General features: G+C 71.6%; 40 protein-coding genes, 1 tRNA gene and 2 pseudogenes (1 of these 43 running past the window's edge). 24 read left to right on the top strand and 19 right to left on the bottom strand.

All coding sequences use genetic code 11. The features are described from left to right. On the top strand, window positions 1–611 hold the final stretch of the coding sequence (locus WMF19_RS00215) for an alkaline phosphatase PhoX (RefSeq protein WP_437897221.1). 709 nt of this gene lie to the left of the window's left edge; the window shows 611 of its 1,320 coding nt (coding positions 710–1,320); its start codon lies off the left edge, out of view; its stop codon occupies window positions 609–611. A 100-nt stretch (window positions 612–711) separates the two neighbouring features. Here the strand turns inward: WMF19_RS00215 and WMF19_RS00210 are convergent, their stop codons facing one another. Next, window positions 712–3,162: a PBP1A family penicillin-binding protein gene (locus tag WMF19_RS00210; protein WP_437897220.1), complete on the bottom strand. Its 2,451-nt coding sequence runs from the start codon at window positions 3,160–3,162 to the stop codon at window positions 712–714. A 191-nt stretch (window positions 3,163–3,353) separates the two neighbouring features. On the opposite strand from WMF19_RS00210, the pseudogene WMF19_RS00205 reads away from it, so the two are divergent. Then, window positions 3,354–3,674, top strand: a pseudogene (locus WMF19_RS00205) (hypothetical protein); the annotation flags it as partial. A 169-nt stretch (window positions 3,675–3,843) separates the two neighbouring features. Here the strand turns inward: WMF19_RS00205 and WMF19_RS00200 are convergent. After that, a complete protein-coding gene (locus tag WMF19_RS00200) occupies window positions 3,844–5,046 on the bottom strand; it encodes a serine/threonine-protein kinase (protein WP_437326896.1) in 1,203 nt (400 codons plus the stop codon). A gap of 86 nt (window positions 5,047–5,132) precedes the next feature. On the opposite strand from WMF19_RS00200, the gene pgeF reads away from it, so the two are divergent. Then, the gene (pgeF, locus tag WMF19_RS00195) at window positions 5,133–5,945 is read left to right on the top strand and encodes a peptidoglycan editing factor PgeF (RefSeq protein ID WP_437897219.1); all 813 of its coding nucleotides are present in this window, start codon (window positions 5,133–5,135) and stop codon (window positions 5,943–5,945) included. 9 nt (window positions 5,946–5,954) lie between these two features. Further along, window positions 5,955–7,217: a bifunctional nucleoside/nucleotide kinase/histidine phosphatase family protein gene (locus WMF19_RS00190; protein WP_272097082.1), complete on the top strand. Its 1,263-nt coding sequence runs from the start codon at window positions 5,955–5,957 to the stop codon at window positions 7,215–7,217. 59 nt (window positions 7,218–7,276) lie between these two features. Here the strand turns inward: WMF19_RS00190 and WMF19_RS00185 are convergent, their stop codons facing one another. The 3 genes from WMF19_RS00185 to rpoN form a co-directional block, all read right to left on the bottom strand. Continuing rightward, complete coding sequence (locus WMF19_RS00185; protein ID WP_437897218.1) at window positions 7,277–8,275, bottom strand: hypothetical protein; 999 nt, start codon at window positions 8,273–8,275, stop codon at window positions 7,277–7,279. Between the two features lie 159 nt (window positions 8,276–8,434). After that, window positions 8,435–9,409 (bottom strand): hypothetical protein, encoded by a 975-nt coding sequence (locus WMF19_RS00180; RefSeq protein ID WP_437897217.1) that lies wholly within the window; start codon window positions 9,407–9,409, stop codon window positions 8,435–8,437. A 61-nt stretch (window positions 9,410–9,470) separates the two neighbouring features. After that, the gene (rpoN, locus tag WMF19_RS00175; RefSeq protein ID WP_437326892.1) at window positions 9,471–10,991 is read right to left on the bottom strand and encodes an RNA polymerase factor sigma-54; all 1,521 of its coding nucleotides are present in this window, start codon (window positions 10,989–10,991) and stop codon (window positions 9,471–9,473) included. A 343-nt stretch (window positions 10,992–11,334) separates the two neighbouring features. Between rpoN and WMF19_RS00170 the strand changes: the two genes are divergently transcribed. Next, window positions 11,335–12,093, top strand: coding sequence for a Crp/Fnr family transcriptional regulator (locus WMF19_RS00170; RefSeq protein ID WP_437897216.1), 759 nt, complete (start codon window positions 11,335–11,337; stop codon window positions 12,091–12,093). Here WMF19_RS00170 and WMF19_RS00165 read toward each other — a convergent pair. Then, on the bottom strand, window positions 12,047–12,667 hold the full coding sequence (locus WMF19_RS00165) for a response regulator (RefSeq protein WP_437897215.1): 621 nt from the start codon (window positions 12,665–12,667) through the stop codon (window positions 12,047–12,049). The two genes, WMF19_RS00170 and WMF19_RS00165, sit on opposite strands and share 47 nt — an antisense overlap. Window positions 12,668–13,210: 543 nt before the next feature. Here WMF19_RS00165 and WMF19_RS00160 point away from each other — a divergent pair. The 5 genes from WMF19_RS00160 to WMF19_RS00140 all read left to right on the top strand — a co-directional run bounded on the left by WMF19_RS00160 (window position 13,211) and on the right by WMF19_RS00140 (window position 18,440). After that, window positions 13,211–13,292 (top strand) — tRNA-Leu (locus WMF19_RS00160). A 335-nt stretch (window positions 13,293–13,627) separates the two neighbouring features. Further along, entirely contained in the window at window positions 13,628–16,663 is a 3,036-nt protein-coding gene (gene secA, locus WMF19_RS00155) for a preprotein translocase subunit SecA (RefSeq protein ID WP_437897214.1), read from the top strand. 137 nt (window positions 16,664–16,800) lie between these two features. After that, window positions 16,801–17,451, top strand: coding sequence for a fructose-6-phosphate aldolase (gene fsa, locus WMF19_RS00150; RefSeq protein ID WP_437326888.1), 651 nt, complete (start codon window positions 16,801–16,803; stop codon window positions 17,449–17,451). Window positions 17,452–17,458: 7 nt separating this feature from the next. After that, the gene (gene ybeY / locus WMF19_RS00145; protein ID WP_437897213.1) at window positions 17,459–18,067 is read left to right on the top strand and encodes an rRNA maturation RNase YbeY; all 609 of its coding nucleotides are present in this window, start codon (window positions 17,459–17,461) and stop codon (window positions 18,065–18,067) included. 64 nt (window positions 18,068–18,131) lie between these two features. Next, the gene (locus WMF19_RS00140; RefSeq protein WP_272097071.1) at window positions 18,132–18,440 is read left to right on the top strand and encodes an HU family DNA-binding protein; all 309 of its coding nucleotides are present in this window, start codon (window positions 18,132–18,134) and stop codon (window positions 18,438–18,440) included. On the opposite strand, the gene lnt is transcribed toward WMF19_RS00140, so the two are convergent. Then, complete coding sequence (lnt, locus tag WMF19_RS00135) at window positions 18,427–20,184, bottom strand: apolipoprotein N-acyltransferase (RefSeq protein WP_437897212.1); 1,758 nt, start codon at window positions 20,182–20,184, stop codon at window positions 18,427–18,429. The two genes, WMF19_RS00140 and lnt, sit on opposite strands and share 14 nt — an antisense overlap. A 138-nt stretch (window positions 20,185–20,322) precedes the next feature. Beyond that, entirely contained in the window at window positions 20,323–21,234 is a 912-nt protein-coding gene (locus WMF19_RS00130) for an outer membrane beta-barrel protein (protein ID WP_437897211.1), read from the bottom strand. Window positions 21,235–21,470: 236 nt separating this feature from the next. On the opposite strand from WMF19_RS00130, the gene WMF19_RS00125 reads away from it, so the two are divergent. The 3 genes from WMF19_RS00125 to WMF19_RS00115 all read left to right on the top strand — a co-directional run bounded on the left by WMF19_RS00125 (window position 21,471) and on the right by WMF19_RS00115 (window position 25,604). Beyond that, window positions 21,471–22,670: a class I SAM-dependent rRNA methyltransferase gene (locus WMF19_RS00125; RefSeq protein ID WP_272097067.1), complete on the top strand. Its 1,200-nt coding sequence runs from the start codon at window positions 21,471–21,473 to the stop codon at window positions 22,668–22,670. Window positions 22,671–22,680: 10 nt separating this feature from the next. Continuing rightward, window positions 22,681–23,535 (top strand): HAD family hydrolase, encoded by an 855-nt coding sequence (locus WMF19_RS00120; protein WP_437897210.1) that lies wholly within the window; start codon window positions 22,681–22,683, stop codon window positions 23,533–23,535. A 182-nt stretch (window positions 23,536–23,717) separates the two neighbouring features. Then, window positions 23,718–25,604 (top strand): serine/threonine-protein kinase, encoded by a 1,887-nt coding sequence (locus WMF19_RS00115; RefSeq protein ID WP_437897209.1) that lies wholly within the window; start codon window positions 23,718–23,720, stop codon window positions 25,602–25,604. A gap of 216 nt (window positions 25,605–25,820) precedes the next feature. Here WMF19_RS00115 and WMF19_RS00110 read toward each other — a convergent pair whose 3' ends face one another. Further along, window positions 25,821–26,144, bottom strand: coding sequence for a CxxC-x17-CxxC domain-containing protein (locus WMF19_RS00110; protein ID WP_272097947.1), 324 nt, complete (start codon window positions 26,142–26,144; stop codon window positions 25,821–25,823). Between the two features lie 138 nt (window positions 26,145–26,282). After that, window positions 26,283–26,423: pseudogene (locus tag WMF19_RS00105) on the bottom strand (zinc-ribbon domain containing protein); the annotation flags it as partial. A 367-nt stretch (window positions 26,424–26,790) separates the two neighbouring features. On the opposite strand from WMF19_RS00105, the gene WMF19_RS00100 reads away from it, so the two are divergent. Genes WMF19_RS00100 through WMF19_RS00090 form a run of 3 tightly spaced genes read left to right on the top strand, consistent with a single transcriptional unit; the run spans window position 26,791 to window position 31,990 of the window. Beyond that, complete coding sequence (locus WMF19_RS00100; RefSeq protein ID WP_437897208.1) at window positions 26,791–28,212, top strand: hypothetical protein; 1,422 nt, start codon at window positions 26,791–26,793, stop codon at window positions 28,210–28,212. A 26-nt stretch (window positions 28,213–28,238) separates the two neighbouring features. Further along, complete coding sequence (locus WMF19_RS00095) at window positions 28,239–30,035, top strand: ABC transporter ATP-binding protein (protein ID WP_437897207.1); 1,797 nt, start codon at window positions 28,239–28,241, stop codon at window positions 30,033–30,035. A 29-nt stretch (window positions 30,036–30,064) separates the two neighbouring features. Next, window positions 30,065–31,990, top strand: coding sequence for an ABC transporter ATP-binding protein (locus WMF19_RS00090; RefSeq protein WP_437897206.1), 1,926 nt, complete (start codon window positions 30,065–30,067; stop codon window positions 31,988–31,990). 11 nt (window positions 31,991–32,001) lie between these two features. On the opposite strand, the gene WMF19_RS00085 is transcribed toward WMF19_RS00090, so the two are convergent. The 3 genes from WMF19_RS00085 to WMF19_RS00075 all read right to left on the bottom strand — a co-directional run bounded on the left by WMF19_RS00085 (window position 32,002) and on the right by WMF19_RS00075 (window position 34,158). Then, a complete protein-coding gene (locus WMF19_RS00085; protein ID WP_437897205.1) occupies window positions 32,002–32,577 on the bottom strand; it encodes a hypothetical protein in 576 nt (191 codons plus the stop codon). Window positions 32,578–32,580: 3 nt separating this feature from the next. Continuing rightward, entirely contained in the window at window positions 32,581–33,564 is a 984-nt protein-coding gene (gene hemB, locus WMF19_RS00080; RefSeq protein WP_437326878.1) for a porphobilinogen synthase, read from the bottom strand. Between the two features lie 216 nt (window positions 33,565–33,780). Continuing rightward, window positions 33,781–34,158: a DUF4339 domain-containing protein gene (locus WMF19_RS00075; protein ID WP_437897204.1), complete on the bottom strand. Its 378-nt coding sequence runs from the start codon at window positions 34,156–34,158 to the stop codon at window positions 33,781–33,783. A 143-nt stretch (window positions 34,159–34,301) separates the two neighbouring features. On the opposite strand from WMF19_RS00075, the gene cobA reads away from it, so the two are divergent. Then, entirely contained in the window at window positions 34,302–35,966 is a 1,665-nt protein-coding gene (gene cobA / locus WMF19_RS00070) for a uroporphyrinogen-III C-methyltransferase (protein WP_437901775.1), read from the top strand. 331 nt (window positions 35,967–36,297) lie between these two features. Here the strand turns inward: cobA and WMF19_RS00065 are convergent, their stop codons facing one another. Next, window positions 36,298–39,120 (bottom strand): ArnT family glycosyltransferase, encoded by a 2,823-nt coding sequence (locus WMF19_RS00065; protein ID WP_437897203.1) that lies wholly within the window; start codon window positions 39,118–39,120, stop codon window positions 36,298–36,300. Between the two features lie 260 nt (window positions 39,121–39,380). Continuing rightward, entirely contained in the window at window positions 39,381–40,259 is an 879-nt protein-coding gene (locus WMF19_RS00060) for a response regulator transcription factor (RefSeq protein ID WP_437897202.1), read from the bottom strand. A gap of 189 nt (window positions 40,260–40,448) precedes the next feature. Between WMF19_RS00060 and WMF19_RS00055 the strand changes: the two genes are divergently transcribed. Next, window positions 40,449–41,519: an RluA family pseudouridine synthase gene (locus tag WMF19_RS00055; protein ID WP_437897201.1), complete on the top strand. Its 1,071-nt coding sequence runs from the start codon at window positions 40,449–40,451 to the stop codon at window positions 41,517–41,519. On the opposite strand, the gene hrcA is transcribed toward WMF19_RS00055, so the two are convergent. Next, on the bottom strand, window positions 41,512–42,555 hold the full coding sequence (hrcA, locus tag WMF19_RS00050; protein WP_272097054.1) for a heat-inducible transcriptional repressor HrcA: 1,044 nt from the start codon (window positions 42,553–42,555) through the stop codon (window positions 41,512–41,514). The genes WMF19_RS00055 and hrcA overlap by 8 nt on opposite strands. 342 nt (window positions 42,556–42,897) lie before the next feature. Between hrcA and WMF19_RS00045 the strand changes: the two genes are divergently transcribed. From WMF19_RS00045 to WMF19_RS00035, 3 genes are all read left to right on the top strand, one after another. Next, entirely contained in the window at window positions 42,898–43,692 is a 795-nt protein-coding gene (locus tag WMF19_RS00045) for a hypothetical protein (RefSeq protein ID WP_437897200.1), read from the top strand. 77 nt (window positions 43,693–43,769) lie between these two features. Continuing rightward, the gene (locus tag WMF19_RS00040) at window positions 43,770–44,831 is read left to right on the top strand and encodes a hypothetical protein (RefSeq protein ID WP_437326871.1); all 1,062 of its coding nucleotides are present in this window, start codon (window positions 43,770–43,772) and stop codon (window positions 44,829–44,831) included. A 98-nt stretch (window positions 44,832–44,929) separates the two neighbouring features. Beyond that, complete coding sequence (locus tag WMF19_RS00035; RefSeq protein ID WP_437326870.1) at window positions 44,930–45,442, top strand: Fur family transcriptional regulator; 513 nt, start codon at window positions 44,930–44,932, stop codon at window positions 45,440–45,442. 49 nt (window positions 45,443–45,491) lie between these two features. On the opposite strand, the gene WMF19_RS00030 is transcribed toward WMF19_RS00035, so the two are convergent. Continuing rightward, window positions 45,492–47,927 carry an HAD family hydrolase gene (locus WMF19_RS00030; RefSeq protein ID WP_437897199.1) on the bottom strand — a complete coding sequence of 812 codons (2,436 nt, stop codon included), beginning with the start codon at window positions 47,925–47,927 and terminating at the stop codon, window positions 45,492–45,494. A 1-nt stretch (window position 47,928) separates the two neighbouring features. Beyond that, on the bottom strand, window positions 47,929–49,191 hold the full coding sequence (locus WMF19_RS00025) for an aspartate aminotransferase family protein (protein WP_437897198.1): 1,263 nt from the start codon (window positions 49,189–49,191) through the stop codon (window positions 47,929–47,931). 271 nt (window positions 49,192–49,462) lie between these two features. Here WMF19_RS00025 and grpE point away from each other — a divergent pair, with 271 nt between their 5' ends. The 3 genes from grpE (at window position 49,463) to WMF19_RS00010 (ending at window position 56,135) form a co-directional block, all read left to right on the top strand. Beyond that, a complete protein-coding gene (grpE, locus tag WMF19_RS00020; protein WP_437897197.1) occupies window positions 49,463–50,047 on the top strand; it encodes a nucleotide exchange factor GrpE in 585 nt (194 codons plus the stop codon). 187 nt (window positions 50,048–50,234) lie between these two features. Then, window positions 50,235–52,097, top strand: coding sequence for a molecular chaperone DnaK (gene dnaK, locus WMF19_RS00015; RefSeq protein ID WP_437897196.1), 1,863 nt, complete (start codon window positions 50,235–50,237; stop codon window positions 52,095–52,097). A 120-nt stretch (window positions 52,098–52,217) separates the two neighbouring features. Continuing rightward, entirely contained in the window at window positions 52,218–56,135 is a 3,918-nt protein-coding gene (locus tag WMF19_RS00010) for a serine/threonine-protein kinase (protein ID WP_437897195.1), read from the top strand. A 120-nt stretch (window positions 56,136–56,255) separates the two neighbouring features. Here the strand turns inward: WMF19_RS00010 and dnaA are convergent, their stop codons facing one another. After that, a complete protein-coding gene (gene dnaA / locus WMF19_RS00005; RefSeq protein ID WP_437798086.1) occupies window positions 56,256–57,671 on the bottom strand; it encodes a chromosomal replication initiator protein DnaA in 1,416 nt (471 codons plus the stop codon).

Below are 57,671 nucleotides of genomic sequence, written 5' to 3'. Positions count from 1 at the left end.
AGGGCAAGCTCCAGGCGCTTGCCGTCGTCGGGGCGCGCAACGCCGAGACGTCGGACTGGACGCTCGAGGAGCCGCGCGAGATCGCGTGGGTGGATATCGACGAGCCCGATCCGCGCGACGACACGGTCAGGAGGGAGGCCCGGGCCAAGGGGGCCGCCATCTTCCGGCGCGGGGAGGGCGTCTGCCTATCGCAAGGCGTCGTGTACATCTGCGCGACGATCGGCGGCCCGGCCGGGGCCGGGCAGATCTTCCAGCTGGTCCCCGAGGGAGACGGCGGCACGCTCGGGGTCATCGCGCAGTCGACGGACACCCATGAGCTGGACGCGCCCGACAACATCACCATCGCCCCCTGGGGAGAGCTCTTCATGGCGGAGGATGGTTATCGAGGGAACTACCTTCGAGGCGTGACGCTGGACGGGCAGATCTTCGATTTCGCGCGCAATGCGCGGAGCATGAGCGAGCTGTCCGGCGTGTGCTTCTCTCCCGACGGCAAGGCGCTCTTCGTGAACATGCAGGAGGACGGCCTCACGCTGGCGGTCATGGGCCCGTTCCCCGAGGTCGGCGCCGGCAACGCGATCCGAGCGGGCATGTCGGCGCCTGGCACCGGGTAGGGCGGCGGCCGGTCCGAGCGCCAGGAGCGCCGGGCGGAGTGAAGTCTCTCCCTCCGCCTCGGCCTCCCCGCCTCTCTCGCCATCAGAGCGCTCGTGCCGCTCAGAACGGCGGCGGAGCCGTCTCGCCGGACGGCAGCGGGCCCGGCTCCGGCGCGTGCTCCGACTCGACCGGCGCTGGCGCGACCCCCGGCTCTACCGGCCGCGGCCCCTCCCCTGGCGCCAGCGCGGTCCCCTGCGGCTCGGCCGGCGCCCCGCCGTCCGCCGGCTCCGCGCCCGCGTCCGCCTCGGGGACCTGCGCCTCCTCGGTCGGCTCCGTCCCGGCGACGAACACCTCCTCGATGGCGTCTTCCTGCCCCCCGCGCGCGAGGAGGCCCGTCCGCGGATCGATCTTCATGCGCACGACGCCGCTCGGCACCGGGAAATCGGCGGCCGGGCGCTTCGCGTGCGCCTGCTTCATGAAGTCCACGAACGCCGGCAGCGCCGCCGTGGCGCCCACCTCGCCGTTGCCGAGCGGCGCCGCGTCGTCGTAGCCGGTCCACACGGCGCACGCGATGTCGGTCGAGTAGCCAACGAACCAGGTGTCCTTCGCCTGGTTCGTCGTCCCCGTCTTGCCGGCGATCGGGCGCCCCAGCGAGCGCGCCTGCTTGGCGGTCCCGCTCTGCACGACCGACGTCAGCACGCTCGTGAGCACGTAGGCCTCCGCCTCCTCCATCACGCGGTGCCCCGGAGGGCGCGGCGGCAGCGGGATCTCCACCCCGCCGGGCCCGACGATCTTCGTGATCAGGACCGGCTGCTCGTGGACGCCGCCCGCGGCGATGCTCGCGTACGCGGCGGCCATCTCGCGCGGCGTGACCTCGTAGGCGCCGAGGGCGAGCGACAGGTCTGCGCCGAGCTTCGACTGGACGCCGAGCGCGCCGGCGAAGGCGACCACGTTCGACGCGCCGACGCGCGACAGCGCCGACACCGCGGCCACGTTCACGCTGTGCGCCACGGCCTCCCGGAGCCGCGCCGGCGACTCCCCCTCGCTCTCATCGTAGTTCTGCGGCTTGTACCCGGCGATGGCCAGCGGATCGGTGTCGAGGATGGTCGCCGGCGTCAGCGTGCGCGCGTGGATGCCGTAGCCGTAGACGAACGCCTTGAACGTCGACCCGGGCTGCCGCCGCGCGAACGTCGCCCGATCGAGCCCGCCGCGCACCGCCTCGTAGCCGCCGACGAGCGCGACGATCTCTCGCGTCCGCACGTCGATCGCGACGAGCGCCCCCTCGGGTCCGAGCTCGAGCCGCAGCGGCGCCGGGGCCGCGGGCTTCCCCGGTTTGCCCGCGGGCGCGGCGCGCCCTGCCTCTCCGGCGGCGTCCTCGTCCTCTTCCTGGCCTGCGGCGGCCGCTTCGACGACCGGCTCCGGCGCGGGGCCGATCAGGCTGACGCGCACGACCTTGTCGACATCGGCGAACTTGCTCGGCGGGAGCCCGTTCGGGTTGTACCGCTGCGCGCCGCGGAGCGTGACCGTGCCTTCCAGCGTGCCCACGCGCACCGAGAGCGTCCCTCGGGCGTCGTCGGTGCCCGTCACGACCCCCCGGAAGACCTTGTGTCCGGCGGGCGTCCCCTCGAAGGCCGGCGGCTCTTTCTTGCTCCGCGCGAGCGGACCGAGCAGCTTGTGCCGCTTCGCGTAGGCGTCGAGGTTCTTGCGGACGGACGCGCGCGCCGCCGCCTGCATCGCCGGATCGATCGTGGTCGTGATCGTGTAGCCGCCCTGCTGCGCGGCGGGCCCGACGAGCTCGCGCAGCAGGCGCTGCGCCTCGGCGACCACCTCGGGCGCGAGCTCGGCGAGCGATTCGGTCTCGACAGCGAGCACGACCGGCTCCTGCTTCGCTTGCGCCACCTGGATCTCGTCCGCGAAGGCCTTGCGCTGCATCTGATCGAGCACGAAGTCCCGCCGCGCCACGGCGCGCTCGAGGTTCACCCGCGGCGAGTACACCGACGGCCCCTTCACGACGGCGACGAGCAGCGCGGCCTCGGCGAGCGTCACGTCGCGCACGCTCTTCCCGAAGTAGTAGCGGCTCGCCTCCTCGACCCCGTAGCGGCCGTGGCCGAAGTAGATCTTGTTGAGGTAGAGCTCCAGGATCTCGTCCTTGGTGAGCTCCTGCTCGATCTTCCGGGCGAGGATGATCTCGCGCGCCTTGCGGTTGAAGGTCCGGTCCGGCGTGAGCAGGACGTTCTTCACGACCTGCTGCGTGATGGTGCTCGCGCCCTGCCGGGCCCGGGACGAGCGGAGGTTCACCGCGAGGGCGCGGAGCATGCCGAGGTAGTTCAGCCCTGCGTGCTCGTAGAAGCCCGCGTCCTCGGCGGCGAGCGCGGCCAGCTTCACCTGGCTCGGGATCTCGCCGATGCGCACCACGGTGCGCCGCTCGGTGAAGACCTCGCCGAGGCGCGTCCCGTCGCGCGCGAGGATGCGCGTCACCTGCGGGGGCCGGTAGTCCTTGAGCTCATGGGTCGAGGGGAGATCGGCCTCGTAGTGCCGGATGACGAGCGCGATCGTGGCGGCGGCGAGCACGAGCAGCGCCGCGAGCGCGATCCCGATGCGCTTCGCCCACGTCGCGATCCCGGGGCCTCTCTCCTGCGGGGGCGCGCCTTCCGGCTGGCTGGGCGGGCGCTGCGCGCCCTCGAGGTGCGGCGCGCTCGCCGGCCGCGTTGCGCCGCTGATCCGCTCAGGCGGCTCGCTCCCTCGCCCCGGCGGCCCCGACCGCCGCGCGGGTGGCTCTGACGCCTGACGCAGCGGATCCGACGCCTGACGCAGCGGATCCGACGCCTGACGCAGCGGATCCGACGCTCGGCGCAGCGGATCCGACGCCTGACGCAGCGGATCCGATGCCTGACGCAGCGGATCCGACGCTCGGCGCAGCGGATCCGACGCCTGACGCAGCGGATCCGATGCCTGACGCAGCGGATCCGACGCTCGGCGCAGCGGATCCGATGCCTGACGCAGCGGATCCGACGCTCGGCGCAGCGGATCCGATGCCTGACGCAGCGGATCCGACGCCTGATCCGGCGTATCGGTCTTCCTGACCGGATCGTCCTCGTTTCCCGCTGAGTTCCGTGATTGCTCCGAGGCCATGACGCCGTCCCCGTGAACGCTGGCGCAGGCGATGCGCATCCAGAGCGCCCGGCGCGCCGGCGCGGCGACGCTAGCACGCCCGCGGAGGCTCGCCTCGATCCGGGGCGCGCTCGCGGAGGATCAGCCCTGGAACAGCCGCATGGCCACGATGGTGATCAGGATGCCTGCGATCAGGCAGCCCGCCGCGATGCCGACGAGGAGCAACGGCTTCGCCTCCGCCTTGACCGGCGCCTTGGGCTGCTTGGCGAGGGGCGCCGGCGCGGGCGCCGGCTTCGCGGACGGCGCCGGCGGCTGCTGGACCATCTTCACCGTCTTCGCCGGCGACTTGAACGCGGACGGCGCGGGCGCCTTGTTCGCCTGGAGCGCGGCGGCGTGCTGCTTCGACGCTTGCTCGAGCACCGCGTTCGCCTTCTTCGGCATCATCGCCGTGTAGCCCTTGCCCGCGCCGCCCGCGAACGGCTTGAGCGCGTCAGCGAACTCCGCGGCCGACTCGAACCGATCCTCGGGCCGCTTCTCGAGCGCCTTGGCGAGCACCGCGCTGAGCCCCGGCGGAAACTGCTTCCCGGGGACGCGGTCGTCGAGCGGGATCGGGTTCCTCGTCACGTGGTGCTGGATGTACTCCATGGGCGTCCGCGCCTCGAACGGCAGCTTGCCCGTGAGCACCTCGTACAGGATGGTCGCGAGCGAGTAGATGTCGCTGCGCGCGTCGAGCACCTTGCCCTGCGCTTGCTCGGGCGACATGAACTCCGGCGTCCCGAAGACCATGCCCTCCTGCGTGAGCATCACCGACCCCGGCCTGAGCTCCCGCTCCGTCACCTTCGCGAGGCCGAAGTCGAGCACCTTCGGGTAGTCCTTCAGCCCGCCGTTGGTCGACAGGAAGATGTTCTCGGGCTTGAGATCGCGGTGCACGATCCCCTGGATGTGCGCCTCCTGCAGGGCGCCGCAGACCTGGATGAGGACCGGGATCGCGCGCTCGACGGGCAGCGGCCCTTCCTTGCGGACCACCTGGTTCAGGTTCTTGCCCTCCAGGTACTCCATCACGATGTACAGCGAGCCGTCCTCGAGCTCGCCGTAGAGCAGCACCTTGACCGTGTTCGGGTGCGTGAGGTGGCTCATCGCCCGCGCCTCGCGGCGGAAGCGCGAGACGAGATCCTTCCGGTTCGCGAGCTTGGGGTGGAGGATCTTCACCGCCACCATCCGGTTCATCGCCGGCTGCGCGGCCTTGTAGACCGACCCCATGCCGCCGGAGCCGATCTTCTGAAGGATCTGGAACTGCCCTCCGAGCAGATCTCGACCGATATTCGGGTCCGGACCGGCAGCCATGCGTGGAGCCGGAAAATACCACGCAACCCACCCGTATCGTCTATGACCGAAGCAGCGGACGCATCGGATCCCACCGTGGAGCCAAAATGACCGTAAAAATTGACGCCCCCGGGGCCGCCGAGGCGCTCGAGAGCCCGCTCCTCGCCGCCGCCGGCTTCTCGCACGCCTTCTTCACCCGGCGCGGCGGCGTCAGCGCCCCCCCGTGGGACACCCTGAGCTTCGCCATCGCCCTCGGCGACGATCCCGCCGCCGTCCGGGAGAACCTGGAGCGCGCCGCGCGGCGCCTCGGCATCCCGGCGGCGCGGCTCTATTTCCTTAGCCAGGTCCACGGCGTCGAGGCGCGCGTCCTCACCGGTGAGGAGGATCGCGACGCCGTCGTCCGCGAGGTCGGGGACGTGACCCTCTCCCGCGTCCCTGGCGTCGGCTGCGGTGTCCGCAGCGCCGACTGCGCCCCGATCCTCCTCGCCGATCGCCGGACCGGCGCCGTCGCAGCGGTCCACAGCGGCTGGCGTGGGACCGTCCGCCGGGTCGTGGTCGAGGCGGCCCGCGCGCTCCGCTCGCTCGCCGGCCCCGGCGCGGAGCTCGTCGCGGCCATCGGCCCGCACATCGAGGCCTGCTGCTTCGAGGTCGGCGACGACGTCGCCGCCGATCTCGCCGCGTGCTCCAGCGCGGGCGCCGCCGCCGTCGTCCGCGGGGCGCCCGGCGCGCGACCGCATGTCGACGTCCGCCGCATCCTCAAGGCCCAGCTCACCGAGGTCGGCCTGGACGCAACCTCGGTCGAGGACGTCCCTGGCTGCACCGCGTGTGACCCCGCCCGCTTCTTCTCGTACCGGCGCGACGGACAGCGCAGCGGCCGCCTGCTCTCCGTCATCGTCGCCGGCCGTACCGTCATCGGCTAGAACGCTCCCATGGTCTCGCTCGCGCGCGACTCCTCGCCGATCGTGCTCGCCATGGTGGGCCTGCCCGCCCGCGGGAAGACGTCCATCGCCCGCAAGATCGCGCGGTACCTGTCATGGCTCGGCCACCCCACGCGGCTCTTCAACGTGGGCAACTACCGCCGCGCGCACCTCGGCACCGCGCAACCGCACCAGTTCTTCGACCCCAACAACACCGAGGGACGCCAGGCGCTCCTCGGCATGGCGATGACCGCCCTCGACGACCTCATCGGCTGGCTCAGCTCCGGCGGCGAGGTGGCGATCTACGACGCCACGAACAGCACGCGCGCTCGCCGGAACCTCGTCACCGAGCGCTGCCAGGCGCACGGCTTCCCGGTCGTCTTCATCGAGTCGATCTGCAACGACGAGTCGATCATCGAGACCAACGTCCGCGAGACGAAGCTCCGCTCGCCGGACTACCAGGGCGTCGACCCGGAGGCGGCGCTGCGCGACTTCCGCGCGCGCATCGCGCACTACGCCCGCGCGTACGAGCCGCTCGGCGAGCCCGAGCGGAGCTACATCAAGATCATCGACGTCGGCCGCCAGGTCGTGCTGAACCGCATCCACGGCTACCTGCCGGCGCGCCTCGTCCCGCTCTTGATGAACATGCACCTCACGCCGCACCCGATCTGGCTGACGCGCCACGGGGAGAGCGTGTTCAACGAGAAGGGGCTGCTCGGCGGCGACTCGGATCTCAGCGCGCGCGGCGACGAGTACGCGAAGAACCTCTCCGCGTTCATCCGCGAGCGGGCCGGCGACGAGCACGTCAACGTCTGGACGAGCACGCTGCGCCGCACCATCCAGACCGCGCGCCCGATGACGCAGAACCACGTCGCCTGGCGCGCCCTCGACGAGATCGACGCGGGCGTCTGCGAGGGCATGACGTACGAGGAGATCCGCCAGCAGATGCCCGAGGTCTTCAACGCGCGCGCGGCCGACAAGTTCCGCTACCGCTACCCGCGCGGCGAGTCGTACGAGGACGTCATCCAGCGCCTCGACCCGCTCATCATCCAGCTCGAGCGCCAGCGCTCGCCCGTGCTCGTGATCGGCCACCAGGCGGTGCTGCGCGCGCTCTACGCCTACCTCGTGGATCGCCCGGCGCCCTCCTGTCCGACGCTGCCGATCCCGCTGCACACAGTCATCGAGCTGACGCCGACGGCGTATGCCTGCGAGGAGCGCCGCTTCCAGCTCGCGCCCGCCGTCCAGGGCGGCGACTCGAGCACAGCGCACCCCTGAGCCACAGGCAGCGCGGCCGCGCTGGAGCGCGGGCTGCGCTGCGGCGCGGGCGCGCCGGCTCAGCGATCCCGGCTGATCAGCTTGCGGAGGAGCTCCAGCGGGTGGAACGGCAGCATCGCCGCCATGTCGCTGTCGGTCCCGGCCCGCTCGAGCACCGCCCGCACCGCCGGCGCCACGATGCCCATCGGGTCGATCCGCTCCACGAGCGCACGGAGCGCGCTGAGCGCCGCGCGCCCCGCGTCGATCCCGAGCGGGATGGCGAGGGCCGCCGGCACCGGCGCGAGGATCACGTCGCGCACCGCCACCGCCCTGGCCCAGGCGCCCGGGCTCGGATCGACCTCGAGCTGCCGGATGGTCTCCGCCTCCGCGAAGCAGCCGAGCGAGAGCTCCCCTGCCCGCTCCTCGATGGCGCGCGAGAGGTGCCGGTAGTCGCGGCGCCAGTCGCCCGCGAGCAGCCCCATGTCCTCCCGCACCTCGTCCGGCCCGAGGATCAGGTTGATCCCGCGGGCGTCGCGGCGGAGCGCGACGCTCGTCCAGAGCTCCCCGCCCTCGAACAGGCCGATCACCACCGTCTTGCCGATCCCGGCGAGCGACTCCAGCGTGCCGCGCACGACGCCCGCCGAGGGCATCGGCACGCCGCGCAGCCTCGCCGGCCAGAGATCGATCCTCCCGGCGAGGAGCTCCTCGCGGGCGAGCTGCAGCAGCAGGAGCGACTGGGCGATGAGGTCGTCGCCGCGCCGCACCCGCGCGCCGAACCGCTCCACGATGGCCTCGAGGACGCCCGCCTCGAGCACGGCGGCCCAGCTCGCGTGGTGGCTGGCGGCGAGCGCCTCCGCGGAGAGCGGGGCGGCGCGCTGCGCGTCGTCGATCCGGAGCCGGCCCGCGTCCGTGTGCACGAGCTTTCTGAGCTTGCCGCCCGCGTGGACCGCGACGACGCCGCCGCGCGGCCGGCCGACCTCACGCTCGTCGATGCCCGTGCGCCTGGGCCGGAACAACGACAGCACGCGAACCCAGTCGGTCGCGGTGAACCCCTCGAAGCGGACGTCGGGCGAGAGCACGGGGCGAGCCTACCGCCGGCGCGCTCCGTGCGCGAGCGCCACCCCGGAGCGCGTCGTCAGCCCGGCGCGCGCGCCACCTGGCGGCGCGTCGTCAGCCCGGCGCGCGCGCCGCCAGGCGGCGCGTCGTCAGCCCGGCGCGCGCCGCCTGGCGGCGCACGACTACGCCCCCCACCAGAGCATCTCGTGCACCTGGGTCTCGCCGCCGACGGGCACGATCACCCGGATCTTCTGGCCCTCGATCTGGACCACGTGGGCTGGGAAGCTGTCCGCCGGGTAGTAAAGCGACTTCACGAAGCCGTTCGCGTCGAGCCAGAGCAGGTGCACCCCGTCCGCTGTCGCCCCGTGCATGAGGAGCATCCGCCCGCCGCCGAGCAGCGCGAACTCCAGGCCCTTGAAGCCCATCTCCTCGAAGCGCTCCGGGGACGGGAAGTCGTCGCCCACGGACCTGAGCTCCGGCAGGTGCGCGCGGAGGTGCTTGTAGAGCGTGTCGTAACGGACCTTCGCGAGCTTCGGGATCCGCCGGTCGCCCGCGGCGAGGATCGGCAGGCGCTCCGCGTCGAACGTCGGCACCTCCACGTGGGTGCGGTAGCGATCCACGAGCCTGCCGCGGCCGATCTCCTCGTCGCTGAGCGCCTTGAGCCACCACTGGAAGATCGCGAGATCGCCCGTCCCTGCGCTCGACTCGAGCCGGACCAGCGACTCCCACAGGGGCCTCCGGACCTGCCACTTCCCGCCGTGGTTCTTGACGACGCACGCCCCGACGTAGAGCGCCCCGTGCGTCACGAGGGTGACGAGCATGGGAGGATCTCCGCCCCCGCTCGCCGCCGGCGCGCCGCTGGATCCGCCTGCCGGCGCGAGCCAGGCGTCGCGTCGCTCGCGGGTCAGCGCCGCGCCCAGCCGGTGGACCGACGCATCGGAGAAGTCGAGCCCGAGGTCGGGCGCGCCGAACGCCGCGGGCGCGAGGCGGGCGAACACCTCGGCTGCGTGGTCTATCTGGGCCAGGATCGACGGGTTTCCCGCCGGGTTCGCGTCCGCGGAGCGCACGCCTGCCAGGTCGGCGAGCGCGTCGGGCGGGTAGTGCGGCGCGAAGAAGCGCTCGAAGATCTGGGCAGCCGTGATCGGTTCGGCGGGCATGGCTCGGGGCCGTGAGGGTCGGCGTGGCGAGAGGCGGGCGACCGCGGCCGGCCGCCGCGGCTCAGAACATCTTCTTGCGCTTCGACGAGCTCAGGATGCCGAGCATCTCGCGGTACTTGGCCACGGTGCGGCGGGCGATCTTGATGCCGTCCGTCTCCTCGAGGATCTTGACGATCGCCTGGTCGCTGTAGGGATTCGACTTGTCCTCGGCCAGGATGATCTTCTTGATCGCCTGCTTGACGCTCTCCGAGGCGATGTCTTCGTCAGCGACCCGGTGGATCGATGAGTTGAAGAAGTACTTCAGCTCGAAGAGCCCCTGGGGCGTGTGCACGTACTTGTTCGACGTCACGCGGGAGATGGTCGACTCGTGCATGCCCACCGACTCGGCGACGTCCCTGAGGATCATGGGCTTCAGGTAGCCCACGCCGCGCTCGAGGAACTCGCGCTGCTTCTCGACGATGCACTCGGTCACCTTGATGATCGTGCGCCGCCGCTGCTCGATGGCCCGGATCAGCCACTGCGCGCTCCGGAGCTTCTCGCTGATGAACTCCTTCGCCTTCGGGTCCCGGAGCATCCGCTGGGCGAGGTTCTCGTTGATGTAGAGCCGCTGGAGCCCCTTGTCGTTGTCGGTGACGACGAACTGGGTGCCGTCCTTGATGACGTACACGTCCGGGGTGATGGCGATGGTCTTCTCGTCGACCTCGGCGAAGTTGCGCGCCGGCACGCTCTCCAGCTTCTGGATCTCCTGGACCGCGTCGTAGACGTCCTCCAGCGGGATCTTCAGCGCCTTCGCGATCGCGGGGAAGTTGCGCCGCTCCACGTTGTGGAGGTGGTCCTTGATGATGGCCATCTCGATGTCGTCGAAGCCCAGCACCTCCGCCTGCACCCGCAGGCACTCCGACAGGTCGCGGGCCGCGACCCCGACCGGATCGAAGCGCTGGATCATCGACAGCACCTCCTCGGCGTCCTCGGGGTGGAGCTCCGCCTCCCGCGCCAGGTCCACGAGGCTGATGTCGGGCCCCTTCGTGCCGTCCGGACGTTCGCCCCCCTTGAGGTCGAGGTACCCCTTCTCGTCGAGGTTGCCGATGACGAGCAGCGCGAACTGCCGCTCGTTCTCGACGAAATCGCTCATCTGGAGCTGCCAGAGCAGGTGGTCGCGCAGGTTCGACGGCTTCGTCAGGTTCTGGTCGATCGGCGGCAGCTCCTCGAAGCCGCCCCGGTGCGCCGGCATGGCCTGCTGGAGCTGCCTGTTTTCCAGGAATTGCTCCCAGTCCACCTCCTTGACCCGCTTCTCCGTCTCGCGCGCCGCGATGTCGGTGTCTCGGTCGAACCGCTCGCCGTTCTCGAGCCGCTGCTCCGTGGGCAGGTCGGCGTTCCTCCCCCGCTGATCCGCCTTGTCGCCGTCCCGCGCCTTCGGGTCGGTCATGTCGTCCGCGAGGACAGGGTTGCCGTCCAGCTCCTTCCTGATCTCGTCGACCAGCTCGAGCCGTGAGAGCTGCAGCAGCCGGATGGCCTGCACCAGCTGCGGGGTCATCACAAGCTGCTGCGACAGCTTGAACTGGAGCTTCATCTCCATGCCCATGAGGAGCTCCTTCTCTCAGTTCGCCGCCAGCGCCACCCGCCGAACGGGGGCCGGGGCATTGCGCGAGGTTCGTGCCATCGAGTGTCTCATTGGTGGCCTCACCCCCAACGTAGCATCGAACGGGGCAGCGGCCCGGGTCTTGCTTTCACGTCTGCACCAAAAAATAGCGCAGGGCTTGCATCCTACACCGCTGAACATGGTTTCAGCCTTCGCCGCGGTAGATTTTTCGCCCCGCGCGGAGCTCTGCCCGCAGCCAGTTCGGATTGGCCCCCATCTGCCGATCGTTGCACTATCGGCCGCCGATCGGGAGGCTTGAAATCCCGAAAGGTTGGGCGAAGGCGCGATGGGAAAGCCGAAGGTGCGCGGACCTACGCGCGGGCACGGGATGGAGGGCGTGCGCGGCGGGGCGTCGTCGCCTGATGCCGAGAAGGAGCGGATCCTGTCTCGCTCGCCCCTCGCGTCGCTGGCCTCACCGAGCCGGCGTTCGCTGTTCGAGCTCGGCAGGGTCGAGCGGCTCACGCGCAGGCAGTGCGTTTGCCAGCAGGGTGCGCCGCCGAGGCACCTGTTCCTGATCGGGGCGGGTCGCGTGAAGGTCGAGCGCGTCGCCGACGGTCGGGTGGTTCCGCTCGGGCACCGCGGGTCCGGCGACCTCGTCGGCGAGGGCGCGCTCGCGGGCGCGACGGTCTCCTCCGAGAGCGCGACGGTGCTCGACGAGGGGGACGCGCTCGTGGTGCCGCTCGCCGGTCTCGAGCGGCAGCTCGCGTCCGACGCAGCGCTCCGCGGCGCGCTCGCCGCGGCGCTCGTGGCGCGCAAGCTCGAGACCGAGGCGCGCCTCGGCTCGCTGCTCCTCTGCACGGTCGAAGCGCGCCTGATCGAGTTTCTCCGCGCCGCTGCGCGGCGCTGGGGGCAGCCCCACACCGCTGGACAGCTCGTGTCGGCGCCGTTCACGCACGCGGACATCGCGCTGCTGATCGGGTCCACCCGCGAGACCGTCACCCTGCTGCTGGGCAAGCTGAAGCGCGCCGGCCTGATCGCGTTCGACCGGCGGCGGATCGTCATCCGGGATGGCGAGCCCCTCGAGGCGCACGCCGCGACGGCCTGAGCGTCCGCCCGGAGGGGCCGCTGCGCGGCCTGCGCTGGAGCCGGAACACTGCGGCGCCGTTCGGCTCGATGAAGGTGCGCCGCTCGGCGGGGCGGCCTCCCGCGCCTTCCACACCCGCCGCAGCGCCAGGCGCGCTCGGGCGGCTCCCCTCCAGCTCGCCGATCTCGCTCTGGACCAGACGGAGGCGAGGAAAGATCCCGGACTGCGTGGATTCCCGGGCGCGGAGGTCGACGAAGATCGTGCTGAGCAGCCGACCGAAGGCGTACGGCTTGAGCAGGACCTCGCTGACGTCGTCCGTGCCGTCGCACGAGACCGGCTCGTCGGCACAGAAGATGACCCGCCGGGGCATCGTGCCCTCGCGCCGCAGGCGGCCCAGGATCTCCCGGGCGCCTTTCGTTCCGGGGGCGAGATCGATCAGCGCGACGTCGTAGACGCGCTCGCGGGAGAGGGAGATCGCTTCCTCCAAGGTCGCGGCCGGGCTGACGAGCGCGCCGCGGTTGCAGAGGAGGAGCGCCGTAGCTCTCCGGAGGACATGGTCCTGATCGAGGAGGAGAACGTTCGGTTGGTACGTCATCGGGTATCCCTGCGGCTTGCAGTCGAATTGCCCCGCATCGACGAGGACGGCGACGAGCGCGCCCCTCCGTCGTTCAGCGGCAGCATCCGCGTCCGCGGACGGTCCCCCCTTCGCAACGCACGTGCCGAAGGGGACGCGCCGCCGTCGCCCAGGCCTCGTTTCCCCTGTTCTCGGCGGCAACCCGGTCGTTCGAGCGTCGCTGCCGGTGAGGCTGCCCCGCCGACCCCGGGGCCGCCGCTGTGCCCATTTCGCGCTCCCTCCGCAGCGCCTCTCCGCCCCGACGAAGAGCGCCCCCCCACCCTGTCGGCTTGCCCACCGCGTCCTTGGCCGTCGGTGGGCGGTTCGTGCGCACGGGCCAGCCCAGGTTTGCGGCCCCTCCAGGGCGGCGCGGTCCGCCGATCCGCCGGTTGCTCCAGGCTCGACGTACCGCGGGCCACATGTCCGGACCGCTCGCGCGGCCCCGCCCTGACGCGTTCGGCGCAACGCAGCAAACTGATTTTCCCGCTTGATGAGGCTGGCGTGGGGTGCCACAAGCGTCCGCGCGCACGAGTGGCGGAATTGGTATACGCACCGGTTTTAGGTTCCGGCGCCGGTAGGCTTGGGGGTTCGAGTCCCCCCTCGTGCACCGCGGCTTGACGCCTGGAGGACTCGGCCGCCTCGCGGCGTGACGCGCCGCCCCGGGGCGCCTCCCCTGGGTGGCCCGGGACGGTCGTGGTCTGCTGGGCGCGCGGCGCGGGGGCGAGCGTTCGTCGTCGGACCCGCGCGCGGATCCGACGACGAACGCGTGACGGGGGCCCGGGCTGCGGAGCCTCGGGCGGCCTCCGACGGATCGCCTCGGCGGCGTCGTCGACCGCACGCGCGGTCCCGGAATTGCGCGACGCCCGCGGCGCGACTACGTTCGCGTTCCTCGGCCGGACCCTCTCCTCCCACCTGACCGCCGCGGAGCCAAGGCACGTAAAGATGTTCACTTGGGCGATGAAGAAGATTTTCGGCACCTCGCACGAGCGTGCCATCCGCCGCATGCGACCCCGGGTCGAGGCGATCGGCAGGATGGAGCCGGAGCTGCAGAAGCTCTCGGACGCCCAGCTCCGAGCAAAGACGGCGGAGTTCAAGGAGAAGCTCGCCAACGGGGCGACGCTGGACGACATCCTGGTCCCGGCGTTCGCGGTCTGTCGCGAGGCGTCGAAGCGCGCGCTCAAGATGCGCCATTACGATGTGCAGCTCATCGGCGGCATGGTGCTCCACAACGGCTGCATCGCCGAGATGCGCACCGGCGAGGGCAAGACGCTGGTCGCGACGCTCCCCTGCTATCTGAACGCCCTCGAGGGCAAGGGCGTCCACGTCGTCACGGTGAACGATTACCTGGCGCGGCGCGACGCCGAGTGGATGGGCAAGCTGTACGGCTTCCTCGGCCTGTCGACGGGCGTGGTCGTCAACCAGCAGGGCGACGCCGAGAAGCGCGACGCGTACCGCTGTGACATCACGTACGGCCAGAACAACGAGTTCGGCTTCGACTACCTGCGCGACAACATGAAGTTCTCGGCGCTCGAGTACGCGCAGCGCCCGCTGCACTATGCGATCGTCGACGAGGTCGACTCCATCCTCATCGACGAGGCGAGGACTCCGCTCATCATCAGCGGGCAGGGGGAGCGCTCGAGCGACAAGTACCGCACGATCAACGAGGTGATCCCGCAGCTCCGGAACGAGGAGCATTACGCCGTCGACGAGAAGGCGCACTCGGTGACGCTGACCGACGAGGGCGTGGAGACGGCAGAGCGGCTGCTCGCCTCGCTCCAGGTGCTCAAGGGCACGAACCTCTATGATCCGGTGAACCTCGAGACGCTGCACATCCTGAACCAGTGCTTGCGCGCGCACACGCTCTACAAGCGCGACGTCAACTACATGGTACGCGACGGCAAGGTGCTCATCATCGATGAGTTCACCGGCCGCGTCCTGGCGGGGCGCCGGTGGTCGGACGGCCTGCATCAGGCCGTCGAGGCGAAGGAGAACGTCCGGATCCAGGAGGAGAGCCGGACGATGGCGACGATCACCTTCCAGAACCTCTTCCGGCTGTACAAGAAGCTCTCCGGGATGACCGGCACCGCGGACACGGAAGCGGCGGAGTTCCACAGCACGTACAAGCTCGACTGCGTCATCATCCCCACGAACAAGCCGGTGGTCCGCGTCGACTACGAGGATCTCGTCTACAAGACCGAGAAGGAGAAGTTCACGGCGGTCATCAACGAGATCCTCGAGAAGCACGAGCTCGGCCAGCCGATCCTGGTGGGCACGACGAGCGTCGAGAAGAGCACCGCGATCAGCCGGATCCTGACGAAGCGGGGCGTGAAGCACAACGTGCTGAACGCGAAGCACCACGAGAACGAGGCCTACGTGGTCGCGCAGGCGGGCCGCAAAGGGGCCATCACGGTCTCGACCAACATGGCGGGTCGCGGGACGGACATCATCCTGGGCGGCAACGCGGAGATGCTCGCCAAGCTCAAGTTCAAGGAGCAGAACCGCCAGGCCGAGGCGGAGCCCGAGGCGTTCGAGGCCCTGGTCGACGAGATCAAGAAGGAGTGCTCCGCCGAGGGCGACGAGGTGCGCGAGATCGGCGGGCTGTACATCCTGGGCACCGAGCGGCACGAGTCGCGCCGCATCGACAACCAGCTGCGCGGCCGCGCCGGCCGCCAGGGCGACCCCGGGACGTCGAAGTTCTACCTGTCCCTCGAGGACGACCTCATGCGCATCTTCGCCGGGGATCGGGTGAAGAACCTGATGGAGCGGATGGGCATGCCCGACGACGAGCCCATCGAGCACCCGTGGGTGACGAAGAGCGTCGAGAACGCGCAGAAGAAGGTCGAGGAGCGCAACTTCGACATCCGCAAGAACCTGCTCGAGTACGACGACGTGATGAGCGCGCAGCGCAAGACGATCTACGACATGCGCCAGTCGCTGCTCGTCGGCCGTTACTCTCCCGAGATCATCGACGAGGAGGGGAAGCCGACGGGCGAGAAGCGGACGATCAAGCCGCTCGCGTCCATCGTGGAGCTGGTCCGGCCGGACGTCGGCTACCTGCTCGGCATGTTCGCGAACGACCCGGTGATGCCGCTCGACGCGGACGGCAACCGGCGCGAGATCGTGCGAAAGGACTTCGAGAAGACGGAGCGGTTCGTCGAGCTCGAGAACATGCAGCGCGAGATCTACACGCGCTGGGGCGTGAAGCTCGAGCTCGAGTCGCGCGCCGACAAGGTCCTCGAGATCTACGACGAGTGCTCGGAGCTCATGCCCCTGGCGCTCACCGAGCAGCGCGAGCGGCTGCTCGATCTGATGGACCGGATCATCGGCGCGATGGTCGAGGAGTCGTGCCCGGCCCGCAAGCCGCCGGAGGACTGGGACTGGGGCGGCATCTTCCAGGGCTTTCGCGAGCACTTCGGCGTCGAGCTGCCGGACGACATCGCGCACATCGGCGACCAGGAGACGCTGGCGCGGGAGCTCTACGACCGCGCCGAGAAGGCGTACGAGAAGCGCGAGGAGGAGATCGGCGTCGAGCTGTCGCTGCGCATCTTCCGCCACCTCTACCTGGAGGAGCTCGACAAGGCCTGGGTCGACCACCTGACCGACATGGACCACCTCCGCGACGGCATCGGTCTGCGCGGCTACGGGCAAAAGGACCCGAAGCAGGAGTACAAGAAGGAGGGCTACAACATGTTCGTCAACATGGTGGCCCGCGTCTCCTCGAACGTGGTCACGAAGCTCTTCAGCGTGAACGTCAGGCGCGCCGAGCAGGAAGAGGCGCAGATCGAGGCTGCGGATCGCGAGCGGCACGCCGCGGCGCTGCTCGACGCGGTCGCGCAGCACGACGAGTCCCTCCCGATCGGCGCGAACCCTGCCCCGGCGCTCCCGCAGCCTGCCGTCATGCAGGAGCAGGAGTGCCCCTGCGGCAGCGGCCAGCCGTTCAACAAGTGCCATGGCGTCGAGGACGAGGCGACGGCCTGAGCCGGCGCCACCTGCCCGCTCCGCCTGATAGCTAGAACGAGGCAGCGAGGGCCCCTGCCAGGCCCTTGCTCCTCGGCATCTCACCCCCGCATGAACACCGCCTGAGGGCCGATCCATCGGTTCCCGGAGGCAGCATCATGAAGGTGTTCATCGATTCAGGGGATATCGCGGAAATCAGGGAAGCGCAGTCGATGGGGGTCATCGACGGCGTCACGACCAACCCGTCGCTCCTCGCCAAGGCCGGCAAGCCGACGAAGCGGGCGATCGCCGAGATCTGCGAGGTGGTCGACGGCCCCGTCTCGGCCGAGGTGGTGGCGGTCGAGAAGGACGCGATCCTCCGCGAGGGTCGCGAGCTCGCGAAGATTCACCGGAACGTGGTGGTCAAGGTGCCGCTCATCGACGAGGGGCTCAAGGCCGCCCGCATCTTCGCTTCCGAGGGCATCAAGACGAACGTGACCCTCTGCTTCTCGGCCGCCCAGGCGCTGCTCGCGGCCAAGGCTGGGGCCACGTTCGTGTCGCCGTTCGTCGGGCGCGTCGACGACGCCGCGGGAGACGGGATGGATCTCGTCCTGCAGGTCGTGACCATCTTCAGGAACTACGGCTTCTCGACGCAGGTGCTCACCGCGAGCGTACGGCACCCCGTCCACTTCGTGCAGGCCGCCATGATCGGCTCGCACGCCGCGACGATGCCGCTCAAGGTCATCAAGCAGCTGATCAAGCACCCGCTCACCGACGTCGGGCTCGCGCAGTTCTTGGCAGATGCGAAGAAGATCCCCGAGCTGGTATAGCGATCCCGTGGCCGAGAAACGCAAGGAGAGCTCGGGGACGAAGCGCCGCGGGAGCCGCCCGGCGGCCCCCGCGGTCGTGTCCGTCACGACGCAGGGAGGGCCCTTCAAGGGCGTGTCGACAGCGGTCGTGCGCCGGCGGGCGAGCAAGATGCTCGCCCACCTCGCGTTGCAGGGCGTGGAGCTCTCCGTCGCCCTGGTGAACGATGAGGCCATCCACGAGCTCAACCGCAGCTACCGGCGCAAGGACAAGCCGACCGACGTCCTCGCCTTCCCGCTGCTCGACCAGAACGGAGCCAACTCGCGCAGGCGCGGCCGGCGGGGTCCCGTGGATCCGTCGGTGTGGCGCGGTCTTCTCGGCGACGTGATCGTCTCGATCGACACGGCCGCGCGGCAGGCCGCAGAGCGCGAGCGCCCGCTGCTCGACGAGATCACGATGCTGCTCGGGCACGGCCTGCTCCACCTGCTCGGCTATGACCACAAAACCGACGCAGAAGAGCGGGAAATGACGGATTTGACCCGGGAGCTCGAGGTCGCGGCGGCGTCTCGAAGCAACAGCACCACTGGAATCAAACCACATCGCAGCACCACGACGCCAAAGAAGACGGGGGCGCGATGACTTATCGCTTGCGATGCGAAACCTCGCTTGTTAAACGGACGCCCCCTTTCGACTTGGAGGAGACATGCCCGGTTCGAACAAGCTGACCAAGGCGCAGATGATCGTCGGTCTTGCCGAGGCCACCCACCTCGACAAGAAGTCCGTGGCCAGCGTGCTCGATGCGCTCGGCGAGCTGGTGAAGAAAGAGCTCGGTCCGGAGGGGCCGGGCGAGGTCACGGTTCCGGGCCTCGTGAAGATCAAGGCGAAGGAGATCCCGGCCACGCAGGACCGGGAAGGCGTCAATCCGTTCACGAAGCAGCCGATGACCATCAAGGGCAAGCCGGCGAGCCGCAAGCTCCGCGCGGCGCCCGTCAAGGCGCTCAAGGACGGCTGAGCGGCGCGTCCGTGGCCGCAGCTTGCGTCGCCGCATCGGGCGGCGCGAGCTCCGGGGGCCCCGCAGGCGGTCGCGCCCCCGAGCTGACGCCCCGGGCTCGTTGCAAGGCCTTCGCTGTGGAGCGTCGCGCCCGGAGCGCGCAGCCGACGCTCGCGAGGGCGAGCAGCGTCGCCATCGGGGTGTCGCCCAGCCGCGTGTAGAGCGTCAGCGGCGTGTCCCTGATCGAGGGGGTCGCAAAGGTCACCCCCGGCGCAGCGCTCTCGTCGCGGCTGCGCACCGCGCCTCGGGCGTCGATCCACGATACGACGCCGAGGTTCACGGCGCGCACGAGATCGCGGCGCAGCTCGATGGCACGCATGACCGCGAGCCTCGCGTGCAGCTCGGGCTCGGCGCTCCCGGTGAACCAGGCGTCGTTCGTGATGTTGACGAGGAGGTTCGGGGCGAGCGCTCCGGTGATCCGCCGCCCCACCCCGGTGAGCGTGTCCTCGTAACAGTTGAGCACCCCGATCCGGAGCGCGGGCCCGTGCTCTCGGGGCAACGTGAGGGCGCGCGGCTCCGCGCCCGGGATGAGCCCGCCGCTCTTCTGGAAGATGCGCCGCAGCCAGGGCAGGTAAGCGCCGCCCGGGACCGTCTCGCCGAACCAGAGCAGCTGCAGCTTGTCCTGCGTCGGCAGCATGCTCCCATCAGGGAGCACGAGGGTCGCGGAGTTGAAGCTGTTCCGTTCCTCGACGCCGTCGGCGGCCTTCACGGGCGGCGCCTGGGTGATGAGCCCCGCGAGGACGGGGCCGTGGATGTCGGGCCCCAGGATCGCTCGACCGCCGCGCGGCGCCTGCCGGGCGCTGTGCGAGAGGGGGTAAGGATACGCCGCCTCGGGCCAGAGGGTGAGCTCGGCGCCGCCGGCCTCGGCTTCCCGGGTGAGCTCGTGCAGGGTCCGCAGGATCCGCGGGTGGTTCTTCGCCTGCCAGCGCTCATGCGGCCCGACCGCCTGGTTGACGAGCGCGACCCGCGCCGTCGGCAGGCCAGCGCTGGCGCGCTCGACCGCGGCCATCCGCAGCGCACCGTGGATCGCGAGCGACCCGAACAGCGCGACGCTCGAGAGCGCCGGGTAGAGGATCGCTCGGGGCAGCTGAAGGCGGACGGGCCGCGATTCCTGAGCGAGCGCGCTCTCGAGCGGCCGCCCGCCCGGCGCCCTCCCCGAGGCGGCCAGACCGGCGCGGGCGAGCAGGGCCGCCCCGACGGCGAACAGCACGGAGACGCCCCGCTCGCCGATGAGGTCGGCGAGCTGCACGAGCGCCGGCCAGGGGCTCATGAGACCGGCAGGAGTCCAGCCGAAGACGGTCGGGATGGCCACGGCGGCGAACACGCCGGTCGCGAACGCGAGCTCGAGAGGAGCGCGCAGCCGCCGGATGAGCGCGCTCGTGATGCCGCCGCAGACCGCCCAGACGAGCGACTGGGCGGCCGCGAGCAGCACCAGCGCGAGGTACGAGGCGGCCGAGCCGAGAGGTGTGAACCGCTGGATGACCTCTGGCACGAAGCGCAGGCCCACGATGCCCGCCGCCGTTCCCCACACAGCGCCGCGCCCGAAGGCGCGCCAGGCCGTCGGGGCGTCGTGGACGGCGGCCGCCAGCAGGGCGAGGCCAACGATGACGGCGGGGACCAGATCCGTGGGCGGCGCCGTGAGGGCGAACGTCGCGCCGCCAGCGAGCGAAAGGAACAGCGGGGCGCGGCCACGGAGCGCGCGCATGATCGAGGCCTGGGGCACGATGCGGCGTTATACCGCGTGGAGACGGCCCGGACCGCGACCACGACGACAGCCTGGCCGAGAGCAGGACGGACGCGAGCACCGCACGGTCAGGGCGGACAGGAGGCTATGACGAGCCGCTCACCAGTAGATGCTGAGCCCGCCGCGGAAGAGCCCGCCGCCCGATGTGTTGGTCGTGCGGCCGGTGTCTGGATCCGTGAACTCGGGAACGAGCCCATCGTCCGTACGGCTGCGCACGAAGCCGAGCGCATCGACGTTCAAGGCGATGCGAGGGGAAAGCCGGAACTCGAGGCCGATGCCGCCGTGCGCACCGAAGTAGTCGTACTCCGTATTGGGAACGAACTCGGTGCTGCCGGCCGCGGCCTCGCTCGAGGAGCGATCGACCTCGGCGTGCGCGATGTTCAGGCCGCCCATGAAGTAGAACTGGGTGCGGCTGCGCGGGTTGACGAACAGCATCCCGCTCAGCGAGAGCGGCACCTCGGTCCGCTGGTCGCCGTTGTAGTCCGTGCCCGCGAGGAAGTCGGCGCCTGCATCGATCGCAAACGCCGGGACGGGCCGGTAGCGAAGGCTGATCCCGACGCCTCCCATGCCAGCGTCCTCCGCGCCGCCGTGCTCGCGCCCCAGCATGACGCCCTCCATGCGGAGGTTGATCCCCCAGTGGCGCCGCCAGCGCCGCTTCACCGGCGGAGGCGGCGCCGGGGGCGCCACGCGGCGCACGATCACGCGCGGCGGAGGGGCCGCCCCAGGCGTCACGACGATCACCTGAGGAGGCGGGCCCGACGGCGAGGTCTCGTAGACGACGACCGGCGGGGCGGGACGGGCTGCTCTGGCCGGCGGCGGGGGCGGCGGCGCCTCGGCAGGCGCGGCCTCGGCAGGAGCGGCGGGCGGAGGTTCTGCGGCGGGATCGCGAGGCGGCTCCACTTCCTCGCAGAACCACGCGCCGGGAGGACAGTTGCTGTCCTCCTGCGCGAACGCGCTCATCGGCGCGGTCATCGCCACCGCAACAAGGGCATGGGTCAAGCAACGGCGCATCGGGCGACTCCTCTTCGGTGCAGGGAAGTTAGCAACCGGGATGCCATCGACCATCTTGCGGGATCGTCGTCACCATGGCCACGCAGCACGCCGGCGTGCATCGGCCGCCACGGCGCGCTGTGGCGGAAGGTTCACACGCGCGCCGTTCCGCAGGGTACTAGCTCCCACGGCAGACGTCACGGCGCGGTCGCCCCCGTCGGGAACCCTGCCAACATCGAGACCGATCGGATTCCATCATGCCTACGGTTACGTTGAAGCAGGGTCATGTTCGGCCGGTGTGGTCGGGGCATCCCTGGGTGTTCGCTCAGGCGGTCGCGCGCATCGAGGGCGGCGCTGTGGCCGGGGACGAGGTCGTCGTCACCGACCCCTACGGCAGCGTGCTCGGGCGCGGGCTCTACACCCCGCGCTCGGCCATCCCGGTGCGCATGTACACGCGCGAGGACAGGCCGATCGACGCGGCCCTGTTCCGGCACCGGATCGAGCGCGCCATCGCGCACCGCCGCGAGCTCGGCCTGCCCGCGCGGGCGCCTGGCCACGAGACCGACGCCTTCCGGCTGATCCACGCCGAGGGGGACGGCCTGCCGGGGCTCATCGTCGATCTGTTCGGCGACGTGGTGGTCGTGCAGCTCGGGACGATCGGGATCAAGCGCCGCGAAGGGGTGATCTTCGACGCCCTCCAGGCGGCGCTCTCGCCCCGCGCGATCGTGGACAGGACCCCGGAATCCCTCGCGAAGCTCGAGGGGTTCACCGCCGACGCGGGCGTGGTGCGCGGCGATCCCGGGCTCGATCAGCTCCGGTTCGTCGAGCGAGGGCTGCGGTACACGATCCCGCTCGCGCTCGGCCACAAGACCGGGTTCTACCTGGACCAGCGGACGCTGCGGACCCGCGTCGAGCAGCTCGCCCACAACCGGCGCGTGCTCGACGCGTTCTGCTTCGTCGGCACGTTCGCCATGGCGGCGGCCCGCGGCGGGGCGAGCGAGGTCCTCGCGATCGACGAGAGCGCGACGGCGATCGAGGTCGGCGCGGAGTGCGCGCGGGAGAACGGGCTGCTCGACCGGATCAAGTTCACGCGCGACGACGCCCGCAAGGCGCTGCAGAACGCGTCGAGGCAGGAGGGCTACGATCTCGTCATCTGCGACCCCCCGAAGCTCGCAGGCACGCGCGCCTCCAAGGACACGGCGCTCACGGCGTACCGGCGCCTCGCGGCCGGGGCGTGCCGCGCCACGCGCCCGGGCGGCGTCCTCGTGCTCTGCTCCTGCTCCAGCGCCGTGAGCCTCGACGATCTGACCCGGGTGCTCGCGCTCGGCGCGCGCGACGCGCGCATGCAGGCAGCGGTGTTCGACCGGCACTTCCAGGGAGGGGATCACCCCGTCCCCGCCGCCTTCCCCGAGGGGCTCTACCTGAAGAGCCTCATCGCGCGCATCGACGCCCTCTGACGCTCGCCCGATGAAGCCGCTCTCCCTTGTGCCTCCCGACGCCGCGCGCGCCCTCGCCGGGGTGATCTTCGATCTCGACGACACCGTGCTGGATCACGGAGCCCTCACCGAGGCGGCGTACGCGGCGCTCTTCCGTCTACGCGAGACGGGCCTCGCGCTGATCGCCTGCACCGGCAGGCCCGCCGGCTGGGGCGAGGTGCTCCAGCGGCAGTGGCCGATCGACGCGACGATCGTCGAAAACGGAGCCGTCGCGCTGGTCCGTGAGCAGGAAAGCGACGTCTCCGGCCATCGGGAAAGGCACGCCCAGCGCGCCGGCGCAAGCCGCGTCGTCACGCTCGACGACCTGGACCGCGAAGCGCGGAGAGCCCGTCGGGCCGAGCTCGTCGGGCTCGCCAACGACATCGTGCGTCGTTTTCCGGCGGCGGCGCTCGCGGACGACAACGACCAGAGGGTGACCGACGTTACCATCGACATCGGGGAGCATCGGCATGTCCCACCCGAGGACGTGCAGAAGATGCGCGCCGAGCTGCGCGAGCGGGGGGTGAGGACGCTGCTCTCGAGCGTCCACCTCCACCTCACGCGCGACCCGTCGGACAAGGCCACCGGGATTGTGCGCCTGCTCGCCGCTCGGTTCGGTGAGGATCCCACCCGGGCGCGGCACCGCTACGCGTTCATCGGCGACAGCGGCAACGACGGCGTCGCCTTCGCCGCATTCGTGCTGACCTTCGGGGTGGCCAACGTGCGCGCCCACCTCGGCAAGCTGTCCGTGCCGCCGCAGTTCGTGGCGTCCCTCCCCATGGGCCGCGGGTTCGGGGAGATCGCCCAGAAGATCGCCGAACTGCGGAAGAATGCACCCGAACCGTGATCTTGCCGCGCGCAAGTCACTTCGCGCTGCGATCCGCCCCACACCTGACGCAGGTAACCTAGCCGCAGCACGCACCGACGGAATAGGATCGGCTTTCGGGAGGGGCGTGCCTCCCAACCCTTTACAGGGACGCGTGTTCTCGGGGACCATGACGTTGGTCCCTCGCCCGCCAGCGGCAGCAGATGGCGTTTCGACCCCCGACCCCCGGCCTCCTCGTCGACAACAAGTACCGCCTCGCGGAGCGCATCGGCGGGGGCGGCATGGGGGACGTGTTCCGGGCGGAGCACGTGCTCGCAGGTCGCGCCGTTGCGATCAAATTCCTCCACCCCGAGCTGGCGGACAACTCGGAGCTCTCCCACCGGTTCTTCCAGGAAGCGCAGGCGGTCAATCGGATCCGCCACCCGAACATCGTCGACGTGATCGACGCCGGCGTCGGCGAGCTCGGTCCGTACATCGTGATGGAGCACCTCGACGGCGAGTCGCTCGGCATGGCGCTCGCGCGCTTCGGTCGCCTCGACATGGAGGCCGCCGTCGGCGTCGCGATCCCGGTGCTCGAGGCGCTCGACGCCGCGCACCGCGCGGGGATCATCCACCGCGATCTCAAGCCCGAGAACATCTTCATCGCCTTCGATCCGAGCCGCGGCTCGGCCGTCGTCCGCCTGCTCGACTTCGGCATCGCCAAGGTGCTCGACTCCGACGGTCCCTCGCCGCGGACGCGCACGGGCGTCGTGTTCGGGACGCCCGACTATCTCTCGCCCGAGCAGGCCACGGGGGAGTCGCCGCTCGACGGTCGGAGCGATCTCTTCTCGGTGGGCGTGCTGCTCTACGAGGTGCTCACGGGCACGCGGCCGTTCCGCGCGCCGACCGCCGTGGCGACGGCGTTCCGCGTCGTGCACGCCGAGGTGCCCACGCTCGCCTCGGCGGGCGTGACCGTCGACCCGCGGCTCGAGGCGATCGTGCAGCGGCTCTTGCAAAAGGATCCCGCGAAGCGGTTCCAGACGGCCGGCGACGTCGTCCGCGAGCTCGAGCGCGTCGCGCCTGATCCGCCCCGAAGGACGACGGCGCTCGGCAGGCTGATCAACGTGCAGCGGCGGATGGCCCTGAGCCTGGGGAACGCCCCGGAGAACGAGCGCGATCGCCTCTCGTCCTCGCGCGATCGATCGCGCCCAGGGTTCGACGTGAACCCCCCGCCGCCGATGCGCATCTCGCCGTCGATCGTGCCGGGCGGGCGCGTCACCGAGGCGCCGCCCGGGATGCGGCCGTCCTCCGAGCCAACGAAGCCCGCGCCCGGCGTGACGCTCTCGAACGCGCTGCGGAGCCGCGGCTCGGAGCCCACGATGCTCTCGCAGCGCGGCGAGTCGCTGCCCACGGTGCGCAGCGCCGATCTCGGCCTCCGGGCCGAGCCGACCGTCCGCAGCGCGGACTTCGGCTCCCTGATGAACCGGACACGCGACACGCGGCGGCCCAACGTCACCCCGGTCCGACCGCTGCCGGCGCGCTTCGCTGGGCAGTACCAGGTGCGCGGCCCGGTGCTGCGGAGCGTGGATCGCACCATCGTCGACGAGTACGGGAGGAGCGCGCGCGACGAGGTCGTCTCGCAGATGCCGCTCCGCTACGCCGACGACTTCAAGCACGACTCGATCAACGCGCTCGTCGGGTACGAGCTCGAGGCGCTCGACGCCTATATGGAGCTCGCGACATCGCTGGTCCTGCGCGATCTCGAGCGCTGGCGCGACATCGGCAGGCTCGGCGTCGGCGGCGAGCTGCACAGCCTCGTGCGCACGCTGTTCGCCCGCCCGCTGACCGACATCGCGTCGCTCATGCGCCGCGGGACCTCGATCTGGTCGCGGCTCTTCACGTTCGGCTCGTGGCGCGTGGCGACTGGCCCGACCGGGCGGGTCACGCTCCACATCGGCGACTTCGACCCTGCTTCGCTGCCGCTCCGGCTGTGGGTCGTGGGGATGGTCGAGGAGACAGCGCGACGCGCGTCCGGCGGCGGCGTGAAGGTCACGATCACGCTCGGAGAGCTCGGCTTCACCTCCGAGCTCGCCTGCGAGATCAGCCTCTAGGCTCCGCCCGCCCGAACTCCGGCCAGAGATCACCGGACTTCGGCGCCGCTCCGCGGCGACCTCGCGCTGGCGGCCCTGGCCTCGTTTCCTCGAGGCTCCGCCCCGCTCCGCACCCCGGCGTCCGCTTCGCGGCCGCGCCGCGCCGGCCGCACGAGGAGCGGCCGGCGCGCGGGGATGTGCCGCAGCGCGATGGCTGCGCGTCGCTGGAGGCGTCTCTCAGGAAGGCTTGCGCGCGCGGTAGCACGCCTGACAGAACACGTCGCGGCCCTCGACCGGCTTGAACGGGACCTCGCCCTCGGAGCCGCACGACTTGCAGGTGATCGAGAACGTCGGACGAGTGCGCGGCGCGCGGGGCTGCTGCGCCGGGCCGCGGCTCGGCGCAGCAGCGCGGCGCTCACCGGCGAACGAGGGGGCGCGGTAGTTGCCATCATCTCGGAAGGGCGCGCCGCCGCGCGGGCGATTCGGGTAGTGGCTCGGCACCGCCCAGGTGGGCGTCAGCCCCGAGTACGCGTCCTGCATCGGGCTGCGGTACTCGTTCACGTCGCCCGTGTAGCGGGGCTTCCGAGGCTGGCCGTCGCCGCGCGCCAGGCCGCGATGCCCCCCGGCGCCACGGGCCGGACCAGGGCGCTGGCGCTCCGCTGCGCGAGCCGGCGATCCGCTCTCCCCTCGATTGTCCTTGCGCGCACGGCGGCAAGTCCGGCACCGCTTGGGCGGAGCCGCGAGCTTCCGTTCGGCGTAGACGGCAGCTTCCGCAGCCGAGAATAGGAACGACGTGCCGCAGCTCGCGCAGACAATGTGCTCGTCTCGATGCTGTTCCATGATTCCTCTTTCGTCAGGCCGACGGGCCTCGCAGGCTCACGGGCTCGGGTGACTCGGATGACTCGGGTGACTGGAGCGCCCGGAGCTGCCCCGCTGCGCTGGAGAAGCGCGATTTACGCGGGGTTCTACGTGATATCGGTGGGATCGCCCTCTTGATGGGGCACGGGAGTGCCTACGGTGACATGCTTGTCAGGGCGGTCAAGCGTGCCGCCTCCACGCAACGCCAGGATCGATCGCGCGGCGCGGAGCTTTGATTTCGAAGCTCCTCACGATACCATCCGCGCGACTTTCACGAGGAGCGCAGCTCCTCCCGTGACGGACCACGAGCCGCATCTGCCCACGCCGCGCATCGCAACCAGTCGAAGCAATGAGCCATCCCTCCCTGCACCTCACCGCTCGTGACTTCGACGCGTACGCCGCCGAAAAAGCGACCTCGAAGGCCTACTCACGCCCCCGCCTCGAGGTGAAGCAGCGCGCGCTCGCCTGGGCGCGCGGCGTCGTCGCCCGGCTCGCCGAGCTCGGCATCTCGGTCGACGTCCATGGCTCGGACGAGCACCCCTCGATCCGCAACAAGCACCGGGCCGACTGCCAGTGGGTCTTCTTCTGGCGCGACCAGGCGGCGCGCGACGAGCTCGATCGCCTCCTCGACCGCGGCCGCTCGATCTCCGACGCGATCGACGATCCGAGCCCCTTCACCCGGCACGCGTTCCTCGCGCTGCGCATCTCGGAGAGCGAGGTCCAGGTGTGCTTCGCGGTCCACCCGGACGCGAAGGTGGACGTCGACAACCTCCGGGCTCGCCTCTCGGCGACCGAGGAGGCGACGGGCGCGCCGGCATCGCCGCTCTCCGCGGAGCTCACGAGCGCGCTCCACGCGCTCCCGGAGCAGTTCTCGTTCGGCGCCGCCGGCGGCGATCGCGTGGCCTGCAGCGCGGCCACCCCGGACGCGATCGCCGAGATGCTCCGCCGCGCCGCCGACGGCCAGGTGCCGCTCTGGATCGGCTGGGCGGTCCCGCGCGAGACGGCGGTCGAGCACGCCGACATCCTCGACGAGCAGCTCGAGGACGCGCTCGTCGCGCTCGCCCCGATCTACCGGCTCGTCGCGTGGTCGCGCGAGAACGACCGCATCGCGCTCGACCGCAAGCTCGAGGGCATCGAGCAGGAGCGGGCGCGCGCCCACGCCGAGATCGAGGCCGAGAACGAGCGATGGCGCTCCGAGCAGGCCAGAGCGCGAGAGCGCTCGATGGAGCAGGCGCGAGCGCGCGGCGATGAGCGCGTCGAGGCCGCCCTGCCCGCCCGCCGACCGACCCTGGCGACGCTGTTCAAGTCGCCGAACAACGGTGGCGCTGGCGCTGGCCGCGGCGGAGAGCCGCGGCCCTCGCTGAAGCGCGTCGGAGAGGGCGTCACCCCCGCCCGGCGAGCGCCGCAGGGCGAAGCGGAGCAGCAAGCGAAGGTCGAGGCTCCGCAGAAGCCCTCGGCCGATCACGCGCCGCGAGCGCAGCGGGGTCCGTCCGGCGAGCCAGACGCTGCAGCGAAGGTCGCCCCGGAGCCCGCGAAGGGCGGCGTGCTGGAGAAGGGCAGCCGGGTCCGCGTGCGACGAGGCCCGTTCGGCGACAAGATCGGCGTGGTGAGCGAGCTCGACGGGCGCGGAGGCGCGCGCGTCCTGCTCGGCCTGCTCTCGACGAGGCTCGAGCTCGACGATCTCGAGCTCGTGGTCGATGGAAGAGATCGGCCCGCGCTCTCGACGTCGCACCGCAAGCCGCTCGCACCGACGCCGCGCAAGGCGCGCTGAGCGTCGCCGCGCAGCCCCCCCACGCAATGGTCAAGCGCGATCCATCAACCTACCCTGTCGGCCTCGGCGCACAGTTCCGCAGCAAGCTTCCGCTCTACCTGACGGGCGCGGCGCTGCTCGCTGCGCAGCAGTTCCTCATGGCCAGGCGAGATTTCCTGGTCAAGGACGCCGTCGACGCCGCCGTGAAGGCGCAGTCGAGCGAGGCCGCGCAGGCGGCGCTCGTCATGCTCGCGGTCAGCGTGGGCGCCGCGATCATGCGCGTGTTCTCGCGGGTCACCATCTTCACGGCGGGCCGCAACGTCGAGTACGAGCTCCGGGCGATCCTGCTCGCGCGCCTGCACAAACTCGGGCCGTCGTTCTTCCGCAAGATGGCGACCGGCGACATCATGAGCCGGGCGACGAACGATCTGACGCAGGTTCGGCTCCTCCTCGGCTTCGGCCTGCTGAACGTCGTCGGCTCGATCTTCGCGTTCACGAGCGCCCTGTACGTGATGCTCCACATCTCGAAGAGGCTCACGCTCGCGGCGCTCCTGACGATGCCCGCGCTGATGCTCGTCACCCGGTCGTTCTCGAGCAAGCTCTTCGCCCGCACCCGCGACAACCAGGAGGCGATCGGCGCCATGAGCGACCGCGTCCTCGCGAGCCTCGCAGGGGTCAGGGTCGTCCGCTCGTTCGCGCTCGAGGCATCCGAGATGGCCGCTTTCACGAGCACGAACCAGGGCTACCTCGAGAAGAGCCTCGCGCTCGCCAGGCTGCGCGGCTCCATGGGGCCGCTCATGGGGGCCATCAGCTCGGTCGGCGTGCTCATCGTCTTCTGGTACGGCGGGCGGCTCGTGCTGGAGCAGCAGATGACGAGGGGGGACTTCGTCTCCTTCTGGCTGGCGCTCTTGCGGCTCACCTGGCCGATGCTCGCCCTCGGCTTCGTCGCCGCCATCGTCCAGCGCGGTCGCGCCGGCTACGTCCGGCTCAAGGCGATCTTCGAGGCCATCCCCGAGGTCGTGAGCGGCCCGATGCCCTCCCCCGATGTCGTCCGCGGCGCCATCTCCGTCAAGGACCTGACGTTCTCCCACGGCGCGAGGAAGGTGGTCGACGGCGTGAGCTTCGAGGTCGAAGCGGGCAGATCGCTCGCCATCGTCGGGCGCACCGGCTCGGGCAAGAGCACCATCGCCACGCTGCTCGCCAGGCTCATGCCCACGCCGCGCGGCGCTGTGCTCCTGGACGGCGTCGACATCTGCGACCTGCCGCTCGACACCGTGCGCGCGAGCATCGGCTACGCGCAGCAGGATGCGTTCCTCTTCTCGACGACCGTGGCCCGCAACATCGGCTACTCCCTCGACGATCCGGACTCGCCCGCCGCGTTCGAGACGATCCGCGCGGCCGCCGCCGAGGCCGAGGTGCTGAACGAGGTGCTCTCGCTGCCTGACGGCTTCGACACGGTGGTCGGGGAGCGTGGCGTGCAGCTGTCCGGCGGACAGCGCCAGCGCGTCGCGCTCGCCCGCGCGCTCGTGCGCGAGCCGAACGTCCTCGTCCTCGACGATCCGCTCTCCGCCGTCGACGCGAAGACCGAGCAGGCCATCCTCGCTGCGATCGAGCGGCAGGCCGCGCGACGGACCGTCATCCTGATCACCCACAGGGTCGCGGCCGCGCGGCGGTGTGACGCGATCGTGGTGCTGGAGCAGGGTCGGGTCGTCGAGCGCGGCACGCACGACGAGCTCGTCCGCGCGGGCGGGATCTACGCGTCGTTCGCCGAGGAGCAGCAGCTCGAAGAGGATCTCGCGACCTTCGATGCGTCGCCGCCCTCACAGCCGGTGGGGCTCTCGTGACGCAACCGGCACACGGAGACAGCCCGACGATGCGGTCGAAATCTGGCAGCGTCTCGGCCGCGGGCGAGGCGGGCGCGGGCCCGCGGCGGCCGGCGCAGGCGGCGACGGCCAAGGGCCGCGGGGCGACGAAGGCGAGCCGCACCGAGGACGTGCTGAGCCGGTTCCACGAGGAGACACGGCTCGGCGAGGCGTACGACGCGCGCATGCTGCTGAGGCTGTGGCCGTTCGTGCGCCCGCAGGGCAAGCACCTCGCGGTGTCGCTGACGCTGCTCGTCGTCACGGCGCTGCTGGCGCTCCTGCGCCCGCTCATCATGCGCGACGCGCTCGACGCGTTCGACACGCCCGGCGGGCTCGATCACCTCACGCGCAGCGGCCTGTTGCTCACGGGCATCATGCTCCTGGAGCAGTCGCTCGCCTTCCCGCAGCTCTACCTGATGCAGCTCGCCGGCGCGCGCGCGATGGCCGACCTGCGCGTGCGCGTCTTCGGCTTCCTGCACACCCGCCGCCTCGGGTTCTTCGATCGCACGCCGGTCGGCCGGCTCGTCACGCGCGTGACGAACGACGTGGACGCGATCGGCGAGATGTTCGCGTCCGGCGCGCTCAACGCGTTCGGCGATCTCCTCCGGCTCTTCGTCATCGTCGCGGTGATGGTGTCGCTCGACTGGCGCATGTCGTTGCTCGCCTTCGCGGCGGTCCCCCCGGTCGCCCTCGGCGTCAACTGGACGCGGCGGCGGATGCGCGACGCGTTCCGGGAGGTGCGGGCGAAGACGGCCAGGATGAACGCGTACCTCAACGAGCAGGTGTCCGGGATGGCCGTCGTGCAGGCCTACGCCAGGGAGGAGCGCTCGGCCGAGGAGTTCGACGAGATCAACGCGGCGTACCGCAACGCGAACAACCGCTCGATCGTGCTCGACGCGACGCTCGACGCCGCCATCGAGATGGTCTCGAGCGTCTGCATCGCAGCGGTGCTCTGGTACGCCGGCGTGAACAGCCTGAAGGACGAGATCTCGTTCGGGACCTTGTTCGCCTTCGTCGCGTACATCGACATGTTCTTCGTCCCGATCCGCGATCTCTCGGCTCGGTACACGCTGCTGCAGTCCGCGATGGCCGGCGCGGAGCGCGTCTTCGAGCTGCTGGACAACAAGGACGAGGACGCGACGGCGGCGGCGGCGACGAGCGGCGGCGACGCGACGAGGCCAGCGGACGAGGGCGTCGCGTTCGAGCTCGACAACGTCGGCTTCGGCTACAAGCCAGGCGTGCCCGTGCTGCGGCACGTGTCGATCGCGGCGAGGCGCGGCGAGAAGGTCGCGCTGGTCGGCGCGACCGGCGCCGGCAAGAGCACCGTGGCGTCGCTGCTGCTCCGCCTCTACGACGTCGATGAGGGCGTCGTGCGGGTCTTCGGCCGCGACGTCAGCGCGTACGCTCGTGACGAGCTGCGCCGCCAGTTCGCCGTCGTCCCCCAGGACGTGTTCCTGTTCCCGGGCACGGTGCTCACCAACGTCGCGGCCGGCGACGCGATCCCCGATCGGGCCAAGGTGGTGAACGCGCTGAACCGCATCGGCGCCCTCGACCTCTTCGAGCGACGCGAGGGCGGGCTCGACGCCCCCGTGCTCGAGCGCGGCAGCAATTTCAGCGCTGGCGAGCGCCAGCTGATCGCCTTCGCCCGGGCGCTCTACCGCGACCCGCCGCTCCTCATCCTGGACGAGGCCACGGCCAACGTCGACAGCGACACCGAGGCGCGCCTCCAGCGCGCCCTCGAGGGAGCCATGGCGGGGCGCACCGCGTTGATCATCGCGCACCGCCTCTCGACGATCCGCGCCGTCGATCGCATCGTCGTCTTCCACAAGGGCTGCGTCGTCGAGCAGGGCACGCACGAGGACCTGCTCGCCGCGGGCGGCGTCTACAGCAAGCTGTACCGGCTGCAGTTCGCCCGGCAGGCAGCGGCGAACGCCTAGAAGCGCGGGTCCTAGGGCTCCGCGCTCCCTCCGCCGGGATCGGCGTCGGCGCCGTAGCACCTGCTGACGCCGGTGCCCCCGGCGGCTCCCATCCCATCGCCGTCGGCGCCGGCCGCGCCTCCTGCGGCTCCGGTCGCGCCGGCATCGGCGCCGATCGCGCCCCCGGCGACCACCCGCAGCCAGTACTCGGAGCAGCTGCCGTTGACGATGATCAGATGCTGGTCGTCCACGCAGGTCACCTCGGCCTGGTTGCCGGCCGCCTGCGCCAGCGTCCCGCCGCTCTTCGTACCGTCGCGCTCGAACGACAGGTACACCTGCCACCACCGCGGGCGCGCGCCGAGGTGATGCTTGAGCGCGTACCGCATGCCGCCCGGGAAGTAGAGGAGATCGCCGTCCGGCGCCGAGGTCTCGTAGATGCCCCCCTCCGGGGTGGCCTCGACGAACTCGATCGGCGGGTTCGATTCCTCGGACCTGTCGCACCTGTTCGGCGCGCACCCCGCCGCGAACGCCGCCGACGCGCCCACCGCCCAGGTGGCGGCCCATCTCAATCGCTGCGCGGCGCTCCCGCCTGCGCCCTGGCTCCGCATCGCTCAGCCGAGCCAGCGCGCGGCGTCGAGCGCGTGGTAGGTGAGGATGAAGTCCGCCCCGGCGCGCCGGATCGACGTCAGCAGCTCGATCACGGCGCGCTTCTCGTCGATCATGCCGCGCTCCGCGGCCGCCTTGATCATCGCGTACTCGCCGCTGACGTTGTACGCGCCGAGCGGGAGCGTCGTCACCTCGCGCACGCGCGCGATGACGTCGAGGTACGCGAGCGCGGGCTTGACCATGAGCATGTCGGCCCCCTCTTCCTCGTCGAGCGCCGCCTCGCGCAGGCCTTCGCGGGCGTTCCCGGGGTCCATCTGGTAGCCCGCCCGGTCGCCGAACTTGGGCGCACAGTCGGCCGCCTCGCGGAACGGCCCGTAAAAGCCGGACGCGTACTTCACGGCGTAGGAGAGGATCGCCGTCCCCGTCAGCGACTCGGCGTCGAGCGCGCGCCGGATCGCGGCGACCCGGCCGTCCATCATGTCGCTCGGCGCGACAACGTCGGCCCCCGCCTTGGCGTGGACCACCGCCGCCCGCGCGAGCACCTCCAGCGTCGCGTCGTTGTCGACGTCCACCGCCCCGGACGCGTCCTCCCGGAGCAGGCCGCAGTGGCCGTGATCGGTGTACTCGTCCACGCACACGTCGGTGATCACGAGCAGCTCCGGCACGGCCTCCTTCATCGCCTTCACGGCGCGCGGCACGGGCCCGTCCGGATCGTAAGCGCTCGTGCCCGACGCATCCTTGGTGCGCGGGAGCCCGAACAGGATCGTCCCGCCGATGCCGAGCTCCTTGCAGAGCCGCGCCTGCGCTGCCGCGGCGCTCACGGGAAGCTGCGAGACGCCCGGCATCGTCCCGACCGGCCGAGGCGCGTCGAGCGCCTCGTTGAAGAAGAGGGGGAGGATGAAATCTCCCGGATGGAGGGTCGTCTCGCGCACCAGGGCGCGGAGGGCGGGCGAGCGACGGAGCCGGCGCGGTCTCTTCGTGGGGAACACGGCGGCGGAGCATAGCAGCCCTGCGCCCGCGTGAGCCGCTCCGGTCCAGAGGAGCGCGCGATCCGTGGATCGCGTGGGCGCTGCGAATCGGTTAGTGTTCGCCCGAAACCGCCAGCATGAGAACGGCCCTCCACTTCCCGTTCCCGTTTTCCGGCCGCGCTCGCCCCGCCGCGCGCGGCGCTCGCGCCGGGCGCGGTCCGCGCGCGCGGCCGTCGCTCAGCGGTGGGCCGCTCCAGAGCGCGCGGCCGAGCGCGCTGCCGGGCCGGGACGCGACGTCATCGGCTGGGGAGTCTGCTGGGACGAAAGTGGCAGCGTGTCGTCGTCCTCATCCGCTGCTGAGCCGTCCTCCGGCTGTTCCGCAGGCGTCGCCGTGGCGGCGACCGTGACCGTTGCAATGTCGGACAGCGGGCACCACACGGTCCATGCCTCATTGCGGACGAAGCTATCGAGGGGGACCACTCCGCTCTCGATTCCGCGCGCGAGCTGGTCGAGCTTGACCGGCCCGACCGAGCGTTCCCCGTTGGTGACGTACCATCGGTCCGGAAAGCCGCGCTCCGAGCTCAGCAGCTCCTCGACCAGTTTCACAGATCTCATCGAATGGACTCCAGAAACCGCCGGACGTTGAATCGACCGGGTGCGATTCTAATCGCATAACGCACCGGGTCAACATCACTACAGAATCGCTATGACAATCAACGTCTGCCATGCATCAACGAGAGAATGACGGGAGTTTGACTGTGTTTCCGAGGCGTAACGATCCTTCCGAGGAGAGCCCCGGCGCGGCGGCCGCGGGGGCGATGAACGACGGCGCGCCGGGCGCGGCCAGGCCAGGCGTCGTGTACCTGGTCGGCGCCGGCCCGGGGGATCCGGGGCTCCTCACGCTGCGCGGCGCGGAGCTCCTCGCCACGGCCGACGTCGTGCTGCACGACGAGCTCGTCCACCCCGCGCTGCTCGACCGCGTGCAAGAGGGCGCCGACGTGCGCTCGGTGGGCAAGCGCGGCGGCGATCGGGTGGTGAAGGACGCGAAGCAGGCGGAGATCGACGCAGAGCTCGTCGCGCTCGGCCTCGCGGGCCGCAGCGTCGTTCGCTTGAAGGGCGGCGATCCGTTCCTCTTCGGGCGTGGCTCGGAGGAGGCGGAGGCGCTCGCGCGGGCCGGGGTGCCGTTCGAGGTGGTTCCGGGCGTCTGCTCTCCGCTCGGCGCGACGGCCTACGCCGGCATCTCGCTGACGCACAGGCACATCGCCTCCAGCGTGATGATCGTCAGCGGCGTCACCCGGGCTGGCAGATCCTTCGACTGGAGCGAGCTCGCCTCGGTCCGCGGGACCATCTGCGTCCTGATGGGCATGCAGGCCCTCGACGCGGTGGTCGCGGGGCTGATGGGGCCGGGGCGCCGCGATCCCGCGACGCCGGCGGCGGCGATCCAGTGGGGCACGCGGGCCGACCAGCGCGTCGTCTCGAGCCGCCTCGACGAGCTGCCTCGCCGCGTGGGGGAGGCAGGGATCGAGAGCCCCGCGGTCATCGTCGTAGGCGCCGTCACGGGCCTGCGCGACACGCTCCGCTGGTTCGATCGGAAGCCGCTCTTCGGCAAGCGGGTGCTCGTGACCCGGCCGCGTCACCAGGCGCGCTCGACGTCGAGGCTGGTGCGCCTCCGCGGCGGCGAGGCGGTGGAGCTGCCGACCATCGAGATCCACCCGCCCCCCGACCCCGCGCGGGTCACCGAGGCTGTGCGCGGCCTCTCCGGTTACCACGCCGTCGTCTTCACGAGCGAGAACGGGGTGGCCTGCTTCTTCAAGGAGATGGAGCGGCTCGGTCTGGACGCGCGCGCCTTCGGCCCTGCGCGCCTCGCCGCGATCGGCGTCGGGACCGCCGCCGCGCTCGCCGCGCGCGGCGTCCGCGCCGACATCGTCCCGCGGGAATTCCGCGGCGAGGAGCTCGCGGAGGCCATCCTCGCCGACCCCGCGCTGGCCGAACGCCGGGCGGCGTCCCCTCGAGTCCGCGTGCTCCTCGCGCGCGCGCTGGTCGCCCGCGAGGTGCTCCCGGAGCGCCTCCGCGCCGCCGGTTGCGAGGTCGATGTCGTGCCTGTCTACGAGACCCGCCCTGCGTCGGCCGGTCGCCGCGAAGAGCTGCTCCGGGCGCTCTCGGCGGGCGAGATCGACGTCGTGCTGCTCACCTCGAGCAGCACCGTCGACAGCCTCTGCGATCTCCTCGGCGAGGGCGCCGCAGCGCGCCTCGACCGCGTTCTCCTCGCGAGCATCGGGCCGATCACGACCGCTACAGCCGAGAAGCGGGGGCTCCGGGTCGGCGTGACCGCCGAGGTGAGCACCACAGCAGGTCTCCTGGACGCGCTGGATCGACATTTCACTGCATTGCAAGCTGCCCCTGGGAGCGCCAGGAGCGGATGAGCTGGTCGCACGATGTGCGGCCGGCGCACCTGCTGAAATAAAGAGAGCGTCGCAGCGGACCTGGGGGGGGAAGGTCTCCGCCGCGACGCTCGATCCCACGTGAGAGCAGGGCGCGTGCCCACGACTTCTTCAAGTCGATTCAGGCACTTAGGACGTCCTGGCAGGAGCCTCCTTGCGCTGCTGCGTGGCCACGGCGACAGAGATGCAAGGACGCTCCTGATTCGGCATTACCGTCGAACATCGACAGCGGCATTCCCCGGGGCCGGAGCAGGCGTACAGCGTCACAGCCGGACAGCGCTGGTGAGATGAGCGCCTTCCGGTGCCGTTCGGCTCACTCGAACGTCGCTCGCACCACGACGAACTTGTTGTTGAGCTCGATGGAAGTGAGCTTCTCGAAGATGCGAGGGCTGCCGAGCTCGTTCGACAAGGAGCCCGTGCGCCCGTGTTCGGTGACGAAGTAGAAGGTCTTCACGCCCTTCTTCTTCTGCTCATTGATGTAATCCTGAAACTTCTTTCCGCTCGACACGAAGGCCGCCAGCCGGTTGCCGGCATAGAAGTTCTCGCCCTTCCAGTTCAGCTGGTAAGCGACGAGCGGCCCTGGGATCTGCTGATTCGCGCGCACATAGGCGAGCAGCGTCTCGCGTTGCCCCCAGTGAGGCGACGTCCGCACGAAGTACACGTCGATGCCCCACGCCGTGAACACGACGGCGAGCGCCAGGAGCGCGTAGACGACCTGGCGGCGCCAGCGCGCGACCATCAGCAGCAGGCACAGGGCAGCCGCGGCGGCGGTGAAGGCCCACAGGGCCGCCGAGAAGTCGAGCGATTGCGGCCAGGGGCGCTTGTAATTGTACGTGAACAGGTGCAGCAGCCTGGCCTGGCCCGGCTGTCCCTCGCGCACCGTCGCGAGATCGCGCCCGACGAGGAACACGAGGAGCGCAGCGCCGAGCGCGATGGCGCCGAGCATCGCGCGCTCGTAGCTGACCACCGCGGCGGAGCGCGCCGATTGCGCCGGCGAGGAGGCGCCGCTCGAGCGGCGCGCGAGCCCTCCCACGCGGCCATCGAGGCGCAGCATGTCGTCGAGCAGGATCCCCGTGAGCATCGCCGCCGGCGGGACGGCCGGCAGGATGTAGTGATGGAACTTCGTCAGCATCAGGGAGAACAGCGCGAAGCCGAAGAGGAACCATATCGCCAGGAACACCGAGGCGTCGCCCTGGCGGACGTCGGCCGAGCCGCGCTCCCCCGGCGCCGCCCCCTCGCGCCGCCTGAGCCACCACACGAGCGAAGCGGGCACGAGCCCGGTCCACGGGAACATCGCGTAGCCGAGCTGCCACACGTAATAGCGGAAGCTCACGTCGTCGCCCTCGTTCGTGTCGTGGACGTGGGTGAAGGCGCGCTTGAACATGTCGTGGAACAGGAGCCTGTCGGTGAACGGCTGGCCGTGCCGCGCGTACATCGCGACGAACCACGGCAGCGCGACGCACGCGAGCACGAGCAGCCCGATGGGGATCTCCATCTTGAGCAGGTCGCGGTAGCGGCGGGAGACGACGACGTAGCCGAGCGCGCAGAGCACCGGGAGCCCGAAGCCCGCCGGCCCCTTGGCCATCGTGGACAGGGCAGCGAAGAACCACGCCGCGAGGAAGAGGAGCCGCTGGACGCGCCGCTCGCCCCAGCTGGCGTACAGGACGATCGCGAGCGTCTGCGCCCAGACGAGCGCCTGGAGCGCAGGCTGAAGGCCGGGGAGCACGGGCAGCACCGACCGGCAGGCCTCGTTGCCGGGGAGACCGCAGTTGCCCGGTGAGCCCGAGCTGAAGACGTCGCCGCGGAAGTCGAGGCTGAAGGGCGTAAGGCCGATCTCGACGTGACGCGAGAGCAGGTAGAGGATCTGCGGCAGCGCGCAGGCGAGGATCGCCCCCAGCACGAGGTGATAGGCCGAGAGGCCCACCTTGAGCGGGCCGAGATCCACCTCGTAGACGCGCGCCTCCTCGGCGTCGTCGGTGTGGATGCCGAGCAGGAGGAGCGCCATCGCCGCGGCCATCGTCGCGACGAAGGGCATGTCGGTCATGGTCTGGTGGGAGACCAGGAACCACTGCGGCATCGTGGCGAGGACGAGCCCCGCGAGCAGCCCGGCGCGGCGGCTGAAGATGCGCGAGACGGCCTTGTAGAGCAGATAAACGGCGATGAGCGTCAGCGCGAAGACGGGGAGCCTGACGGCCCACTCGGGCCACGGGGTGCGCCCCTCGGCGACCGCCGAGAGCATCTCGCCCGACCGGTAGCGGACGCCGAACGCGGCCATCGCGAGCGCCTGCATCCAGAAGTCGAGCACCGGCTTCGACCAGAACCAGCCGTCCTGCGCCCACCACAGGGAGATCCAGTCGTTCCTGGCCAGGATCTCGCGCGCGACCTCGCCGTAGTGCGTCTCCCAGGGATCGGTGAGCGAGTGGCTCCCGAGCATGGGCAGGTAGAGCAGCGTGACGAGGGCGACGAGCCAGAAGCCGTGCCGCCGGCCGAGAGGGCGCGGAGCCCCCGCCTCGTCGACGCGGCAGGGACCGAGGCGCTCGCCGAACCGGAACGCGCCGATGACCGCCGTGAGAAACGCGACAGGGACGGCGACGGCGGGCACCGCCAGCGAGAGCAGCGTCGGCGCGCCGTCCGACGAGAGAGGGCTCGGCGAGAAGAAGCCCGCGACGCTCAGCGTGATCAGGGCGAAGAGCGCGACGAGCCCACCCCCGAGCAGCGCGAGCGGGCTGAGGAGGTCGCGGATCCCGACGCGCGTGGCGACGCGCTCGGGCCGATCGTCGAACGTGCCGAGCAGATCGAGCAGACCGATCGCCGCGATGACGACGCCGAGCGCGCCGATCGGGACACCCCAGCGCAGCTGGGGCGCAAGCGCCATCACGACGAACGTGAGGAGGGCGCCCGCGGCGGACACGGCAGCGCCACGCCAGCGGAGCGGGTTGCCCTGCGGCACGAGGCGAGCCTCCTCGGCGTCGGCCGCGGCCCCGTCCATCCCGACCGTGCCGTCGCTCCCCGCTGTTCCGTCGCCAGGGGAAGGCGTGCGCGGCTCAGGTGCGCTGGGGCTCTCCAGATCGCCCGCGGCCGTCCCGTCGCGGGCGTCCGCGGGCGCACCGCTGCGTTTGTCGTGTGTGTCGTTCATGGCTGCGCCAACCGCGGAACGAGGCGCGGCCCTGGCGTAGCAACTCCAGGTCGCCGGGCAAAGCAGCGGTCGCATGCGCCTGCGCTGCGTTCCCGAACGCGCGCGCTCCGCGAGCGACGTCGCGGCGCAAGGAGCGCCCCTACGTACTTGGATCGGTGGGCCTCACGCGCCCACGAAGGCACCCCGCCCCGTTCGTGCGTCTCGCAGGCGCGACAGGAACAGGGGCGGGTCGACGGCCACGGCCAGGCCGCGGCCGCCGCCTACTTCGTCAGCCGCGCGATCTCTTCCTTGATGATCGTCTCGGCGAGCACCGGCACGACCTCCCACACGACGCGCTCCACGACGTCGCGGGACAGCGCCATCACGGCCTCCACCTGCTCGGAGGTGAGGCCGAGGCCCTCGAGCTTGCTCGCCATCTGGCCGTTGACCTGCGCGGAGGCGGTCGCGGCGACGGCGGCGGGCCCCGTCGCGGTCTTCGGCACGCCGGACACCGGCGTCGGCGAGAAGGCCATCGTCGTCGTGACCGGCACGTTCGCCGGGCCACCGGGCGCCGTCTTGACGGAGGCCTGGGCCGGCGCAGCGCTCGTGGCCGGCGCGTTGGGCGTGTAGATGAGGGTCTTCGCGCGCTGGAGCGGGCTCGCTGCCGCCGGCTGCGCGGCGGCTGCCGGCTGCGCGGCGGCCGCGGGCGGCGCGGCGGCGGGCTGCGCCGCAGGAGAGCGCGCGGGCGCGGGCGCCGCGGCAGCGGGGGCCGCTGCGGCGGCGGGCTTCGCTTCGCCGCGCGACGCCAGCAGCTTCTTGACCTTGTCGATCATCTGCTGCGTGTCGAACGGCTTGTCCATGTGATCGTCCGCTTGCGCGCCCGATCCCTTCGCGGGGTCGAACGGGTTCTGCTTGGACGACAGGATCAGGACGGGCGTCGCCGGTGAGGCCTGCTTGATCGCCTTGCACAGCTCGTAGCCGTTCTTCGGCTCGAGCGTGACGTCGGCGATCACCAGGTCGGGTTTATCGCTCTTGAGCTTCTGCAGCGCAGCGTCGGCGCTGCTCGCCGTCACGACGCGGAAATCCTGACCCGCAAAGGTGATTTCGAGCACTTTGCGCATGGTCACGCTGTCGTCTACGGCGAGAAGGGTGCTGGCCACGAACGGGTCTCCTCTCAGATGGCGAGAAAGCGATGACGGCTCTGGATATCTTCGGCTCCGGTCGCGCGATGTGTCAACATTCGCGGTGTATTTCGCCCCCGCGGGCCCCGCGGATGTGCGTTTTTCGCGCCGGTAGAGCCCGGTCCCACGCTGGTGGGCGGAGCCGAGGCGCCCCCGGTGAGCTTGTACATGCGTCCGCTCCGACCCGCCACTCCGCCGAGCCAGGAAGACAAAGCCGCCGAAACGACCGGCGTCCACCCCGCCGCCCAGGTGCGACCTCCGCAGGACGGCCGCTGGACGGTGCCAGCCGAGCTGGATCGGCGCCCGCTGGACGGGGCCGTCCGTGCGCTGGCCGCGGTCTCGTGGTCCGACGCGCGCCGCTTGATCGAGACCGGCAAGGTGCTGGTCGGGAGCGCGGTGGCGACGAGCGCCCGCCGGCGGGTGCTCAGCGGGGAGCAGATCGAGGTCCGCTTGCACGCGCCGAGGCCCGAGACCGTGCGGCGGCGCAAGCTCGAGGGCGAGCTCGTGGTCTACGCGGACGCGAGCGTCGTCGTGGTGAACAAGCCCGCCGGGGTGAGCACCATCCCGTACGGCGACGAGGATCCCGCGGAGCAGGCCGCGACCCTCGACGCGCTGGTGCGCGAGGTGCTGGCCAGGCGCGACCGCCTGCGCGGGCGCGCGCCGCTCGGCGTGGTGCAGCGCCTCGACAAGGGGACGAGCGGGCTGCTGGTCTTCGCGCGGACGCTCGCCGCGAAGAAGCACCTCGCGCAGCAGCTCCGCGTCCGCGCGATGCACCGGCAGTACCTGGCGCTCGCGCACGGCGCCGTCCCGCGCGGCACCTACCGCAGCTACCTCGTCGAGGATCGGGGCGACGGGCTGCGCGGCTCGGCGCGGGAGGGGCGGCGCGAGGGGCAGCTCGCGGTGACGCACGTGGAGCCGATCGAGGTGCTCCGAGGGCCTCAGGAGGGGGCCGGCGCCGGGGGCGTGACGCTCGTCGCGTGCCGGCTCGAGACGGGACGGACGCACCAGATCCGCATCCACCTCGCGGAGGCCGGGCACCCGCTCGTCGGCGAGACGGTCTACGTGCGGGACTACCGCGGGGCGAGGATCCCGGCCGCGCGGCTGATGCTCCACGCGGCTGAGCTCGGCTTCAACCACCCGGCCGACGACCGGCCGATGCGCTTCCAGGCGCCGCCGCCCCCGGACTTCGACGACGTGCTCGATCGGCTCCGCGAGCCGCAGCGGAAGGGCGCTACTTGACCTTGCCGCGGACCTCGGTCATCGCCGCGGCCGTGGCGTCGACCAGCGGCATGACCTTCGCGTAGTCCATCCGCGTCGGGCCGAGCACGCCGACGGTCCCGGCGACGCGGCCGTTTTCCATGTACGGCGCGGCGACGAGGCTGAGCTGGCCTCCGCCAAGATCGCCCGCCTCGCTGCCGACGAACACGGTGACCTCACCCGCGCCGGCGGCGAGCGTCCGGTCGAGCAGATCGACGAGCTCCTCGCGCTCCTCGAGCGCCTTCATCAGCTTCTTGAGCCGGTCGACATCGGCGTATTCGGGCAGATCGATCAGGCGGTTCTGCCCCTCGATGACGACCTCGCTCCGCCGGGTCACGTCGGCCGTCGCCTTGCTGCCGAGCTCGAAGGCGCGGCGCCTCAGCGCGTCGATCTGGAGGCGCTCGTCCGCGAGGCGGCGGGCGAACAGGTCCCGGATCTCGCCCAGCGTGCGCCCCTCGATGACGTCGGCGAGCAGGTTGTGGATCCGGGTGAGCTCGCCCTCGTTGATCGCCTCGTCGGCCGAGATGAAGCGGTTCGCGACCGAGCCGTCGGCGAAGACGAGCACCGCGAGCAGCTGCCCGGGCTTGGTCGGGATGAAGCGCAGCTGGGCGAGGGCGCGGAGCTCCGCCCGCGGCGCCGCCACGACCGCCGCGGCGCCGGACAGCTCCGAGAGGTAGCGCCCGGTCTCGCGGAGCGGATCGCTCGCCCCCGCGTAGATCTCGGTGAACCTGGCGCTCAGCTCGGCCTGCTGCTCGGGAGACAGCGACCGGAGCTCGACGAGCGCGTCGATGAACAGCCGGAGCGCGCGATCGGTCGGGATCCGCCCGGCAGAGGTGTGCGGCTGGTGGAGGTACCCGGCCTCCTCGAGGTCAGCGAGCACGTTGCGGATCGAAGCAGCCGAGAGATCCAGCCCGTACTTCCGGGCGAGCGTCCTGCTGCCAACTGGGTCGCCCGTTGCGATGAACTCGGTGACCGCGGCGAAAAGGATCTTCCGAGATCGATTGGAAAGATCACTCATGTCAGCTGCATGCAGCGCACAAGCGCGCCGCCGTGGCTACCTGGACCAGGGACCGCCCGGACCGGGAAGCCATGCGGGCCGGACCTTCGCTCCCGTACGTCAAGCTGCGCGTGCGGGCGCTCGACCCACGGACGCGCATGCGACCCATTTTGAGGCGATCGCGCGGCCCGGTCAAATGTCGCGGTAGGATCGGGTAGTAGCCACCCCGCGCACGGGGCACCGCTCCGCCGGATGGCGGCGCGATCGGCCACGTGGCACGTGGTCGCTCGGCCCACCGAGAGGCCCCGAGAGGCCCCGAGAGGGCCGGCCTGCCTTGCTTCGCACGAGGGATGTACCGCAACGATGCCGCCCGCACGCCATGCCGCCGCTGCCTGCGCGCTCGCCCTCGCGCTCGGCCCCCTCGCCGCCGCGCCGAGCGCGCAGGGCAAGCCGAAGGTCAGGTACCACCAGGACTGGGCGAAGCACCCGTCGGCGCGCTACGCGGCCATGAGCGCGGCGCAGTGCCGCGCGGCGCTCACGCAGCGGAAGATCGCGTTCGAGCCGGTGCCGCGCGCGCCGGGCGTGCTCGCTCCGGTGCGGCTGATGCAGCGGGTCGGCGGGGTCCTCTACCGGACGGCGCTGCCGGCGCATCGACGCGCGGACAACCCGTACGACGTCTTCGACTGCCGCCTCGCGCTCGCGCTCTCGGACTTCAGCCGGATCCTCCGCGCGCACGACATCGACGAGGCGCTGATGTTCTCGGCCTGGCGGCCTCCGTCCAGGATGTGGCCCGAGGGCAGGCTCGCCACGAGGCACCCCGGCGGGCTCGCGATCGACCTCTACAGGCTCATCAAGGAGCCCGTCGGCGGCGGGTTCGCGGAGGATTGGCTCGACGTGGAGCGCGACTTCGTCGGCAGGCGCGGCGCGCCGGTCTGCGGCGAGAGCGCAGGCCCGACCGGGAGGCCCCGCGGGGCCGGCAAGGGGGCGGGGGGCGGCCCTCCAGCGGACGCGGCGGCGCGAGAGCTGCGATCCATCGTGTGCGAGGCCGTGGATCAGCACATCTTCACGTCGATCCTCACGCCCAACTACGATCGGGCGCACAAAAATCACCTGCATCTCGAGGTGACCCCCGGCGTCCAATGGCATCTCGTGCGCTGATCCGGGACGGGACGTCGTCCGTCCTCCCGCGCGCAAACCCGCTCTCCCTCCGAGGTCGACCCGCTATGTTAGCCCGCGTGCCCGCACGAAGACCCCCGCTCTCCCGCGCGTCCGCCGCGCTGGCGCTCGCCGCTGTCGCGCTGTCGTTCACGTTCGTCGGCTGCCCCTGCGTCAGCGGCCCCGTGAACGCGAGCCCTGGCCTCCGCTGGTTCCTGTTCTCGAACTTCGGGGCCAGCAAGATCTGCCCCGAGATGCTGAAGAGCGGGGTCTCGCTGCGCCTGCAGGACAGATCGGCGTCCATCGGGCGGTTCTTCCCGATGCAGTGCTCGTACGACGTCAACGACGCGGCCCAGACGATCACCGTCCACATCGCCGGCACGGGGTACGGCTACATGCAGCCGGCCAAGCGGGTGGGCTTCTCGCTCACGACGTCCGTCGAGTACCGACCCGACTTCCAGCTCGCGGACGACAACGTCTACGTGTGGGGACGGCTGAACCGGATCGTGCAAGGGCCGAGCTTCCAGCTGGGCTACGTCGAGAACCCCGTCATCGACGTGATGGCCAACGTCCCGCCGTTCGGAGGGCTCGCCAACCTGCTCGGCAACCAGATCGTCGCGGGCGAGCTGACCCGCGGGTTCACCGTCCTCTACAACGAGGAGACCGGGAAGGACTTCACGCTGGGGATCCTCATGCCGCCCCAGCGACCGCACCACCCGTTCGAGGCCGAGGACGAGGAGCGGTACACCTTCGCGAACGAGACCATCGAGGTGCACGCGCACCAGCGCGACTACCTCGGGCCGTTCGAGATCGCCGACGCGGACCAGGCGCTCTACCTCAAGGTCAGCGCGCAGGGCGCGCCCGTGGACCTCATGATCGTCGACAAGCCCACCGGCGACGCGTGGCGCGAGGCGTACCAGACCGGCAAGCCGCTCGGCCCCCCGCCAGGCCCGGTGCAGGCAGGCGGCCCTCTCCAGCCCGGGATCATCGAGACGCGCCGCTATGCGCTGCGCCCGGGCCTCTACTACGTCGTCGTCGACAACACGGCGGCGGCCGGGCTGGTCGCTCCTCCCATCACGCTGCTCAGCCCCCTCGGGGGGCCGGCCGCTCAGGTCAGCTACATGGCGCAGGTCGGCGAGTAGCGCCGACGAGCGGGGCACGGACAGCATCGGCGAGGTCACGCCAAGTAGGCTCCGTCGCCGGCCTTGACGCGGTTCGCCGCGAACGGGATAAACTTGCCATGGCCGTCATGGAGAGAGAGGGGAGCAGCGCCAGCCACGTCGACCAAGTTGCCCTCGACCGGCTACGCGCTCGCCTCCAGGCGTACATGGCCAAGAAGGGGCTGAGATCGACGGCGCAGCGCCGGCTGATCGTCGACACGTTCTTCTCCGGCGCCCCGCACATGACCATCGAGGATCTGCTCGCGGAGGTGCGCGCGCACGACCGAGGCATCGGGTACGCGACGGTGTACCGCACGCTCAAGCTGCTCGCGGAGTGCGGCGTGGCCTCCGAGCGCCGGTTCGGCGACGGCCTTAGCCGCTACGAGCTGGCGGACGACGCCAGCGCGCACCACGACCACCTGATCTGCGTCAACTGCGGGAAGATCATCGAGTTCGAGGAGCCGCGGATCGAGGCGCTCCAGGAAGAGATCGCCGCGAAGTACGGCTTCGAGGTGACCTGGCACAAGCACGAGATGTACGGCGTCTGCGCGGACTGCCGCGACGTCAAGGACACCACGCCCGACGTCTCGTAGCCCGCCGCGGCGCGGCGAGGAGCCCCGCGCCGGCGACCGCGCCCGGCGCTCAGCTCTTCGCGTCGAGCGCGCGGGCGTGGACGACGGCCATGACGCCGCCGAGCAGCGAGGCGATGGGCGCGTAGGCCGGCGGGAGCACGAACGCGGCGATCACCGCGGCGCCGACGAGCGCCGGGGCGACGCTGAGCGCGAGCCCGACGCGCGCCTCGAGGCGCGTGCGGTGCGCGAGCGCGAGGGAGAGCGCGGCGTCGCGGACGTCGTCCGACGCGAGGACCGTGGAGAAGTCGGCGGGCGCCGAGCCGGCGGCGCCGAGCGCCACGGAGACGTCGGCGGCGCCGAGCGCGGCGTCGTCGACGCCCGCGTGGCCGAGGACGGCGACGCTCGTGCCCGCGTCGATCAGGCGGCGCACCTCCGCGCCGCGATCCGCGGGGAGGATCTCGGGGCGGATATGATCGATGTCGAGCGAGCGGCCGATCGCCTCGCACGTCTCGCGCGCGTCGCCCGACATCAGCACGGGCTCGATCTGCGCGTCGAGCAGGTGCTGGATGGCGGCCCGCGCCCCGGGGCGCAGCCCGTCCTGCAGGCCGATGATGCCGACGAGGCGAGCGCCGACCGCGACGAGGACCACCGTGCGCCCCAGCGCCTCGAGCTCGGCGACGCGGCTCTCGGCCGCGGCGATCGAGATCCGCTGCTCGAGCATGAGCGCGCGGTTGCCGACGCAGAGGTCCTCGCCGGACGAGGTGACGGCCGTCACGCCGAGGCCGGGGTGGAAGTTGGGGTTGCGCACGCCGTCGGGCCGCAAGCCGCGGGCGCGCGCGGCGCGGACGATCGCCGTCGCGACGGGGTGCTCCTCGGTGCGCTCCGCCCCGGCCGCGAGCGCCAGCACGTCGCTCGGCTTGAGCTTCTGCCCGGTCGCCTCCAGCTCCGCGAGCTCGGGCTCGCCGAGCAGCAGCGTGCCGCGGGCGCAGAACACGGCGACCGAGGTCTTCCCTGCGCGATCCCAGGCGTCGGCGCTCTTGTAGACGATGCCCCGGCGGAGCCCGAGCAAGATGCCCCGCGCAACGTGCACCGACGCGATGGACGCCGTGATCGCCGTGGACAGCGCGGCGAGCACGGCGGCCGCGGTCATCGCGATCTCGACCGGAGCGCGCCCGGCGACGAAGGCGGAGAGCGCGCCGATCGCCGCGGCGCCGATCGCCCAGCGCTCGGTCAGGGCGCGGGAGGCTTGCGCGATGGGCGCGAGGGCGTCCGCGCGCCGGCGGGCGTCGAGCAGGACGCGCGCGACCGCGCGATCGCCGCCGGAGAAGGTGCACGCGCCGACGAGGCGACCCCGGACCACGGTGGCCCCGGCGACGACCGGGTCGCCGTCGCGGCGGCGGGTCGGCGTGGTCGCGCCGATCCAGGGGAGGACCTCGACATCGCCGCCCGTGACGACGAGGTCGACGGGGACGACCTCCCCCGCGTCGACCTGGACGCCCTCGCCCGGTCGCAGCTCGTAGAGCTCATCCCCGGCGCCCTCGAGAGAGCCGCCGTCGCTGCCGCGCTGAGGGGCGCGGTCGGCAGGCGCCTGGCCCTGCGCCCACGCGCCAGGCGGCCGGCGCGCGGGCGCCGAGAGCACGGATCCGATCCACGCCCGCTCCGCGAACACGCGATGTCGGGCGCTCTCGATGAGCCACGCGCTGATCGCGCTGGCGGTGGCGATCACGCCGGCGAGCGACGCGGCCTCGGCCGCGAGGGCGCGGTCCTGACCGAAGAGGGCCCAGACGGCGGCCACGAGCCCACCCAGGACGGGCGCGAGCATCGGCGCCGGGTGCGGATCGGTGGCGTCGCGCGCGGTCGTGGCGGCGCGGCCGAGGAGCATCCCGGCGCTCACCGTGGCGAGCACGATGCGCGCGCCGATGACGAGCTTCGCGTCCCCGGCGAGGGTGAGCGCTACGGCCAGCGTCCCCGCGATGATCGCGAGCACGAGCAGGAGCGCGCCGATGTCCCGCGCCTCGACCGCATCGTAGCGCTGCGGCTCCTCGCTCAGGATGGTGTTCCCGATGGGCTCGAGCAGCGCGCGATCGTCGTCGAGGACGGGCAGGTCCGGGAGCTTCTCGTCGAGCGACACGGGCGGGAACGCGTCGACGATCGGCGCGTCGAGGTCAGCGACGCGCGCCGCGCCCTCGTCGGCGCTCGCCCGCGCGGGCTCGGCGCGCGCCGCGGAGGCGTGGTGCCCGCCGGCGCCGGGCGGCGCGCCCGACGGGAGCCCCCGGGGAGGGCCGGCGAAGGGCGCGCCCGACGCCGCGAGGCCAGCAGGCCGGCCGTCGCCCGGCGCAGGCGCCGCTTCACCGAGGAAGGCGTGGCGGCACCGCGCGTTGCAGAAGTAGTGGAAGCGCTGATCGAAGATCGCCACCTGCCCCGCGCGCAGCGGATCGATCAGCTTGCTGCAGCCCGAGCACGGGACGGGGGCGGCGGCGGGACCCGCGGCGCGCGAGGCGACCACCTCAACCCGCAGCCGGCGTCTCGGCGAGCGCGGCCTCGACCTCGGCCAGCGCCTCGTCGATCTGCGCCTCGCTCACGATCAGGGGCGGCGTGAACCGGAGCACGCTGTTGCCCGCGATCGTGAGCAGCACGCCCCGATCGCGCACGCGGCCGAGGGCGGCGCGCGCGTCGACGGTCGGCGCGAGGATGAGCCCGCGGAGCAACCCGCGCCCGCGCTCGCCGAGGCACACGCCCGGCAGCCGCGCGGCGATCGCGGCGAGGCCGCGGCCGAGCCGCTCGCCGCGCTTCACGGCGGCCTCGCACAGCTTCTCTTCCTCGATGACCGCGAGCACCGTGCGCGCCGTGGCGGAGGCGAGCGCGTTGCCGCCGTAGGTCGAGCCGTGCGAGCCCGGGGGCAGCGCGCCGTTGAGCCGCTCCCGCAGCACCAGCGCGCCGACCGGGAACCCGCCGCCGAGCCCCTTCGCGAGCGCCGCGGCGTCGCCCTGGACGCCGTCGTACGTCGCGCCGAGCCAGTGCCCCGTGCGCCCGATGCCGGTCTGCACCTCGTCGACGAGCAGCAGCGCGCCGTGCTCGTCGGCGATGCGCCGCAGCTCGGCGAGGAACCCCGCCGGAGCCGGCAGCACGCCGCCCTCCCCTTGCACCGGCTCCACGAGGATCCCCGCGACGTCCGGGCCCATGGCGGCGCGCACCGCGGCCACATCCCCGTAAGGCACGTGCGTGACGCCGTCGAGCGAGGGGCCGAAGCCCTCGCGGTACTTCGGCGTCCCGGTCAGGGCGACCGCGCCGAGGGTGCGGCCGTGAAACGCGTTGTCGAACGCGATGATCCGGTAGCGCCCCTCCTCGCCCCGGCTGAAGAAATGGCGGCGCGCGAGCTTGAGCATCGCCTCGTTCGCCTCCGCGCCCGAGTTGCAGAAGAAGGCGCGGTCGAAGCCGGTCTTCTCGCAGAGCTCCTCGGCGAGGCGGAGGTTCTCCGCGTTGAAGAAATAGTTGGAGACGTGCATCAGGCGGCCCGCCTGCTCCGAGATGGTCGCCACGAGCCGCGGGTGAGCGTGCCCGAGCGAAGCCACAGCCACCCCGGCGCACATGTCAAGGTACCGGCGCCCCTCCGTGTCGAAGAGCTCGCAACCCCTGCCGCGGTCGAGGACGAACGGCGGCTGGCGGTAGTTGCCGAGGAGGTGCTTCTGCGCCGCGAGGAGCGGCGCGCTGGCGGGCGTCGAGGCGTTCGCCGGAGGGGGTTCGGCGGCGCGGCTTGTGGCGATGCTCATGGGGGGCGATCTAACGCCGGGCGGGGCCTCGGAGCAAACGGTCGATGCGGCGCCCGCAGCGGATCGTGGAGACCCGGGCAAACCATGCGTCCGGAGCGCCTCTGGAGCGCCTCCGGAGCGCGTCCGGAGCGCCCGGGCGCCGACCCACGCGGGCGTCCTGGGCCGGGGCGGCGGCACGCGCCGGCGCGCTCGGACGCCGGCGCTCGCCTCCTGCCGACCATGGGCGTGGCGATTGCCAGCGGATCGCGGCTGGTTATAGTGCCGCCGTCCTATGAGCGATTCGGAAAGAAATGGGTCGAACCAGAACACGGGGGAGACGGCGGAGGCGCAGGCCGAGCGCGCAGAGCCTGCGGAGCAGCAGGCCCCCGCCCCCGAAGACAAACTAGGCGAGGCGCAGGCCGAGGCCGCGCGGATGCGCGAGCAGCTGCTGCGCACCGCCGCGGATTTCGACAACTTCCGTAAGCGCTCCCGGCGCGAGGTCGAAGAGGCGCAGCGCCGCGGCCGCGAGGCGATCCTGAAGGATCTGCTCCCGGTCTTCGACAACCTCGAGCGCGCGGCCAGCCACGCCGAGAGCGCGCCGGACGTGAAGTCGGTCGCCGAGGGCGTCCGGATCGTGACGAAGCAGTTCGTCGACACGCTGGAGCGCATGGGCATCAAGCGCATCGCCGCGGTCGGCAAGCCCTTCGATCCCAGCGTGCACGAGGCCATCCAGCAGCTCGACTCGACCGAGCACCCCGCCGGCGTCGTGATCGCGGAGGTCCAGCCGGGATACATGCTGGGCGATTACCTGATCCGCGCGGCCATGGTCGTCGTCTCGAAGGGCTCGCCCGTCGAGCCGGCGCCCGCAGCGAACTGAGCCTCCGCGCGGCGTCGCGCCGGCTCCCTCGGCGCACACCTCCGGCACGGTGCGCATCCTGGCGGTGGTCCTGTCCGGGATCTGCCGTGCCCCGCTACCTCGCCGCACGATCTCCCCAAATATCACGGGCGCCCAGGTCGTCTCCCCACCCGGCGAGCATCCAGGCCTGTAGTATCTTTCGCCGCATATGGGGAAGGTGATCGGCATCGATCTCGGGACGACGAACTCGTGCGTGGCTGTCGTCGAAGGGGCAGGCGTCGCCTCGGCGAACGATGTTCGGGTGATCCCGAACGCCGAGGGCGCGCGCACCACGCCTTCCGTGGTCGGCTTCCCCGCGAGCGGCGAGCGCCTGGTCGGACAGGTAGCGCGCCGCCAGGCGGTCACGAACCCGCAGAACACCATCTATGCGGTGAAGCGGCTGATGGGCCGCAAGTTCACCGCGCCCGAGGTCAGCAAGCAGATCAGCCTCGCGCCCTACAAGATCGTCGAGGCGCCGAACAGCGACGCGTGGGTCGAGGTCAAGGGGCGCAACTACTCGCCGCCCGAGATCTCCGCCGTGATCCTCGGCCAGATGAAGCAGGTCGCCGAGCGGTTCCTCGGCGAGCCCGTGACGGAGGCGGTGGTCACCGTCCCCGCCTACTTCGACGACGCGCAGCGACAGGCGACGAAGGACGCAGGGCGGATCGCCGGGCTGGACGTGCGCCGGATCATCAACGAGCCGACCGCCGCGGCGCTCGCCTACGGCCTCGACAAGGTGAAGGCCGAGACGATCGCGGTCTACGACCTCGGCGGAGGCACGTTCGATATCTCGATCCTCGAGATCGCGAACGGGGTCTTCAGCGTCAAGGCGACCGGCGGCGACACGCACCTCGGCGGCGAGGACTTCGACCAGCGGATCATCGACCTGCTCGCCGACGAGTTCGAGGGGAAGAGCCGCATCGATCTGCGCCGGGACCGCATGGCGCTGCAGCGGCTCAAGGAGGCGGCCGAGAAGGCGAAGCACGAGCTCTCGTCGTCGCTCGAGACCGAGATCAACATCCCCTTCATCGCCGTCGGCCCGGGCGGCGGGCCGCTCCACCTCGAGCGGACGATGCGGCGCAACGAGCTCGAGATGCTCTGCGAGGGCCTCATCCGGCGGACCATCGACGTCTGCCGCGCGACGCTCGGGGACGCCAAGCTCCCCGTCTCCGCCGTCAACACGGTGGTCCTGGTCGGCGGCATGACCCGGATGCCCGCGGTGCAGGCGGCGGTGCGCGAGTTCTTCGGTCGCGAGCCGAACAAGGGCGTGAACCCCGACGAGGTCGTCGCGGTCGGGGCCGCGCTGCAGGGCGCCGCGCTCTCCGGACAGGTGGACGAGGTGCTGCTCCTCGACGTGACGCCGCTGTCGCTCGGCGTCGAGACCGGCGGCGGCGTGAGCTTCAAGCTCATCCCGCGGAACACGACCATCCCCACCGAGCGGAGCGAGATCTTCACGACGAGCGTCGACAACCAGAGCTTCGTCCCCGTGCACGTGCTCCAGGGCGAGCGCGAGATGGCCGCGGACTGCCGGAGCCTCGCCCGCTTCGAGCTCACCGGCATCCCTCCCGCGCCGCGCGGGCTGCCCAAGATCCAGGTCACCTTCCGCATCGACGAGAACGGGATCGTCCGCGTCGAGGCGCGGGATCTCGGGACGGGGCGGGTGCAGGAGATCCGGGTGACCCCCACGAGCGGCCTCACGCCGGACGAGGTCGATCGGCTCGTCTCGGAGGGCGAGCGGTTCAAGGAGACCGACGCGCTCCGGCGCGATCTCGCCGAGCTCCGCAACCAGGCCGAGACCCTCGTCTACACGACCGAGCAGGCCCTCGAAGGCTACGGCGATCTGCTCGACGCCGAGCTCCTCGGCGAGGTCCACGCCGAGTGCGCGGCGCTGCGGAAGCTGCTCGAAGCCGGCGGCGACCTCGACGCGCTCCGGGACGCGTACGCGCGCCTCGAGGGGGCGGCGTTCCGGATCGCGGAGTCGATGTATGGAGGGGACGATGACGCCGGCGCGAACAAGGCCGTCGAGACATGACGCGCGGCTAGGCGACGCGGCCGGGGCGACGGCGCCGGCTCGCGCGCCGATCGCGGGCCGTCCCCTCCGGAGCGCCGCGCGCGCTCCAGGCGCAAGGGTGCGTGGCGCGCAGGCGGGCCGATGCTGAGCGAGACCTTCGGGCGGTATCGCTTGCTCGAGCGCCTCGGCGAAGGCGGCATGGCCGAGGTCTTCAAGGCGAAGAGCTTCGGCGTCGAGGGGTTCGAGAAGGTCCTCGTCATCAAGCGCATCCTCCCCAAGCTGGCCGAGCAGGGGCGCTTCGTGGACATGTTCGTGCACGAGGCCAAGCTCGCCGTGCGCCTCTCGCACGCGAACATCGTGCAGGTGTTCGACCTCGGCCGCGTCGACCATCCGAACGGCGATCCGACGAGCTACTTCATCGCGATGGAGTACGTCCCAGGGCTCGACCTGGCGACGCTCCTGGCCCGCTGCCGGAGGGCGAAGAGGCCGATCCCCCTCGCCATGGCCGTCTTCATGACGGCCGAGATCGCGAAGGCGCTCGATCACGCGCACCGGCGGCGCGACGAGCAGTCGCGCCCCCTCGGCATCGTCCACCGCGACATCTCTCCGCAGAACATCCTGCTCTCCTGGGAAGGCGAGGTGAAGGTCACCGACTTCGGCATCGCGAAGGCGACGCAATCGATGACCGACGAGGAGGTCGGCGAGAACCGCGCAGGGAGGATCCGCGGGAAGCTCGCCTACATGAGCCCGGAGCAGTCCCGCGCCGGCGCGATCGACGGCAGGAGCGATCTCTTCTCGCTCGGCACGGTGCTCTACGAGATGCTCGCCGGGTCGAACCCGTTCGCGGCGCCGACGGCGTTCGAGATCATGCGGCGGCTGCAGGCGAGCGAGTACCCGCCGCTCGCGCTCGTGCGCCCCGACGTGCCCCGGTCGCTCGTCGACGTCGTGAGCACGATGCTCGCGAAGAACCCCGAGGATCGGTTCCCCGACGCAGGGCGCCTGCACGAGGCGCTCCTCGGCTTCTTCTACGCGACGGCCGAGCGGTTCGGGGCGAACGACCTGGCCGAGTTCCTGGAGCCGTTCCACGAGGAGAAGAGCGCCGAGATCCAGGCGGGCGCCGTGCTCCAGGAGGAGCCGAACGGGGCCAACGAGCGCACGCCCGTCGAGGTGCCGCACACGACGAGCACGCGCAGCCGCTCGGCGTCGGGGCTCCTCCAGCTGCTCGAGAAGGCCGACAGCGGCCCGGCCGCGCGCGGGCTCGGCGAGCGGCGCGAGGTCACGGCGCTCGTGCTCATCTTCACGGGATCCGAGGACGACGCGGCGAGGCGCATGGCGCGGGCCCGCGATGTGCTGGCCCGCTACGGCGCGCTGCTGCTCGAGCAGGAGGCGTCGCAGCTCGTCGCCGTCTTCGGGCTCGGCGACGCCGACGGCCGCGACACGGAGGCCGCGGTGCGCGCCGCCCTCGTGATCCTGCGCTCGCGCGGCGGGGGCGCCGCGGTCTCCGCCGGCATCCACCTCGCCCGCATCCTCGTCGACAGCGCCGGCGCCCCGATCCGCGACGAGCGGCTCGCCTCGCTCATCGCCTCCGCCCAGGCGCTCGCCCGCGCGACCGAGTCCCAGGTCGCCGTGTCGAACCTCACCGGGCGCGTCCTCCGCAACGCGTTCACGACCGAGGAGCTGCCCGGCGCGGGCCGGACGGCGCCCGAGGGGGGGCGCGTCGTCACCTCCGCGCAGCCCCCGGACGGCGCGTACGGCCGCTTCATCGGCCGCCGCGACGAGCTCAAGCAGCTCGGCGACATCCTGGCCGCCGCCACGAGGAAGCGCGCGCAGATCGTCGTCATCCAGGGCGAGCGCGGCATCGGCAAGACGCGGCTGCTCGCCGAGATGGAGCGGCGGCTCTCCAAGGGCGACTACAACGTCGGTGTCTACGTCGCCTCGTGCCCGCACAACGGCGCCGACGTCCCGTGGAGCGGCCTCACCGCGATGCTCCAGGTGCTCTGCGGCATCCAGGAGGGCGACGACGAGGAGCGCATCCGCGCGGTGCTGCCGCGGCTGCGGGCGCTCGGCCTGCGCGAGGACGAGTCCGCGGCCGTGCTCGGTCAGCTCGGCGCGGCGCTCGCCGAGAGGCGGGCGCCGCAGGGGACGACCGCGATCCTGCGCACGGCGTTCCCGCGCATGGTGCAGAGCCTCTGCGAGGATCGCCTCCACTGCTTCGCGTGGGACGACGCGCAGGCGATGGACCAGCTCACCGCCGAGACCCTGCTCGCCACCGCGGGCCGCGCCGGCGGGCTCCGCGCCGTGCTGATGCTGGCGACGCGCAGCGACCCGCCGTCGCTGCTCGAGGCGCACCCCCACTTCTACCGGCTCAAGGTCGGGGAGCTCTCGGACAGCGACAGCGCGCGCCTCATGTCGGCGCGCATCGGCGCGACCTTCCTGCCGCCCGACGTCGTCGCCTTCTGCCGCGAGCGCGCCGGCGGCCACCCGCTCTTCCTCGAGGAGCTCATCAAGGAGCTCCTCGACTCCGGCGCGCTCAGCGTCGCCAGCGGCGTCGTGAAGGCGCGGCTCGACGGCGCGTCGGCGGTGCCGCGCTCGCTGCGCACGCTCATCGCGACCCGGGTGCGGCGGCTCGACCCGAGCGACCGCGCCGTGCTCCAGGCGGCGGCCATCCTCGGCGATCCGGTGCCGACCGAGGTCCTCGCGGCGCTCCTCCAGCAGAAGCTCCCGGTGGTGAACCGCGCGATCTCCGGGCTCGCGACCCGCGATCTGCTGCGGCTCAAGGGCCCCGCGCAGGCGAGCTTCGCGTCGCCCATGCACGGGGAGATCGTCCTCGACGCGATCCCGCCGGAGCTCCGCCGGGAGCTGCACGCCGCGGCCGCGGCGGCGTACGTCGCGGTCGTCGGCGAGGAGAGCGCCGAGCACGCCGAGCGCATCGGGCAGCACTTCTACCAGGCCGGCGATCGCGACCGCGCCGCCACGTTCTACGCGCGGGCGGCGCTCCACAAGATCCGCGCGAGCCAGCTCGATCCGGCGCTCCGGCTCATCTTCCAGGCGCTCGATCTCGGCGACCACGCCCACCGCTCGCCGGCGGAGCTCTCCGCGTGGCTCGGCGCGCTCGCGGACGTCGTCGTGCGCGTGCGCTCCGCGCCCGATCTCGTCGACGTCGCCGCCCGCGCGCTGAGGCGCATCGACGAGGCCGGCACGCCGGAGCAGAAGCTCTCGGCCCGCGTCGACCTGGCGCGCGCCCTCGGCGCGGTGGACCTCTTCGCCGACGCGTACGCGAGGCTCGAGGAGGCCTACGCCCTCGCCGGCGATCGGGAGGACCTCCGCCGCAAGGCGCTCGCGTGCGAGACGGAGATCGGCGTCCGGACGGGCGACTTCGCGCGCGCGGAGCGCGCCGTCGAGCAGCTCGAGGCGACGGGCGCGATCGACGATCCGAGGCTCTTGCTCGCGATCTCCCAGACGCGCGCGGCGACGGGCGACATCGCGGCGGCGCTCCGGGCCCTCGATCGGGCGGAGGCGCTCGGCGATCCGGGCGACCTCGCGGCGGCGAGCGAGCGCGAGAAGCAGCGCGTCCTCGTGCACGTGTTCCTGCGCGACTTCGACGCGGCGGTGAAGAGCTCCGCCCGCGCCGTCGACCTCGCCCGGTCCGCGGGCCTGCGCTTCGAGACCGCCGCCGCGCTGCACAACCTCGGCGACGCGAGCCGGCGGCTCGGCGATCTGCCGCGCGCCTACGCGTCGCTCACCGAGTCGAAGGAGCTCGCCGAGGAGAGCGGCCACGAGCGCCTCGCCTCCATCAACCGCGCGCACCTCGCCTACCTGGACGGGCTGAGCGGCGCGGCCGGCGCCGGCGAGCTCCTGCGCGAGCTCGCGCGCTACGCCGACGCGCGCTCCTACCGCACCGACGCCCTCGAGAGCCGGTACCTGCTCGGCGCGCTCCTGAAGCAGCGGGGCCTGGTCAAGGAGGCGCGGCGCGAGCTCGCCGAGGTGCTCGATCTCGCGTCCGCGTACGGCAACAAGCTCGTCGCGGACGACGCGCGCTCGGCGCTGTCCGAGCTCTGATCCCTCGCGCTCGTCGCGCGGCGATCCACGCGACGAGCGGCCCGCCGGCGGCCAGAGGGCCCGTCCGCCGGCAGGTCGCTCTCGTGCCGCGCGCGCCTTCCGCGTCGCGCGCGCGGGGGGTCACTCGTCGGCGAGCTTCTTCTCGAGCGCCTCGAGGTGGGCGCGGACCTGCGGATCCGAGTCCCGCTGCGCCTCGATCTTGCGGACGGCGCTCATCACCGTCGTGTGATCGCGGTTGCCGAAGGCCCGCCCGATCTCCGGGAAGCTGCACTTCAGCCGCTGCTTGCAGAGGTACATCGCGACGTGGCGCGCGAAGGCCACGCTCTTGTGGCGGTCCTTCGAGGTGAGGTCGATCGAGCGCAGGTGGAAGTGGTGGCACACGGCGCGCTGGATGTCCTCGACGCTCATCATCTGCGCGCGCGGCGGCGACGTGGCCGTGATCTCGGCGCGGGCGAACGGGAGGTCGACGGGGCGGCCCGTGAGCGAGCTCTTGGCCGCCAGCCGGATCAGCGTCCCCTCGAGCTCGCGGACGTTGGAGCGGACCATCTGCGCGAGGTAGAGCGCCACGTCGTCCGTGAGCGCGATGCCCTCGAGCGCCGCCTTGTTCCGCACGATCGCGACGCGCGTCTCGAGCTCCGGCACCTGGATGTCGGCGACGAGCCCCCAGGAGAACCGCGAGACGAGCCGCTCTTCCATGCGCTCGAGGTTCTGGGGGTACTTGTCGCTCGTCACGACGATCTGCCGGTCGAGCGTGTGGAGCGCGTTGAAGGTGTGGAAGAACTCCTCCTGCGTCTGCTCGCGCCCGGCCAGGAACTGGATGTCGTCGACGAGCAGCACGTCGCAGCTCGACCTGTACCGCGTGCGGAACTCGTCCATCCGGTGGTGCTGGATGGCCGTGATGAAGTCGTTCGTGAACTTCTCGGCCGAGACGTAGATGATCCGCGCGTCCGGCCTGCCCTCGAAGACGCGGTGCGCGATCGCGTGCATGAGGTGGGTCTTGCCGAGCCCCGTGCCGCCGCAGATGAAGAGCGGGTTGTAGCGGCGCCCCCCGCCGCCCGCGGCCGCGATCGCGGCCGCGTGCGCCAGCTGGTTCGAGGGGCCCACGACGAAGCTCGCGAAGGTGTGCTTCGGGTTGAGGTCGTCCGGCATCGACGGGACGCGCCGGAGCGTCGGCTCGGGGCGGGGCGCCGGCGCCGGCGCCGCGCTGGTCGGCCGCACCACGAGCGCCCGCGGACGCACCGGGGTGAGCTCCACGCGCTGCGCAATGGGCGCGACGAGGTTCTGATCCACCGTCCACGCGACCTGGACCGACCAGCCGGTGAGCTCTCGGATCTTGTCCGTGAGCGCCGGCAGGAAATTGTCCCTGACCCACTCGAGGACGAACTCGTTCTGGACACGCAGCGTCAGCACGCCGTCGGTCAGATCATCGAACTGAACTCCCCCGAACCACTGATCGAAAGTGGCCGGGGAAAGCGCCCGCGTATGCTCGATCGCCCGATCGAAGACCTCGCGCGGCTCGTGTTTCGGAATCGTCAT

The organism is Sorangium sp. So ce124, from assembly GCF_051525235.1.
Taxonomy (GTDB): Bacteria; Myxococcota_A; Polyangia; order Polyangiales; family Polyangiaceae; genus Sorangium; species Sorangium atrum.
Note: the sequence above shows the minus strand (reverse complement) of the source record. Positions and strands in the feature narration are given on the sequence as shown.

Coding starts and splice junctions, on each gene's coding strand:
- WMF19_RS00085 (WP_437897205.1), bottom strand. CDS start 32,577: ATGCGGAGCCAGGGCGCAGGCGGGAGCGCCGCGCAGCGATTGAGATGG.
- secA (WP_437897214.1), top strand. CDS start 13,628: ATGTTCACTTGGGCGATGAAGAAGATTTTCGGCACCTCGCACGAGCGT.
- WMF19_RS00140 (WP_272097071.1), top strand. CDS start 18,132: ATGCCCGGTTCGAACAAGCTGACCAAGGCGCAGATGATCGTCGGTCTT.
- dnaK (WP_437897196.1), top strand. CDS start 50,235: ATGGGGAAGGTGATCGGCATCGATCTCGGGACGACGAACTCGTGCGTG.
- fsa (WP_437326888.1), top strand. CDS start 16,801: ATGAAGGTGTTCATCGATTCAGGGGATATCGCGGAAATCAGGGAAGCG.
- WMF19_RS00130 (WP_437897211.1), bottom strand. CDS start 21,234: ATGCGCCGTTGCTTGACCCATGCCCTTGTTGCGGTGGCGATGACCGCG.
- rpoN (WP_437326892.1), bottom strand. CDS start 10,991: ATGGGCATGGAGATGAAGCTCCAGTTCAAGCTGTCGCAGCAGCTTGTG.
- pgeF (WP_437897219.1), top strand. CDS start 5,133: ATGACCGTAAAAATTGACGCCCCCGGGGCCGCCGAGGCGCTCGAGAGC.
- WMF19_RS00115 (WP_437897209.1), top strand. CDS start 23,718: ATGGCGTTTCGACCCCCGACCCCCGGCCTCCTCGTCGACAACAAGTAC.
- WMF19_RS00165 (WP_437897215.1), bottom strand. CDS start 12,667: ATGACGTACCAACCGAACGTTCTCCTCCTCGATCAGGACCATGTCCTC.
- WMF19_RS00100 (WP_437897208.1), top strand. CDS start 26,791: ATGAGCCATCCCTCCCTGCACCTCACCGCTCGTGACTTCGACGCGTAC.
- grpE (WP_437897197.1), top strand. CDS start 49,463: ATGAGCGATTCGGAAAGAAATGGGTCGAACCAGAACACGGGGGAGACG.
- dnaA (WP_437798086.1), bottom strand. CDS start 57,671: ATGACGATTCCGAAACACGAGCCGCGCGAGGTCTTCGATCGGGCGATC.
- WMF19_RS00200 (WP_437326896.1), bottom strand. CDS start 5,046: ATGGCTGCCGGTCCGGACCCGAATATCGGTCGAGATCTGCTCGGAGGG.
- WMF19_RS00045 (WP_437897200.1), top strand. CDS start 42,898: ATGCCGCCCGCACGCCATGCCGCCGCTGCCTGCGCGCTCGCCCTCGCG.
- WMF19_RS00180 (WP_437897217.1), bottom strand. CDS start 9,409: ATGCCCGCCGAACCGATCACGGCTGCCCAGATCTTCGAGCGCTTCTTC.
- hrcA (WP_272097054.1), bottom strand. CDS start 42,555: ATGAGTGATCTTTCCAATCGATCTCGGAAGATCCTTTTCGCCGCGGTC.
- WMF19_RS00120 (WP_437897210.1), top strand. CDS start 22,681: ATGAAGCCGCTCTCCCTTGTGCCTCCCGACGCCGCGCGCGCCCTCGCC.
- WMF19_RS00035 (WP_437326870.1), top strand. CDS start 44,930: ATGGCCGTCATGGAGAGAGAGGGGAGCAGCGCCAGCCACGTCGACCAA.
- WMF19_RS00075 (WP_437897204.1), bottom strand. CDS start 34,158: ATGAGATCTGTGAAACTGGTCGAGGAGCTGCTGAGCTCGGAGCGCGGC.
- WMF19_RS00025 (WP_437897198.1), bottom strand. CDS start 49,191: ATGAGCATCGCCACAAGCCGCGCCGCCGAACCCCCTCCGGCGAACGCC.
- lnt (WP_437897212.1), bottom strand. CDS start 20,184: ATGCGCGCGCTCCGTGGCCGCGCCCCGCTGTTCCTTTCGCTCGCTGGC.
- WMF19_RS00010 (WP_437897195.1), top strand. CDS start 52,218: ATGCTGAGCGAGACCTTCGGGCGGTATCGCTTGCTCGAGCGCCTCGGC.
- WMF19_RS00065 (WP_437897203.1), bottom strand. CDS start 39,120: ATGAACGACACACACGACAAACGCAGCGGTGCGCCCGCGGACGCCCGC.
- WMF19_RS00125 (WP_272097067.1), top strand. CDS start 21,471: ATGCCTACGGTTACGTTGAAGCAGGGTCATGTTCGGCCGGTGTGGTCG.
- WMF19_RS00190 (WP_272097082.1), top strand. CDS start 5,955: ATGGTCTCGCTCGCGCGCGACTCCTCGCCGATCGTGCTCGCCATGGTG.
- WMF19_RS00090 (WP_437897206.1), top strand. CDS start 30,065: ATGCGGTCGAAATCTGGCAGCGTCTCGGCCGCGGGCGAGGCGGGCGCG.
- WMF19_RS00170 (WP_437897216.1), top strand. CDS start 11,335: ATGGGAAAGCCGAAGGTGCGCGGACCTACGCGCGGGCACGGGATGGAG.
- WMF19_RS00095 (WP_437897207.1), top strand. CDS start 28,239: ATGGTCAAGCGCGATCCATCAACCTACCCTGTCGGCCTCGGCGCACAG.
- WMF19_RS00055 (WP_437897201.1), top strand. CDS start 40,449: ATGCGTCCGCTCCGACCCGCCACTCCGCCGAGCCAGGAAGACAAAGCC.